Source organism: Mucilaginibacter agri (assembly GCF_009928685.1).
Taxonomy (GTDB): domain Bacteria; phylum Bacteroidota; class Bacteroidia; order Sphingobacteriales; family Sphingobacteriaceae; genus Mucilaginibacter; species Mucilaginibacter agri.
Map to the genome: position 1 here is coordinate 1 of NZ_WWEO01000045.1, position 57,671 is coordinate 57,671.

General features: G+C 43.1%; 45 protein-coding genes. 35 read left to right on the forward strand and 10 right to left on the reverse strand.

From position 1 onward, the window contains the following. The first annotated feature begins 17 nt into the window (after window positions 1-17). Together GSY63_RS20125 and GSY63_RS20130 are read left to right on the forward strand one after the other, a co-directional pair. A complete protein-coding gene (locus GSY63_RS20125) occupies window positions 18-4,178 on the forward strand; it encodes a beta strand repeat-containing protein (protein ID WP_166587656.1) in 4,161 nt (1,386 codons plus the stop codon). Window positions 4,179-4,250: 72 nt separating this feature from the next. Then, the gene (locus tag GSY63_RS20130; RefSeq protein ID WP_166587657.1) at window positions 4,251-5,174 is read left to right on the forward strand and encodes a PorP/SprF family type IX secretion system membrane protein; all 924 of its coding nucleotides are present in this window, start codon (window positions 4,251-4,253) and stop codon (window positions 5,172-5,174) included. Window positions 5,175-5,248: 74 nt separating this feature from the next. Here the strand turns inward: GSY63_RS20130 and GSY63_RS20135 are convergent, their stop codons facing one another. The 3 genes from GSY63_RS20135 to msrA form a co-directional block, all read right to left on the reverse strand. Next, window positions 5,249-5,725, reverse strand: coding sequence for a cytochrome P460 family protein (locus GSY63_RS20135; protein WP_166587658.1), 477 nt, complete (start codon window positions 5,723-5,725; stop codon window positions 5,249-5,251). 5 nt (window positions 5,726-5,730) lie between these two features. Then, a complete protein-coding gene (locus tag GSY63_RS20140; RefSeq protein ID WP_166587659.1) occupies window positions 5,731-6,666 on the reverse strand; it encodes a heme-binding domain-containing protein in 936 nt (311 codons plus the stop codon). A gap of 214 nt (window positions 6,667-6,880) precedes the next feature. Beyond that, on the reverse strand, window positions 6,881-7,372 hold the full coding sequence (gene msrA, locus GSY63_RS20145) for a peptide-methionine (S)-S-oxide reductase MsrA (protein ID WP_166587660.1): 492 nt from the start codon (window positions 7,370-7,372) through the stop codon (window positions 6,881-6,883). Between the two features lie 204 nt (window positions 7,373-7,576). Here msrA and GSY63_RS20150 point away from each other — a divergent pair, with 204 nt between their 5' ends. Further along, the gene (locus GSY63_RS20150; RefSeq protein ID WP_243749291.1) at window positions 7,577-8,242 is read left to right on the forward strand and encodes a peptidylprolyl isomerase; all 666 of its coding nucleotides are present in this window, start codon (window positions 7,577-7,579) and stop codon (window positions 8,240-8,242) included. Window positions 8,243-8,260: 18 nt separating this feature from the next. On the opposite strand, the gene GSY63_RS20155 is transcribed toward GSY63_RS20150, so the two are convergent. After that, a complete protein-coding gene (locus tag GSY63_RS20155; RefSeq protein WP_166587661.1) occupies window positions 8,261-10,009 on the reverse strand; it encodes a tetratricopeptide repeat protein in 1,749 nt (582 codons plus the stop codon). Between the two features lie 372 nt (window positions 10,010-10,381). Between GSY63_RS20155 and nusG the strand changes: the two genes are divergently transcribed. From nusG to GSY63_RS20270, 23 genes are all read left to right on the forward strand, one after another. Continuing rightward, on the forward strand, window positions 10,382-10,921 hold the full coding sequence (nusG, locus tag GSY63_RS20160; protein WP_166587662.1) for a transcription termination/antitermination protein NusG: 540 nt from the start codon (window positions 10,382-10,384) through the stop codon (window positions 10,919-10,921). 82 nt (window positions 10,922-11,003) lie between these two features. Beyond that, window positions 11,004-12,599, forward strand: a complete 1,596-nt coding sequence (locus GSY63_RS20165) for a phage tail sheath family protein (RefSeq protein WP_166587663.1) — start codon at window positions 11,004-11,006, stop codon at window positions 12,597-12,599. 11 nt (window positions 12,600-12,610) lie between these two features. Beyond that, the gene (locus GSY63_RS20170) at window positions 12,611-13,135 is read left to right on the forward strand and encodes a phage tail protein (RefSeq protein ID WP_166587664.1); all 525 of its coding nucleotides are present in this window, start codon (window positions 12,611-12,613) and stop codon (window positions 13,133-13,135) included. A 4-nt stretch (window positions 13,136-13,139) separates the two neighbouring features. Beyond that, window positions 13,140-13,874, forward strand: coding sequence for a T4 family baseplate hub assembly chaperone (locus GSY63_RS20175; RefSeq protein WP_166587665.1), 735 nt, complete (start codon window positions 13,140-13,142; stop codon window positions 13,872-13,874). Beyond that, window positions 13,874-14,713 (forward strand): hypothetical protein, encoded by an 840-nt coding sequence (locus GSY63_RS20180; protein ID WP_166587666.1) that lies wholly within the window; start codon window positions 13,874-13,876, stop codon window positions 14,711-14,713. The genes GSY63_RS20175 and GSY63_RS20180 overlap by 1 nt, the downstream gene beginning before the upstream one ends. Then, window positions 14,713-16,026, forward strand: a complete 1,314-nt coding sequence (locus GSY63_RS20185) for a DUF4255 domain-containing protein (RefSeq protein WP_166587667.1) — start codon at window positions 14,713-14,715, stop codon at window positions 16,024-16,026. Before GSY63_RS20180 ends, GSY63_RS20185 begins: the two co-directional genes overlap by 1 nt. A 14-nt stretch (window positions 16,027-16,040) precedes the next feature. After that, window positions 16,041-18,038 carry an ATP-binding protein gene (locus GSY63_RS20190; RefSeq protein ID WP_166587668.1) on the forward strand — a complete coding sequence of 666 codons (1,998 nt, stop codon included), beginning with the start codon at window positions 16,041-16,043 and terminating at the stop codon, window positions 18,036-18,038. Beyond that, a complete protein-coding gene (locus GSY63_RS20195; RefSeq protein WP_166587669.1) occupies window positions 18,029-18,292 on the forward strand; it encodes a hypothetical protein in 264 nt (87 codons plus the stop codon). The genes GSY63_RS20190 and GSY63_RS20195 overlap by 10 nt, the downstream gene beginning before the upstream one ends. Then, window positions 18,289-19,881, forward strand: coding sequence for an eCIS core domain-containing protein (locus GSY63_RS20200; RefSeq protein ID WP_208094617.1), 1,593 nt, complete (start codon window positions 18,289-18,291; stop codon window positions 19,879-19,881). The genes GSY63_RS20195 and GSY63_RS20200 overlap by 4 nt, the downstream gene beginning before the upstream one ends. Window positions 19,882-19,890: 9 nt before the next feature. Beyond that, the gene (locus GSY63_RS20205; protein WP_166587670.1) at window positions 19,891-20,430 is read left to right on the forward strand and encodes a hypothetical protein; all 540 of its coding nucleotides are present in this window, start codon (window positions 19,891-19,893) and stop codon (window positions 20,428-20,430) included. A gap of 2 nt (window positions 20,431-20,432) precedes the next feature. Continuing rightward, window positions 20,433-21,479 carry a polyprenyl synthetase family protein gene (locus GSY63_RS20210; protein ID WP_166587671.1) on the forward strand — a complete coding sequence of 349 codons (1,047 nt, stop codon included), beginning with the start codon at window positions 20,433-20,435 and terminating at the stop codon, window positions 21,477-21,479. A gap of 30 nt (window positions 21,480-21,509) precedes the next feature. Next, window positions 21,510-22,160, forward strand: a complete 651-nt coding sequence (locus tag GSY63_RS20215) for a hypothetical protein (protein WP_208094618.1) — start codon at window positions 21,510-21,512, stop codon at window positions 22,158-22,160. A 23-nt stretch (window positions 22,161-22,183) separates the two neighbouring features. After that, window positions 22,184-22,834, forward strand: coding sequence for a hypothetical protein (locus tag GSY63_RS20220; RefSeq protein ID WP_166587673.1), 651 nt, complete (start codon window positions 22,184-22,186; stop codon window positions 22,832-22,834). Beyond that, a complete protein-coding gene (locus tag GSY63_RS20225) occupies window positions 22,834-23,193 on the forward strand; it encodes a LysM peptidoglycan-binding domain-containing protein (RefSeq protein ID WP_166587674.1) in 360 nt (119 codons plus the stop codon). Before GSY63_RS20220 ends, GSY63_RS20225 begins: the two co-directional genes overlap by 1 nt. Then, the gene (locus GSY63_RS20230; protein ID WP_166587675.1) at window positions 23,186-24,322 is read left to right on the forward strand and encodes a hypothetical protein; all 1,137 of its coding nucleotides are present in this window, start codon (window positions 23,186-23,188) and stop codon (window positions 24,320-24,322) included. Before GSY63_RS20225 ends, GSY63_RS20230 begins: the two co-directional genes overlap by 8 nt. A 1-nt stretch (window position 24,323) precedes the next feature. Beyond that, the gene (locus GSY63_RS20235; protein ID WP_166587676.1) at window positions 24,324-24,845 is read left to right on the forward strand and encodes a phage baseplate assembly protein V; all 522 of its coding nucleotides are present in this window, start codon (window positions 24,324-24,326) and stop codon (window positions 24,843-24,845) included. A 6-nt stretch (window positions 24,846-24,851) separates the two neighbouring features. Next, window positions 24,852-25,172, forward strand: a complete 321-nt coding sequence (locus tag GSY63_RS20240) for a hypothetical protein (RefSeq protein ID WP_166587677.1) — start codon at window positions 24,852-24,854, stop codon at window positions 25,170-25,172. A 1-nt stretch (window position 25,173) separates the two neighbouring features. Continuing rightward, window positions 25,174-25,530, forward strand: coding sequence for a GPW/gp25 family protein (locus GSY63_RS20245; protein WP_166587678.1), 357 nt, complete (start codon window positions 25,174-25,176; stop codon window positions 25,528-25,530). Further along, on the forward strand, window positions 25,531-27,942 hold the full coding sequence (locus tag GSY63_RS20250; protein ID WP_166587679.1) for a putative baseplate assembly protein: 2,412 nt from the start codon (window positions 25,531-25,533) through the stop codon (window positions 27,940-27,942). Window positions 27,943-27,983: 41 nt separating this feature from the next. Further along, window positions 27,984-31,052 (forward strand): putative baseplate assembly protein, encoded by a 3,069-nt coding sequence (locus tag GSY63_RS20255; protein ID WP_208094619.1) that lies wholly within the window; start codon window positions 27,984-27,986, stop codon window positions 31,050-31,052. Next, window positions 31,052-33,400 carry a hypothetical protein gene (locus tag GSY63_RS20260; RefSeq protein ID WP_166587681.1) on the forward strand — a complete coding sequence of 783 codons (2,349 nt, stop codon included), beginning with the start codon at window positions 31,052-31,054 and terminating at the stop codon, window positions 33,398-33,400. The genes GSY63_RS20255 and GSY63_RS20260 overlap by 1 nt, the downstream gene beginning before the upstream one ends. 44 nt (window positions 33,401-33,444) lie before the next feature. Next, on the forward strand, window positions 33,445-36,183 hold the full coding sequence (locus GSY63_RS20265; RefSeq protein WP_166587682.1) for a DUF6519 domain-containing protein: 2,739 nt from the start codon (window positions 33,445-33,447) through the stop codon (window positions 36,181-36,183). 62 nt (window positions 36,184-36,245) lie between these two features. After that, the gene (locus GSY63_RS20270; RefSeq protein ID WP_166587683.1) at window positions 36,246-38,372 is read left to right on the forward strand and encodes a glycosyltransferase; all 2,127 of its coding nucleotides are present in this window, start codon (window positions 36,246-36,248) and stop codon (window positions 38,370-38,372) included. A 129-nt stretch (window positions 38,373-38,501) separates the two neighbouring features. Here GSY63_RS20270 and GSY63_RS20275 read toward each other — a convergent pair whose 3' ends face one another. Continuing rightward, window positions 38,502-39,764: an Hsp70 family protein gene (locus GSY63_RS20275; RefSeq protein ID WP_166587684.1), complete on the reverse strand. Its 1,263-nt coding sequence runs from the start codon at window positions 39,762-39,764 to the stop codon at window positions 38,502-38,504. 221 nt (window positions 39,765-39,985) lie between these two features. Here GSY63_RS20275 and GSY63_RS20280 point away from each other — a divergent pair, with 221 nt between their 5' ends. Beyond that, complete coding sequence (locus GSY63_RS20280; RefSeq protein ID WP_166587685.1) at window positions 39,986-40,237, forward strand: hypothetical protein; 252 nt, start codon at window positions 39,986-39,988, stop codon at window positions 40,235-40,237. A 45-nt stretch (window positions 40,238-40,282) separates the two neighbouring features. Here GSY63_RS20280 and GSY63_RS20285 read toward each other — a convergent pair whose 3' ends face one another. Further along, on the reverse strand, window positions 40,283-41,143 hold the full coding sequence (locus GSY63_RS20285; protein ID WP_166587686.1) for an AraC family transcriptional regulator: 861 nt from the start codon (window positions 41,141-41,143) through the stop codon (window positions 40,283-40,285). Window positions 41,144-41,267: 124 nt separating this feature from the next. Between GSY63_RS20285 and GSY63_RS20290 the strand changes: the two genes are divergently transcribed. Further along, the gene (locus GSY63_RS20290; RefSeq protein WP_166587687.1) at window positions 41,268-43,022 is read left to right on the forward strand and encodes an IlvD/Edd family dehydratase; all 1,755 of its coding nucleotides are present in this window, start codon (window positions 41,268-41,270) and stop codon (window positions 43,020-43,022) included. 14 nt (window positions 43,023-43,036) lie between these two features. Beyond that, window positions 43,037-43,822, forward strand: a complete 786-nt coding sequence (locus GSY63_RS20295) for an SDR family NAD(P)-dependent oxidoreductase (RefSeq protein WP_166587688.1) — start codon at window positions 43,037-43,039, stop codon at window positions 43,820-43,822. 27 nt (window positions 43,823-43,849) lie between these two features. On the opposite strand, the gene GSY63_RS20300 is transcribed toward GSY63_RS20295, so the two are convergent. The 4 genes from GSY63_RS20300 to GSY63_RS20315 are packed head-to-tail and all read right to left on the reverse strand — an operon-like array spanning window position 43,850 to window position 48,010. After that, window positions 43,850-44,650 carry an SDR family oxidoreductase gene (locus GSY63_RS20300; protein ID WP_166587689.1) on the reverse strand — a complete coding sequence of 267 codons (801 nt, stop codon included), beginning with the start codon at window positions 44,648-44,650 and terminating at the stop codon, window positions 43,850-43,852. A 49-nt stretch (window positions 44,651-44,699) separates the two neighbouring features. After that, window positions 44,700-45,557, reverse strand: coding sequence for a fumarylacetoacetate hydrolase family protein (locus tag GSY63_RS20305; RefSeq protein ID WP_166587690.1), 858 nt, complete (start codon window positions 45,555-45,557; stop codon window positions 44,700-44,702). A 14-nt stretch (window positions 45,558-45,571) separates the two neighbouring features. After that, window positions 45,572-46,336: an SDR family NAD(P)-dependent oxidoreductase gene (locus GSY63_RS20310; RefSeq protein WP_166587691.1), complete on the reverse strand. Its 765-nt coding sequence runs from the start codon at window positions 46,334-46,336 to the stop codon at window positions 45,572-45,574. 9 nt (window positions 46,337-46,345) lie between these two features. Then, window positions 46,346-48,010, reverse strand: a complete 1,665-nt coding sequence (locus GSY63_RS20315; RefSeq protein ID WP_166587692.1) for a UxaA family hydrolase — start codon at window positions 48,008-48,010, stop codon at window positions 46,346-46,348. A gap of 485 nt (window positions 48,011-48,495) precedes the next feature. Between GSY63_RS20315 and fucP the strand changes: the two genes are divergently transcribed. The 6 genes from fucP (at window position 48,496) to GSY63_RS20345 (ending at window position 57,669) form a co-directional block, all read left to right on the forward strand. Next, complete coding sequence (gene fucP / locus GSY63_RS20320) at window positions 48,496-49,761, forward strand: L-fucose:H+ symporter permease (RefSeq protein ID WP_166587693.1); 1,266 nt, start codon at window positions 48,496-48,498, stop codon at window positions 49,759-49,761. A 7-nt stretch (window positions 49,762-49,768) separates the two neighbouring features. Then, complete coding sequence (locus tag GSY63_RS20325) at window positions 49,769-50,104, forward strand: L-rhamnose mutarotase (protein WP_166587694.1); 336 nt, start codon at window positions 49,769-49,771, stop codon at window positions 50,102-50,104. 10 nt (window positions 50,105-50,114) lie between these two features. Beyond that, the gene (locus GSY63_RS20330) at window positions 50,115-50,933 is read left to right on the forward strand and encodes an amidohydrolase family protein (protein ID WP_166587695.1); all 819 of its coding nucleotides are present in this window, start codon (window positions 50,115-50,117) and stop codon (window positions 50,931-50,933) included. Window positions 50,934-51,073: 140 nt separating this feature from the next. Beyond that, window positions 51,074-53,296 carry a carbohydrate binding family 9 domain-containing protein gene (locus GSY63_RS20335; protein ID WP_166587696.1) on the forward strand — a complete coding sequence of 741 codons (2,223 nt, stop codon included), beginning with the start codon at window positions 51,074-51,076 and terminating at the stop codon, window positions 53,294-53,296. A 133-nt stretch (window positions 53,297-53,429) separates the two neighbouring features. Then, entirely contained in the window at window positions 53,430-54,440 is a 1,011-nt protein-coding gene (locus GSY63_RS20340; protein WP_166587697.1) for a LacI family DNA-binding transcriptional regulator, read from the forward strand. Between the two features lie 151 nt (window positions 54,441-54,591). Next, complete coding sequence (locus GSY63_RS20345) at window positions 54,592-57,669, forward strand: SusC/RagA family TonB-linked outer membrane protein (protein ID WP_166587698.1); 3,078 nt, start codon at window positions 54,592-54,594, stop codon at window positions 57,667-57,669. Window positions 57,670-57,671: the final 2 nt, after the last annotated feature.

Genomic DNA, 57,671 nt, shown 5'->3' on the forward strand with positions numbered 1-57,671 from the left:
GAGATACTCCAATAAGTTTGAATACATTACCAACATTATCAACAACAGCAACCTCAGCCTCATCGGTAGCAGGCAGCCCGTACGCGATTACGGCAAGCGGTGCAGTGAATGCGAATTACACGATCAGCTATGTGGCGGGTAGTTTAACAGTAACCCCGCTAGCAATTACGGTAACCGTTGATGCCCAAAGCAAAATGTACGGCAATGTAGATCCAACATTAACTTATCAAATTACCAGCGGTTCGCTCGTGCCAGGTGATGCCTTCACGGGCACATTGTCAAGAACAGCAGGTGAAAATGTTGGTACTTATAGCATCAACCGAAACACCTTAGCCTTAAATAGTAATTATGCCTTGACTTATACAGCTGCCAACCTAACCATCGTTACAAGAGCAATCGCGGTAACCGCCAACGCCCAAAATAAAAGCTATGGCGATACAGACCCCGCATTAACTTATACCTACACGGGAACTTTAGCGTTTAGCGACACCTTCACAGGTGGACTATCAAGAGTATCGGGCGAAAACGTCGGCACTTACGCAATTAATCAAAACAACCTGGCCTTAAGCAGCAACTATGCTTTGACATATACCGGCGCTAACCTAACCATCGGCACAAGGGCTATTGCGGTAACCGCTGATGCAAAAACTAAAACTTATGGCGATGCCGATCCGACGCTGACTTATCAGGTTACAAGCGGTTCGCTCGTAACCGGCGATAGATTTACAGGAGCAATAACGAGAGCACCGGGAGAAAACGTTGGCACCTATACCATTAACCGAGGCAGCTTGGCATTGAGCAGCAACTATGCGTTAACTTATACCGGCGCAAACCTAACCATTGGCACAAGAGCAATCGCGGTAACTGCTGATGCTAAAACTAAAACCTATGGTGATGCCGATCCGACCTTAACTTACACCTACACGGGCACTCTCGCAACGGGTGATGCCTTTACAGGCGCATTGTCGAGAGCAGCAGGCCAAAATATCGGTACTTATGCTATTAACCAAAACACCTTAGCTTTAAGCAGTAACTACGCATTAACTTATACCGGCGCAAACCTAACCATCAGTACACGAGCCATAACGGTAACTGCCGATGCTAAGTCGAAAACTTATGGTGATGTGGATCCGACGCTGACTTATCAGATCACAAGTGGTTCACTCGTAACGGGCGACGCATTTACAGGAGCACTTTCAAGAGCGCCAGGTGAAAACATCGGTACTTACGCCATCAATCAAAATACTTTGGTATTGAACGGTAACTATGCGTTGACCTATACCGGCGCAAACCTGACCATCGGCACAAGAGCCATAGCGGTAACGGCGGATGCCAAGTCAAAAACCTATGGCGATGCGGATCCGGTATTAACTTATACCTACACCGGAACCTTGGTTACGGGTGATGCCTTCACTGGACTGCTGTCAAGAGCGCCGGGTGAAAACATCGGTACTTATGCGATCAACCAAAATACCTTAGCCCTAAGCAGCAATTATGCGTTAACTTATACAGGAGCAAACCTAACCATCAGTACACGAGCAATTGCGGTAACGGCTGATGCAAAGTCGAAAACTTATGGTGATGCCGATCCGACCTTAACTTACACTTACACGGGCACTCTCGCAACGGGTGATGCCTTTACAGGCGCATTGTCAAGAGCGCCGGGTGAAAACATCGGTACTTATGCGATCAATCAGAACACTTTGGTATTGAACGGTAACTACGCATTGACTTATACCGGCGCTAACCTGACTATCGGCACAAGAGCCATAGCGGTAACTGCCGATGCTAAGTCGAAAACTTATGGTGATGCAGATCCTGCGTTGACTTACACTTATACCGGCACGTTGGCAACGGGCGATGCCTTCACAGGAGGATTATCAAGAGCAGCAGGTGAAAACATCGGCACTTATGCCATCAATCAAAACTCCTTGGCCTTGAACAGCAACTATGCATTAACTTACACCGGTGCCAACCTAACCATCGGTACCAGGGCCATAGCCGTAACCGCGGACGCCAAATCTAAAACCTACGGCGATCCGGATCCTGCGCTGACCTATACTTACACCGGAACCTTGGTGACTGGCGATAGTTTCACAGGGGCGCTTTCGAGAGCAGCAGGTGAGAACATTGGTACTTATGCCATTAATCAAAACACCTTAGCCCTAAGCAGCAACTATGCCCTAACTTATACCGGGTCAAACCTAACCATCGGTACAAGGGCGATAGCTGTAACCGTTGATGCAAAGTCCAAAACTTACGGTGATGCAGATCCGGCGTTGACTTATCAGATCACAAGTGGTTCGCTCGTAACCGGTGACGCATTTACAGGAGCACTTTCAAGAGCAGTAGGTGAAAACATTGGCACTTACGCCATTAATCAAAACACTTTGGCATTGAACAGTAACTATGCGTTAACTTATACCGGCGCAAACCTGACTATCGGTACACGGGCTATAGCGTTAACTGCAGATGCCAAGTCGAAAACTTACGGCGATGTGGATCCAACGCTGACTTATACTTACTCCGGCACGTTGGTAACAGGCGACTCTTTCACAGGTTCACTATCAAGATCGCCAGGCGAAAACATCGGGACATATGCCATCAACCAAAACACGTTGGCACTGAACAGTAACTATGCGTTAACTTATACAGGAGCTAACCTAACCATCGGTACAAGGGCAATTACGGTAACGGCGGATGCCAAGTCGAAAACTTACGGTGACGCGGATCCGGCGTTCACTTATACCTACACCGGAACATTAGTTGCTGGCGATGCATTTACAGGTGTATTGGCAAGGGCGGCAGGGGAAAATATTGGTACTTATGCGATCAACCAAAACACCCTGGCACTAAGCAGTAACTACGCATTGACTTATAAAGGCGCTAACCTTACTATCGGTACAAGAGCCATCGCGGTAACCGCAGCTCCGAAGAATAAAACCTATGGGGATTCAGACCCGGCACTAACTTACACCTATACGGGCACTTTGGCAACGGGCGATTCTTTCACAGGTACGTTATCAAGAACAACAGGGGAGGGCGCTGGTAGTTATGCCATCAACAAAAATACGTTAGCCCTGGGCAGCAATTACACCTTAACTTACACTGGTGCGACCCTCGTTATTAATAAAGCGCCATTGAGTGTAACGGCAGATAACAAGAGCAGATTATTCCTGTTAGCAAATCCGCCGTTAACCTTAACTTACAGTGGCTTTAAATTTAGCGATGCACCAACCAGCCTTACTGCTCAACCAAGTGTAACCACCACGGCGGTGAGGTTATCGCTCCCGGGTGTATATCCGATTACGGTACAGGGCGCGGCAAGCTCAAATTATGATATTACCTATCACAATGGCCAGTTAACGGTTTTACTTGCTACGCGCACTATTGCATTTACAGCGCTACCTCAAAAAACCTATGGTGATCCGGATTTCTCAGCAGGTGCGTCCTTAAACACCGACGAGACCCTGGTATTAACCAGTAGCAACACTAATGTAGCGACAATCGTAAACGGTCAAATACACATCGTGGGGGCCGGTACCACAGTTATAACGGCTGCTGCGCCAGAGAATGGTGGCTACAGTACCACAGATCCGATAAGTCAAATATTGATTGTGGATAAAGCACAGCAGACTATCAGCTTTGCTGCTATACCAAATCTGTACAGCGGTGATTCATACGATCTATCATCGGTGAAATCGAGTGCTGGCTTGCCGGTTACCTTAACAGTTGCCGATCAAACCATTGCATCAATAACCGGTACTAAACTAAATGCACTGGCAATTGGCACAACTGCTGTTACTGCTTCGGCGGCGGGTAATGCCAATTACTATCCGGCCGCGAATGTAACCCAGCCGGTAAAAATACTTGATAAGTTTGGTGCTGAGCTCATTGTGCGGAAAGCATTGTCGCCCAATGGCGACGGTATCAACGACTTCCTGTATATAGAAGGTATCAAAGACCATCCGGTAAATAGTTTCACGGTTATTAACCGCAATGGCGTCAAAATCTTCGAGATTAAAAACTATAATAATGCCGACAAGGTGTTTGTAGGGCGGTCGAGCGTAACCGGCGACCTGCAAACAGCAGGTACTTATTTCTACCTGATAGAGTTGAATGACGGCGGAACGATACATCGTCAAACCGGATACTTCTTACTTAAATATCAGAACTAATAACAAGATTATCAGCTACCCGGAAGCAGTTAACGCTTCCGGGGTAATTAAACCACTAGCACTTAGAAAATCATGAGAAGCTATATTAAACCCGGGATTAAGGTTTTACTGCTTTCGGCCATATGTTTTGTGTTTTCTATATACACCGCATATGCCCAGCAAGATTATACGTACAGCCAGTACATGAATAACCAAACACCATTAAATCCAGCTTATTCTTTACTGGACAAAAATGGTTCGCTAAATGCCCTGCTGCGTAAGCAATGGGTTGGCATTGACGGTGCACCATCTTCGTTTATCTTTAATGGTAATATGCCCATAGAATCAATCAACGGAGCAGCTGGGGCTACTGTAAAAAACGACCAATTCGGTATTGAGCACCTTACTGAAGTAAACGCTTTTTTTGCCAAAAGCATCCAGTTAAGCGAAAAGGCCTTTTTAGGAGTATCATTAAATGCAGGCTTTCGTAACTATGTGGCTAATTATTCGACACTCGATTCAAACGATCCTGCTTTTAGGGATGATGTAAGGCAGAATAAACCGAACCTGGGTTTTGGGGTGATGTTTTATTCGGATAGGTATTTTATAGGTGTTGCTGTTCCCGAATTAACGTTTACATCACTGGGTTCGGCCTCGATACAGGATAATAGTTATTTCCGTAACCACTATAATTTTTCTGGTGCATACTTGATCGATGGGGGAAAAGATGTAAAGGTAAAACCAGCCTTTTTGGCTACATATACTAAAGGGGTACCTTTTATTGCCAATTTCTCTACAACGTTGTATATAAAAAATGTAGTTGGTTTTGGGGCAGATTATCGCACTAATAACGAGATGGCCGGCATAATCAGCTTTATGATGAGTAACTTCCGTTTAGGGTACAGCTATCAGTTCGGTACTGCATCAAACAACATTGGCAGGTTCAATAATTCAACGCATGAGGTAACATTGACCTACCGTTTCGGTCAGCATTTGGAAGATATTAACTTATTATAAGCCTTGAAAATCTAAACAAGAAAAGCAGCCCTTGGCTGCTTTCTTGTTTAGGGAAAGTTCCAAAATAAAGATGCTTATGGCATCACCGATGGACGTAGAATTGAGATGTAATGCAGCCTCGAACTGTTGCCAGTTGTATCGTTATGAGGCTGAAGACTGGCTCCGTCAAAGCGTTGATAAACAAATGAATGATTTTGATCGTTCTGGGTTTTTGCCCATTCTACAGATACCAATTTGCCGGGAATCAGGCCGCCAAACCAATGCGGGTCTTCCTGTTGTTTCCAGGTTACCAATGCTAAAACCTCGCCATTATTTGGCTGTGCTTTCCCGAGCAAAGCATTGCGGGCAGCATCATTACCATATAAGGTAGACATGGTGCCTTGCTTTCTATTAATCATTGAGGTAATAACGAATGGACAAGCCTGCTTGAAATTTAACGATGCAGGTAGGGCCGCTTTGGTATTGATCTGTTGGCCATCTACCACAGGCTGACTGCATGAGGTTATTATATAAAGTAAAGCCAGGCTTAAAATAGGAGCTAATTTTTTCATGGCGCTTAGTGTTTAATAGGTTGGGTAAAAACGTAGTCGGTGTTGGCTTGTGGTCGGTGGCAGTTAACGCACTCCGTTGCAAACATAGCTGTTTTGCCATACGGCACCATTGCAGGTGTTTTAAACCTTGCAAACCCCCAACCCTTTGTGTCGCGGTATTTGTCGGCATCTTTTATCATAAACTCTACCTGTTTAAACTCGCCGGGGGTGATGTTTCCGTCTTTATCCTCCAGCGATGCCCATGCTACTTTGGCAAAGGCGGCGCCGTTTGGCCACGGTTTAATATTGCCTTCTTTAAGGGCCTTAACGGCTATGGCATTACCCAATATTACCCGCATGGTGCCATTGTCGTACCTATCGGTTGTGCTAAGTGCCTGCCAGTTTTTATAGTCGGGCATAAAAGCAATACCATTAAGCGCTACGGGGATATTCTTTAACTGGAGTTTTCCGCTGCTCCATTGGGCAAACTGTTTATCAGCTGCATTTATCTTTGCGGTGTCGGTAAAGGGTTGTTTAACAGTGCTCTTTAAATATGCTTTCAATATCGCAACATCTTCAGCAGAGAGCTTGGCCGAAGGATGGACAGCTGTATAATTGCTAAGCGGCATAGCGCCAGCGTTGATCTGGTTAACGGCTTCCCAAAGTTTGGCTTTTTGGTCAGGTGCGGCCAGTTTATCCCATTCCGAAAAGTTAAGCCCGGCTCTTCCTTCATTAACATCAGCTGCAACCTGCCAGTATGCCGGAGCTATCTGATCGTACCATCGTATGTTGGTTTCGTTCGAATGGCAATCATAGCAAGCCCTTTTCAATATGGCTTTTACATTAGCAGGAGCATTAATGTCGCTTGTAACTGGCTGCTCTTTAATTGCAGGACGGTAAAGCTGCAAACAAAGAAGCACGACAATAAGTATGCAAATCGTTACGGTGATCTTCCTTTTCATTATAGGGGTAAATTGAATTATGGAATTAAAGATAGATTACCTGATAATGTTCAAATAATTAATTTGTTTCCATGCTTCAGAAATTTACACCAACCGTGGTTTTCTCCTCAATTTTATGTGCAATACACTCAAAGGTTAAAAAATGAAAAGGTCTTTAAACAGTGAAAGCCCTTTTTAAGGGCTTTCGAAAAACTTTTTATTCGGCACTGCTTAATTAAGCCAATGTCCAATCAGGTCTTTCAAAATGGCATGTATAACCGTATGGGTTCTTTTGCAAATAATCCTGGTGTTCTTCTTCGGCATTCCAAAAGGGGCCTGCGGGTACTACTTCTGTAACTATTTTGCCAGGCCATACGCCAGATAAATCCATCTCTGTTATTAAGGCATTGGCGGTGTCACGTTGGGTTTCATCTAAATAAAATATCGCCGAACGGTATGACGTGCCTATATCATTTCCTTGCCTGTTCTTTGTGGTAGGATCATGGATCTGGAAGAAATATTCCAATAGTTTACGATATGATAAAATTGAAGGATCAAATACAATCTCTATACCCTCAGCATGTGTTCCATGATTTCGGTACGTTGCGTTTGGCACATCGCCACCTGTATATCCAACCACGGTTGAAATAACTCCCGGTTGTTGTCTGAATAATTCTTCTACACCCCAAAAACAGCCGCCGGCTAAAATCGCCTTTTCTGTACTCATATATTTTTATTTTTATATAGAATAAAGATAGTGTACAAACCGGTATTCAACAATAAAATAGGGTAGCTATGGCGCTAATCTTACATGCAGATGAATGTACCTGTCGCTTATTGATGGTTTTGTTTATCCGGGTGCCGAATGTGCGCTGATTTATATAAATTAGGAAACTAGAAAGGCTTTAACATAACATTTAAATATACTTCGTTGAAAAGAACATTATTACTGCTTACTATAATGCTATGCGTGTGTGCAATTGCATTTGCACAACAAAAAAATCAATATGTAAAATTAGAAACGCCCCAGGGATGGTGCGTGATAAAATTGTATAACGAAACCCCGGTGCACCGCGATAACTTTATCAAACTGGTTAAAAGCCACTATTTTGATGCAACTACCTTTAACCGCATCCTCAAAAACTTTGTTATCCAGGGAGGCGACCCAGATTCGCTATATGAAAAAGGCCGTACTTTAAAGCCCGAACAAAAGTGGATAGCGCCCGAATTTGTGGATAGTTTATATCACCGAAGGGGAGTGGTAGCCATGGGGCGCGATAATAACCCAATAGAATCTTCCTTTACCACCCAGATTTATATTGTGGATGGCAAAACCTATACTGATGAAGAATTGGATGCGATAGAGAAAAAATACAATGTGCATTTAACAGATGCTCAGCGCCAGGCTTACCGCACCGTTGGCGGTATACCCCGCCTCGATCATCATTATACCGTCTTCGGCGATATTGTAAAAGGCATGGATCTCATCGACAAAATTACTGCGGTAAAGGTTGATAAAGCCGGAAATCCCGACACGCCGGTATGGATGAAAATTACCTTGCTTACACCTAAACAAGCAGAGAAAATTTTAAAATAAGCAAACCAATCTGAGCTCTTAAAATACGGGGTTCGCAATGGGCACATCCTTTATTTTCCAGGCACCTTTTAATTGTTGATTAACTTTGGTAAGCTCTTTACTATTGCCGGTATGCTGATATGCCGTTCGTAAACCGGTGAGGGCCCAGCCATTGGCAGGATTAATAGTTAAATCTTTATTTAGCACAGTAATTGCGTCGGTATATTTCCCGGTTTTTAATAGCATTTCACCTAAATAATGTCTTGCAGGTATTGGCCAGTCGCGCGGCTCATTGTAGATCAGGTTATCTTCTGCGACAACAGCTTGCTTTAAAATGCTAATAGCATCGGCATAATGTTTTTGGGTTTCAGCTATCTTCCCTTTAAGAATGAGCTGCGCTACGGTGATGGATTCATAGGCGCTGCTGAAATTATCAATTTTAGCCTTTAGGGATGATGAATCGCGCAGTTTACCACCCAGCATATCCAATTCACTTTGCGCTTTTACCACATCGGCCTTGGCACACCAGGCCAACCCCTTTGCAAAGTTTAATATAGCGCCAGTATAAGCCCCCCCGGTAATAGGTTGACTTTTTAGGATATCATCCCACTTACCAAAACGCGCAGCTGTGAATACCGGTTGCATATAAATATACTGAAAGAAGTTTCCATCTCCGCCTTGCAGCGATAAATAGGGCAAAGGAATAACCGCCCTGAGCGAGTTGGATCCATGATTTGCAATGGCATAATTGCCACCCATCTGCGCGCAGTTAATGCGCAAATGCATATTGTGCATCTGATACAATACAGCGCCCTCGGCAACAGGCTTATAAGCTTTTGTATACGTTTCATATCCTGCTACTGCAACTTCGTTATCTCTGATACCGCGTTGATAATCACCCGTGCGAATGTATATGTGTGAGGGCATGTGCGTTATGTGAGATACCAGGGGCATTAGGGTATCTAAAAAATGCGCGCTGTTTAAAGCAAGCTGAGGTGTTGCCGAAGCTTCAACAGCGTGAATAAAATAGTGATTTGCGCCGGGGTGTTTAGGGTTAAGCACAAGAGCTTCTTTTAATAAGGCGCATATTTGCGGGGTCCATGGTTTTGGGCTAAAATCGTGACCGTAAAGGTCCCAGGGGTGCAATAATAATAGGGCATCGGCGTAAAGGCTAATTACGTCTGCATTCTTTGGGAATTTACTATAAACCAACCGCATGGCATCGGCATAACTGACCCTTAACTGATGTACGCTGATAGTTGTGTCGATGCTGTACCGTTTTTGCATTGCTGTAATTAAGGCATTTTCGAGCGGGGTACATTTGGCTGTAAAGAGGCCACTTCTTAAAGAGGCTGCTTCTGCATCGGCCGGTGGTGCGTATCCATTTGGATAATTAATTGTTGGCCCCATAGCCAGTGACTTGCCATACCATGCCATGGCACATTCAGGGTCAAAATGGGTTGCTTTCTCGAAGGAAGCGATAGCTTCGATAGTATGAAAGGCATAGTACAAACTCAAGCCCTGATTAAAGTAGTATTGCGTACTATCTGAATTGGTAGTGATCTTAAAACTGTAGTTTCCCCAACCTTTTAACGCCGGGATATCCGGAATGGCCTCGTCGGGGTTAAAAGCTACGCCGCATAAGGCTACCGATCGGCTGCCGCTTTTAAATGGTGACTGAGCTGCCAGTGGCGACGATTTTCTTTTATAGTGATAGTAAAAGGATTGCGCCACGAAAAATACAATCAGCAATAAAAAGCTGACCATTACTGTACTTTTTAATTTCATTGCCGGTAAACCTTAGTTATGACTTATTGCAAATTAATGTTTTTGAAGGATTATTAGGAGGTAATGCTTTGATAATAAAAATTTTACCATTAGTGTTAGATCAATCCGAGGCTATTTTTTTGACGACCTTAAAAAAAAATGTCGAAATATTTGTTTTGTAATATGATTTTGATAATTTAGCAATAGTTAATTCCGGCGCGGAATTAAACCTTTTATTTGCCTACTACTTAAATTTTCAGTTCCCCCGTATTATTTATTTAGTCCACTGCAGGTACGTTGCAGTAGCGATAGCTCTAATTACGCCTCCCAATTTCACACTTAATACCTTTTTACAATCAGTCCTTTTTTGTGTAATCCTAAACTGTTTCACTTATGTGTGCCGTTAAAGTTGGTTGGTATTTAATTTACACCAGGCCCCGCCACGAAAAAAAGGTAGCGGAGTACTTGAAAATTCTGAACTTAGAATATTTTTTACCCACCGTAAGAACGTTGAAAGTGTGGGCTAGCAAAAAAAAATATGTAAATCTTCCTCTTTTTCCCTCTTATATTTTTATAAAACTCCAAGGCGTTGAGGATTATATAGAAACTACTCATCTGCCCGGTGTATTATATTATATAAGAACCGATAACCAGATTGCCGAGATCAGCGAAAGCATTGTTTCTAAACTAAAAGCCCTTTCCTCCAAAAAGCTTAATGAGGATTTCGAAGTGTCGTCAGAAAATTTTGATCAGGGCATGATCGCAGATATAGATTCGGGGCCCCTCAAAGGCTTTCCATGCGAAGTGATTCAATACAAGGGAAAATATCAGATGCTTGTGCGGGTTGAACTGCTGCAGAGAAATATCATCGTCGACCTTCCGTCATACTGCTTAACGCCGGTTAAAGCTAGCAGGCTGGTGGCTAACTATTAAAACTTATAACTAAATCAGTTACCAACTTAGGTAATCTTAATTATAAAAGTTTTCCAATTATTAACCCATAAAATTTCAAAATATGCCAGTACAACCATCTTATCCAGGGGTTTATATTGAAGAAATTCCTAGTGATGTACACACAATTACGGGCGCTGCAACTTCTATTACCGCTTTTATTGGACGAGCGCTTCGTGGCGATTTGAACAGCGCGATAACCATAACGAGTTTTTCCGATTTTCAGACACTGTTTGGAGGCGTTTGGGCAGACAGCATGATGAGCTATGCGGTGAAAGACTTTTACTTAAACGGCGGCTCGAAAGCTGTTATAGTCAGGATAGCAAAAAACGCTACAAAATCTAATATAAAAGTGCTGGTTGACGGAGGCGCGCCCGGAGCATTTTTTACACTGGAAGCCGCCAGTGAAGGCAGTTGGGGCGATAACCTAAAAATCTCGATCAATTATAAAACTAAAGATCCGACAGATAGTTCGCTTTTTAATTTATTAGTTGCGGAAGCTGTAGATGGTGGTTCGACAGAAAAGTTTTTAAACGTATCTGTAAATTCCAACGATCCCAGGTACCTTCCCCGTGTATTAAATCAAAGTTCTATGTTGGTGAGGGTTAAGGGCACAATGTCAACCTTCCGGCCAAAGTCAACACTCGTAGCGGTATTAACAAGTCCACCCTCAAGTCCACCGGATATGGTTGATAATCCGATATCGGTTTCGGTAAAAGGATCAGACGGTGTAGACGTTGGTGCATCAGAATACCAGGGAGAAGAAAAATCAAAAACAGGTATTTACGCTTTGGAAAACGAAGACTTTAATATTTTATGTATACCACCACCATCGAGAGATGCAGATACGGATCCGGACGTATATAGTGATGCCCTGGCATTGTGTGTGGCAAGCAGAGCGATGCTTTTAGTTGATGCACCAACAACCTGGGGCGATGTTCAGGCGCCTGTACTGGCAGTAAACAACGCTATTAACGGCTTGGGCGATTTAGATCTAACAGGCCCCGCAACACGAAATGCGGCGTTATTTTTCCCAAGGGTATTGCAGTCAGATCCTATGCGCGATGGACAAATAGAAACTTTTGCGCCATGTGGTATGATTGCCGGTATTATGGCCCGAACAGATACCGCCAGGGGGGTATGGAAATCTCCGGCTGGTATTGATGCTACGCTGAATGGCATAAGAGGCTTGCAAATTAATCTTTCCGATGATCAGAATGGCCAGCTAAACCCATTGGGTATCAATTGCCTGCGGTCTTTTCCGGTTGTTGGGCAGGTAGTTTGGGGAACACGCACACTACGGGGTGCCGATGAATTAGCCGACGAGTACAAATACATAGCGGTACGCCGCACGGCATTGTTTATTGAAGAAAGCCTGTATAGAGGCACCAAATGGGTAGTTTTTGAACCTAATGACGAACCATTGTGGGCGCAGATACGGCTTAATATCGGTGCTTTTATGCAAAATCTTTTCAGGCAGGGGGCGTTTCAGGGTAAAACACCTAAAGAGGCTTACCTGGTAAAATGCGACAGTGAAACTACTTCGCAAAATGATATCAATTCGGGGATAGTAAATATACTGGTAGGCTTTGCACCTTTAAAACCTGCCGAATTTGTGATCTTAAAAATTCAGCAATTAGCTGGTCAAATCGATTCATAAAAAAATAAATTATGGCACAGTTTACAGTTAACCCAACAAGGTTTGATCCGTACAAAAACTTCAAATTCAGAGTAAAATGGGATGGCAGGTACGTTGCGGGCATAAGCAAAGCCGGGGCATTAAAAAAAACCACCGAAGTTGTTGAATTTAGAGAAGGTGGCGACCCAAGTACAGGCCGTAAATCGCCTGGCCGTACCAAATACGAGGCTATTACACTCGAACGTGGTATAACGCACGACACAGAGTTTGAGAAATGGGCCAACAAAGTATGGAATTTTGGCTCTGGGCTTGGTGCTGAAGTTTCCCTCAAAGACTTCCGGAAAGATATCATCCTCGAACTTTATAACGAGGCAGGACAGCTTGCAATAGCCTATAAAATATATCGCTGCTGGATTTCCGAGTTTCAGGCCATGGCAGATTTGGATGCCAACGCAAATGCAGTTGCCATACAGCATATAAAATTAGAAAACGAAGGCTGGGAACGTGATTACGAAGTAATGGAACCTGCAGAGCCATCGTTTACTGAACCGCAATAATTGCATGAAGCCTTTAGATGCAACCGAACTATTTCAGCTTTGGGACGAGGTTTTGCACGATGGCCTGTTGGATAAGAGCATGAGGTTATTAGGTAAAGCCTGTTCATTTGAAAACAGTGTGGAGCTTGGCAGGCTGAGCATTGGCGAAAGAGACGCCCGGTTGTTGCAGCTGAGGGAATGGATGTTTGGTTACAGCCTAAAAAACATGGTAACCTGCCCTAAATGCAATGAAGTTGTGGAATGGGAAATGGATACGCATGATATGCATTTGCAGAAAATACCCGCCGATCTATCCGTTAAAACTTTCTACCTCGTAAAAGATCAGTTTAAAATACAATTCAGGCTTCCCGATTCTTTCGATGTATCTAAAATTATTTCAGAAAATTCGGCTGATCCAGATAGCCTGATCACCAACTGTATTGTTGGTGTTGCAAATGAGAATGGGGAAGAAATCCCTAAAGACCAATTATCCGGCGAGATAATCCAAGCCCTTGATAAACGAATGAGTGAAGAAGATCCTCAAGCCGATATACGTATAGAGATCCATTGCCCGGCGTGCAGCCATAACTGGGAATCAGTGTTTGATATCATGAGTTTTCTTTGGGCCGAAATTGATAGCTGGGCCAAACGGATGATGCAGGAAATTTGCCTCCTGGCAAAATCATTTGGATGGTCCGAAAAGGATATTCTTAACATGAGCCCTCACAGGCGCAGGTTGTACATCGAAATGCTTACTTAATGAAAGGCTTTGCCAGCAATTTAATTGCGCGTCATATTTCTCCCGCTAATAAAGTTACACCCCGGTTGGCTTCGCGGTTTGAGAATTATATCAGTGTTCCTCAAGATTTGCAAGAACATAATGATGGATACAAAGAAAAGACTTTAGCCAATGATGCTGCTTCTCCTGATATAAAGCCTAAAATCCAGCCATTCCCTTTAATAGAAAAAACTGATGATCCCATCAAAGTTGATTTTTCAATAAACAACGTTGGTAGAGAAACTACAGAGAAACCTGAAGATACTTCTGGACGAACAAAGAAAGCACCCATTCAGGATAGCCAGAATATCGGTACCAATTTTACAGCAGCCAATAAACTTAAGCCTAAATCAATTCCCTTGCAAACAGAAAAACAAACTGTTGTTCAACAAAAGGCCTTAAGTACATTAATCACAGACAGTAACGCTAACACGCGGATAATGCCACAGTTACTCAAACCAGATAACTTTATTGCACCATCAGAAAGCGGCGGGTTTCAAAAATCGCTTTTGACGTCCGAATCACCGCGTGTTACAAGTCCGCGGACGACGTTTGAAAGAAAGAATATAGAAGAGGAAAGTTTAATAAAACCCTCAAACGCAGAAAATAAATCGCCCCTTCCGTTTAAAAATCAAAAATCGCCTTACTCATCGGGGTTAGCTGAACCGGTTAACCACACCATTATTAAAGTAAACATTGGTAGAATAGAGATACAAGCCATAAACGAACCTTCATCAAATGTGGTTGCTATGAAAAATAATGCCACAAGCAGTCCGAAGACATCATTGGATGATTATTTAAAAAAGAGAAACGGCAAGTAATGAGTACCGCTTTACGCATTGCATCGGTTACCTACGTACTTAAAGATTTGTTAAATAACGGATTGATAAATCATGACGTTACTGGCGCTGTTGGTGAAACCATTACCGTTACGGCCTGGCCCCCGGATAAGATTAAAGCCGAGGATGAAATTACCCAATTGAACTTATTCATGTATCAGGCAACCTTCAATAGCGGATGGCAAAACGTGGCGCAACCCTCGCTTAACAGCAAAGGCGACCGTATTACCAACCCCAAATTAGCATTGGACTTGCATTACCTGCTAACCGCCTATGGTACCACCGAATTACATACCGAAATTTTGTTAGGGTACGGCATGCAATTGATGCACGAAAACCCCGTACTAGGGCGCGATGCTATCCGTACTTCCCTGGCGCCACCCACAGCAGTACCGGGAACAGGATTAACAAGTGCACTTAAATTATTATCCACCTCGGGGTTGGCCGATCAAGCCGAAATGATAAAGATCAGTCCCGAGATTTTAAGCATAGAAGATATATCAAAACTTTGGGCTGCTTTTGGTACAAGATATCGGCCTACGGCAGCATACAAAGCCACGGTGGTGCTCATAGAAAGTAGTAAATCAACCAAATCTGCGCTGCCGGTAAAAGGGCGCAACATATATGTATCACCTTTTAAAATACCCGTTATTGAACAGGTGCTATCACAGGCAGCGATAAATCAGCCCATTGTTGAAAATCAGAAGATATTACCGGGTTATATACTGGTGTTAAATGGCAGTAATTTTAGCAGTGAGATAGTTGACGTGAAAATTGATGGCGAATCCTTACCCGTCTCATCCAATTTGGTGGTTGCTGAAACCCAGATTACCTTCAAACTACCTAATGGCCTTAATGCTGGTGTACACGAAATGCAAATTGTTCATCCGGCGCTTATAGGTAGCCCCCCTGCGGCACATGCAGGTGTATCTTCTGCTGCCGAAGTTTTTTCATTATCGCCTGTAATTACCAATACTCAGGTTATTGGCGTAACTGGTGCGGGTGATGCGCCAAGATCGGCCACCGTTAAATTTAAAATTAACCCACCAGTTAGTAACGGGCAAAGTCTGATCTTACTAATGAATCAAAGTGACGGGACAGGTCATTCATACAGTTTTCCGCTCATAAAGCCAGATTTACTAAGTCCACCGGAATTTATAGAAAATATAGCGATTGATATAAGCGGAGTAAAAAGCGGAAATTATCTATTACGTGTAATGGTTGACGGGGCGGAAAGCCAGTTAAATAATAATTCGGCCGGGCAGTACGTGTCGCCGGCTGTACACATACCATGATGGCATCAAATAATATGGATTGGAGTTCAGAAAACCAGGCTTACCTCATGAAACTTATTAGTATGATAAGGCAGCAACTGGAATGGTTCTATCAATTTCATGTTAAAAAAAATAAAAAGGCGACACCGCCTGATAGCGCAATAGTTGAAAAAAAATTAAAGGAGATAGCCGGAAAAATGGATAGCCCGCCAGCGATAGAGAAATTGGTGCAAAGGTTAGGTTTATCGGCGTTTGAAAGGGATATACTGGTGTTATGCGCCGCCCTCGAGCTCGACCCGGGATTTACAGATGTTCTTGCCTCTGTCCATAATGACGGTTCCTTAACACAACCTTCTTTCAGTACTGCGCTCGCGGTTTTAAAAGATGCACATTGGAGTGCAATTTCGCCAGCAAATCCTTTACGTTACTGGCAGCTTATAGAGATAAATAACGCACCGCTAATTACCAAAAGTTCTTTAAAAATTAATGATCATATCTTGTACTACTTAACCGGAGTTCAATACCTGCACCCCAAATTAAGAGAAATTGCGGAGCCTATTTATACCGACGGTTTATTGGCACCTTCCCAAATGCAGCTGGCCGAGGAGATTATTAAACTTTGTACTGACAAAAATGAAAGCGCACAGCTACCATATATCCAGTTTTCCGGAATTGATAACGCTGATAAAGCCTCGGTGGCATCTTATGTGAGCACAAAACTTAAACTCGGGCTTTTTGGTATTTCTGCTTATGATGTTCCGATGAATGTTACTGAGGCTGCTGAACTGGCATGCTTATGGAATAGAGAAGCCGCTTTGAATGATTACGCACTGTTTATTGATTGCAGCGATATAGACAGCAACGATAAAAACAGAACTTACGCTTTAAAGAGCTTTATCAGGGCATTGCGCGGCCTGGTTATCATAAATACGCATGAGCTGACATTAAACTTAAAACAGCCAACGGTCGTCTTCGATATAAAAAAACCATCTTCAACAGAGCAGTTATCGCTTTGGAAAGAAATGTCAGGAGCCAATGGTAATAGCGAAGCTTTACAACTCAATAAATTGGTATCCCAATTTAACCTCAGCGCCGATGCGATCCACAAGGCAGCAACCGAAATATTTTCAAACGATTTAAAAAATCAGGTGCACAATGAAGCTTACCAGGATGTTATTCAGAAAAAGCTTTGGAAAACCTGCTGCAACTATACCCGCCCACACCTGGACGAGTTGGTAGAACGCATAACACCGGTTGCAAGCTGGGATGATATTGTATTGCCCGACCCTCAAAAAAATATACTTCGTGATATTGCGGTGCAAGTAAAACAGCGTAGTAAGGTGTATGGAGATTGGGGTTTCGAAAACAAAGGTTTGCGGGGTTTAGGCATCAGCGCCTTATTTGCCGGTGAAAGTGGAACAGGCAAAACGATGGCATCAGAAGTATTAGCTAATGAATTACAGCTCGACCTTTATAAGATAGACTTAAGCAAGGTTGTGAATAAATACATCGGCGAAACAGAAAAGAATCTTAAACGCATTTTCGATGCGGCTGATGATGGGGGCGCCATACTGTTATTTGATGAAGCAGATGCCTTGTTCGGAAAACGCAGTGAGGTAAAAGATAGCCATGATCGCTATAGCAATATCGAAGTAAGCTATTTATTGCAAAGGATGGAAAGCTACCGTGGGCTGGCCATTTTAACCACAAATATGAAAAATGCTTTAGACAAGGCATTTATGCGCCGCATTAGATTTGTAGTTCAGTTTCCTTTTCCGGATGCTGTGCAGCGGGCCGAGATATGGAAGAAAATATTTCCGCAAAATACACCTCAAAAAGATCTGAGTACAGAAAAGCTCGCTTTGTTGAATTTACCGGGCGGCAGTATCAGAAATGTAGCATTGAATGCAGCTTTTTACGCGGCTCATGAAAACAGTGGGATCAGTATGCAGCATATTACCAAAGCAGCAAAAGCCGAGTATGATAAACTAGAGAAACCGTTAACAAGCATGGAAATTAAGGGATGGCAATAAATCAAACCATAGAACTGCATATCGAAAAGTTGGTTTTAAAAGGTTTTCCGCCCAGCCAGCGCCAGCATATTCAGGCAGCGGTGCAAGCCGAGCTCACAAGGTTGTTCACGGAAAAAGGAGTTCCGTCTTCGTTTTCAACAGGCAAGAATATTCGATACATAAATGGCGGGGCATTTAACTCAAAGCAAGGAGAAAAGGGTGAAACCACAGGCAATAGCATAGCCCGGTCTCTTTATAAGAATTTAGCAAAATGAAAACCGTAAGTTCTAAAACCGGAGAGAAAAAATCACAGCAAACCTCGCAACCTTCCCGCAAAACGAAAGGGGAGGATGCGCTGTCTCAAAAACCTCAAGCCGAGAGTGAGCGGGAGTCGCAGCAAAATATTATGCACAGTTTTGGTAAAATTAATGTGCATGCAAACGCTGCGCGTAATCCGATCCAGCCTAAATTAATGGTCAATCATGGCGATGATGAGTATGAACATGAGGCCAATTCTGTAGCCAGCGATGTGGTTGGTATGTCAATGCCGGCGCCCGATGGCATTTCAGCGCACAATAATAATGTATCCGGCAAAGCAGGGCAGGGTGGTGCTGCACTTCAACGTAAAGAAAGCGCAAGTAGCCCTGTAACTACTGCCCCTCCATTAGTTGGAGATGTGTTAAGATCATCATCGGGCAAACCACTGACTAAGCAGGCTAGCTCGTTTATGGAACCCCGTTTTGGGTACGATTTTAGTAAAGTAAGAATCCACGATAATGGTAAGGCTGCAGAAAGCGCCGCCTCCGTTAATGCGTTTGCCTATACATCTGGTAATAATATAGTTTTTAATAAGGGCTACTACAGGCCCGAAACAAGCCAGGGGAAGTGGCTGCTTGCGCACGAGCTAACACACGTAGTACAGCAAGGGAAAGCTAATAAGTTAAATGATAAATCGTCAGCTAACAAAACCTCAACTGACGATCGGACTTCCAGTCAGCCACAGGAGCGGTTATCGATGATCCAAAATAACTATAAGGATAACAGCTCGATGTTTCGACGGGATATCAGCAATTTCTCACAAAAAAATCCTGCAGATAAGATCGAAGAAAAGCAACAAATGATGTTGAAAAAGCCAGGTAGCCAAAAGATAACGAGGCAAGATAATTCCAGAAATTTAAGGAGATGCGCCGGCGGTGGCGGTTTTTCTCCGGACACAACTACTAAAACTAAAACCTTAAAAAACACTTTCGGCGATTTTAAAGTTGAACATGGTCTTACCAAATTACCTGCCGCCGAACTTGGAGAATACTACATCAGAATTGACATGACCCCAAACGCAAAAACAGGCAAAAGTAAGATCGGGTTCTTACAAAGTGTTCGCAGGGGAACCAGTACCGGAAATTGGTCTACCAAAGCCGGAGACAGCGGCATGGATGCCGATAGGGCAGCGAGAGCTACAAAAGACGGGTACAGAGTAGACCGTGCAGACCCGTCGGTTGATAAAACACCTTTGTACGGGATGAAAAAAAATGCCGCCGGTAATGTAGTGAGCCGAGGCAATGCCGATACGGGCAGTTTTGGCGGAAGTAATCCGTGGATGTACGATAAGGTCGGTGTAATTGATCCAAGCGTTTTACAGTTTTCATCATCAGCAATTGATGTTGCTACGGGCGCATCGTATGGAGCCATTGGGTGGGGGTTCGAATATGATTCTTCACGGAAATTTTATAAAGAAGAAGATCCTACGTTACTATCTAAAGGCGATGCAAGGCTTAAAGGACGCGATGATGCTATTACTAAGTGGAATTCTGCAGTTGCCACATCAGGCAGCGGTATTGATGCAGCGCCGGCAGTAACCGATTAACTTTACGAAATGGAAAATATATCAGATCTGCGCCGGGCACTGCAAAAATGTATAAACGATAGCAGGGCACATTATTCGATAGAGGGACTTAGTGAAAGCGGAAAAATACGGGAAATGGTTAAGCAAATAGATTCTCCTTTCTGGAAAGAACTTGAACCTTTGGAAAACTTTTTTGTGTTCGAGATCAGTCCGGCAGTTAGGGAGAAAGCTCCCGCTCCAGTAGTTGTATCGGCGTATTGTACAGCGCTTCGCGAACTCACTACAGATTGGTGGGGTTTACCTGCCGGTACACCTACACAATCCTCGCTTAACCTGATGGCCCAACCCGAAATACAAAAGGGGCTGGCCAAACTGCTAACTGATAAAACAAGCCTGCATTATGTTGATGGGGAAGCTCGCTCGTATAGCGAAATATACCACTTTGAAGTGAGCGATTTAGCAGCAGGGTTTTTAATAAAAATGTCGGGCGGTACTTATGACGCATATGGAGATGTGCAGGAAAGGGAAAAAGTTAAAAATCAACTTAAAGAAAAGTTTGTAAATAACTGATTATGGAATGGTTTGATAACTCGTTAATCCTGGTAAAAAATAAGCTTTATGAGGCCGTACCAAATAACTGGGGTGAGATGCATATTATTGCTCAAAACTATTTTAAAAGAGATGTTATTCCCGAACTCCTTGTTCCGATTACCTGTTGTAAAGCAGTAGGCGGAAACCCTGAAGAGGTCCCTCATGTTTTTTCGGCCATAGCAGCAGCGTCAATAAGTGCCCGTATTTTGGATGACATACAAGATCAGGACAAGTCAGACGCTGTGCATCTAAAAGTAGGGGTAGCCAGAGCGGTAAACTACGTAGATACTTTCAGAACATTAGCCTTTAAACTAATAGGCCAGATGTTTCAAATCACAAACAAATCTCAACAGATATACAACCTTTTTATTGAGTCGTACTTCGATGTCTTAAAGGCGCAGGAAAATGAATTAAAAGGTAATTACAGCAATTGGCTGGAAGCAATGAAAACCAGCGAAATGAAATCGGGGTACGTTTACGGAGCGATTAGCTATTTGGGGGCTTCTATCGGTACTGATAATGAGGATTATATTAAAGCTTGTAAAAAATATGGGTATCATTTCGGCATAGCTGTACAGTTATTTAACGATATGGATGGTATATGGAATACAGACGAAAGCTCAGACTTAGATCAGAATAAGGTAACGCTACCATTGTTGTACGGGTTAAACTGCGATCATGAATGGAAGGAGGAGCTAAGTAATATCGTAAAACAGAATACAATTGCTGCCAATAAAGAGCGGATTAAAGAGATACTCGATCATATAGATACAAAGAGATATTTAGTTTGGGCTGCCCTGCAAGAAAGGGATAAAGCGTTAAACGCAATCTCCATTTTAGAGAACAATAGCGGAGTTGAAGTATTGGAAGCCCACTTTACAGGCATGTTTGGAGATATTGATGATTTAATGAATGGATACGAGCTTGATAACCACAACCCTCTGACGGAAACTTCGAATGCTGATACAGATAACTCATATCGATCTGAGGCACTGAATATCAGATCTAAATTGTCCGAAAAATTTTAGCCACTTATGCTTGAGAATGAAGTAAGCAACATGGAAAATCTCACAAGCTCGTTTGAACAACAGGTAGAGCAGGGGAATTTGTTTTTGCATACATCGCTCAGCCAGCAGTCTGCCCGTATTAATGAGATAGAATCTTTCTTATATGCGGTTATAGATATTTTGATAAAAAAAGGAGTGGCAGTGCCTGAGTTACTTTCGGAAAGCGTGTTAAAAATAAGGCAGGAAATAAGAGAGAAAGAGGAAGAGAACTTCCTGGATATTTCTCTGCGGGCAGATTTTGGGGAAGAGGATAGAGAGTTTGTGCCTGTTAATTGCTCCGAAAGATTGCCCATTTGTAAGGCGGTTTGCTGTAAACTCGATTTTGCTTTAAATGCCGAAGAAATTGAATCGGGAAAAATAAAATGGGAATTAGGAAGGCCGTACTTCATAAGGCACGAACCTAAAAGCTGCTATTGCTGCCACATTAACCAGGAAAGTAAAGCATGCAACGTGTATGATCACAGGCCTTCGGTATGTAAAAAGTATAGTTGCGCAAATGACCACCGTATATGGAAAGACTTCGACAAGATGGAGCTAAATGACGAATGGCTTAATGAGAACATCAAAGAGCGGAAAATTAAATTCACTGGTGCGGCTATATTTAACTACCATAGTGTTGCCGGAGATAAAATTGATAAGTGATTAAACCTTTGTAAGTCAATTATATGCAGTCATTCCCAAACTCTCCTCATATTGTTAAAGGTGGTATCGTTCTGATAGACCCCGACTCGTCGGCTATTAAGAGGATTATTACTCTACAATATAATCCCGATACGCTTACCAGAAGTTTACAGGTGAAAGGTGTTGGCGGAGATGGTGGTAATAGATCAGAGGCATTACGACTTACCGGTCCGCCGGTGGAAACAATAAAGCTCGAAGCAGAAATTGATGCAACAGATCAAATGGAGATGGGAGATACGCTTACAGCTAATGTAGGGATTCAGCCACAGTTATCGGTGCTGGAGACAATCGTTTACCCAACAAGCGATCACTTGATTTTTAACAACAGCATGTCGCAATCGGGCTCACTTGAAATAGTGCCTATGGAAACTGATCTTACCTTATTTATCTGGAATAAAAACCGCATTATCCCTGTACGCATTGCTGAGTTTAGCATTATAGAAGAAGCTTTTGACACCAATTTAAATCCCATACGTGCAAAGGTAACTCTCAACATGCGGGTGTTAAGTGTTGATGATCTGGATTTCGCGCACAAAGGCGGTGCTTTATTTATGAGCTATCAACAAAATAAAGAAAAGTTAGCAGGCATGTTCAGAGGGGGGAACCTTGGCGATTTAGGCATAAATTCAATCTGATGACAGACATTTCAAAACTTTTGCAACAGGCAGGTGTAAACCCGGGTTCGTTTCCGTTTACCAGCCGGTATAAAGACATAGAAGTAACTTCTATACCCGGCGCCGACGAAGTACCTATCGTTTATTTGCGCCGTCGGTTTGTGCCGCAGGCAGATAGTTTTTCCCTTTTGCAGATACATACGGTAAAAGACGGAGACCGCCTGGATAATATTGCCAGTCAATATCTCGGTGACCCTGAAAAATTTTGGCAAATATGTGATGCCAATAATGTACTGCACCCGGGCGAACTCACCGAAACACTTGGCACACAAATTAAAATAACATTACCGGCGGGTATTCCGGGTTATAATAATGCTTAAAGGCGTATACATTTCTTTAATGATTGGGCCTGCTATACCTGTAGTTGCGCCAAAGGTTGTTATAGATTCATTAAGCGCTATTCAGGTTACCAATAGCAAAGATCGTAATGGATTTCAGCTTACCTTTAATTTGGCCAAAAATTCACCGCTGTTGGTAAGCATGCTTCCGGGTGGTTTTTTTGATCCAATCGTTACAAGGGTAATTATAGTTGTAACCATTAACGGAACGCCAAATGTACTGATGGATGGTTTTATAACCAGCCAGGATTTAGCACCGGCAAATGAACCGGGACGATCAAACCTCACAGTCACCGGCGAAGATGTGAGCCTGGCGATGGACCTGGTTCAGATAATAGCACCATTCCCGGCAATGCCCGATGTAGCTAAGATATATTTACTGCTTGCTCCATTTGCATTTTTGGGCGTTGTTCCGCTGGTTATTCCGCCGGAGATTTCGCCTATAAGAACACCTACAGAAGGGTGGGACAGCATAGTAAGGCAAACCAACAGGCAATGCCTCAAAGATCTGGCTGCCAATTGCGGTTATATCTTTTACATTCAACCGGGGCCGGTACCGGGTCAAAGTATTGCATATTTTGGGCCTGATGTAAATTTACCAATAGTTCAACCAGCATTATCCATAAATATGGATGCGCATTCAAATGTCGAATCACTGAGCTTCTCGTTAAATGGACTAGCCAAAAAAATAAGGATCTACACCATATTTGATCCTATTACAGAAAAAATAACCGTACCTATACCTGTACCCAACTTTAATGTTTTAAAACCACCGCTGGGCGCCCGACCTCAGCCAATTTTACAAACAGAGTTTGCCGATAGTTTCAGCAAGTTTTCTCCGGCACTGGCGGCACAAAAGGTTATAGGAGATGCAATTAACAGCGACCTGAATCCACCCGGTATAACCGGAAATGGCTCATTTGATATTTTACGTTACAACCGCATTTTACAAGCCAGAATGATGATAGGGGTACGTGGTGCGGGCCTGGCTTACGATGGATTATATTATGTTGATAGCGTAACACACAATATAAAACCAGGCGAGTATAAGCAGAATTTTACGCTGTCGCGCGATGGTTTAATTTCAAATACACCAGCATTACCAGTATAGTATGAACGAAGGCAAATATTATGGAAAGTACAGGGGCACGGTAATTAACAATATCGATCCCGAGATGCGCGGACGGCTAATGGTAATGGTGCCGGATGTAATGGACTTGATCCCGTCTACCTGGGCAGAGGCTTGTGTCCCCCTTGCCGGACCAACCGGGCCGCCTATGGGGGCGTATTTGGTGCCGCCAATTGGAGCTGGTGTTTGGGTAGAGTTTGAGAGCGGCGATCCGAATTATCCTGTTTGGGTTGGTTGCAGGTGGGGGAGCCCTTCGGACGTTCCGCCATTGGCAAAGGCGGGGTTACCGGTATCTCCAAGTATTGTGTTTCAATCATTGGGGCAAAACTCGCTTGTTATTAGCGACTTGCCAGGGCCAACCGGCGGCATTATGTTAAAAAGCCTTACTGGCGCTTCTATCATAGTAAATGATACTGGTATTTATATTCAAAATGGCAAAGGCGCGAGTATTACTATGCTCGGGCCATCAGTAGATATTAATAATGGAGCGCTAACCATAATATAGTTAACGATGCCTGGATTTTTGTTGCATTTAGGGGCTACAGTTTTATGCGCACATGGTGGTCAGGCACAACCAACATCGCCAAACTCGCGCGTGCTGGTAAGCGGGCAACCAATTGTACAGCAGCCTATGCCGTATACTATTGCGGGTTGCCCTTTTGTAAGCGGCACAAATCCCTTGCCTTGCGTTACAGCCCAATGGGTTACGGGTGCTACGCGGATACTGGCTACAGGTATGCCGGTTTTGTTATTGGATAGTCAGGCTATATGTGTACCCAACGGTACACCATTAACAATAGTTGTTACACAAACAAGAGTAACGGGCACTTAAAATGAACATAAGGTTTCCTTTTCAATTTGATAATAAGGGGCGCACCGCGGTTGCCAACCAAGACCGCCATATCCGCGATATGATCGAGCAAATCTTGTTTACATCGCCGGGCGAACGGGTAAACCGCCCCAACTTTGGCAGCGGGTTAATGCAGTTGGTATTTGAACCCAACAGAGATGAGCTCGCTGCCACGGTGCAGTTTCTTGTACAGGGAGCATTACAACAATGGCTTGGCGATTTGATAATTGTCAACAACGTTGACGTTCAAAATCCGGATAGTTCATTGCAGGTTACGGTGATATATACCATCCGTGCATCGCAAGAAAAAAATGTAGCTGTGTTTGAAAAAGCAATTTAAATGACCACTCAAATTTTTTGTAAAAACAGCGACCGGGCTAAGAAAGTAAGGGAAAGCGGCACCATTAACGGCATAGATTACCTGGAAGTTGCCACCGTTAATCAGCAAACTTTAAAAATATACTTTCTGAGTAAACTACCGGGGCAACTTGGTGGCGTACCGGCCAACCCTGCGCTAACACAAAGCAATGTATTTATTGAGGGTGGTGTACGCATTAAAAATATCAATGTATTATCGGTAAGCACAAATAATAACGTGCTTACGGTAATGGTTGATAAAGCCGGCGACTTTTCGACCTATACCTTAAAAATTGGCAGTTCATCTACCAATAGCGACACGCCTCCCGATGGTTTTGATGTACAGTTATCCTCAATTGATTTTTCATTCAAAATTAATTGCCCCAACGAATTTGATTGTACCACGGAAACAGTGTGCGCACCTCCTGTTGCCGAAGCGCCCGAGATAAATTATCTGTCAAAAGACTATGGGAGCTTCATCAGGCTCATGCAGGATAGGCTTAGCACGCTATTGCCTGATTGGAAAGAAAGAAATGCAGCAGATTTACAGGTAGCTTTAATTGAACTGCTGGCTTACGTTGGCGACTATTTAAGCTATTATCAGGATGCCGTTGCCACAGAGGCTTACATGGAAACGGCAAGGCGCAGGGTTTCTTTGAAACGCCATGCCCGCCTGCTCGATTATTCGGTACATGATGGATGTAATGCAAGGGTATGGGTTCATGTTGAAATTGAAGAAAGCGGTAATGCCGAAAATATTAAGCTGGATGAAGGAACAGTGTTGCTAACCAACGATGTTTTAGGTAAGACCGCCATTACTGCCGACGAGCGGGATAAACTTATTAATGAGCAGGATGCAGTAGTATTTGAAACTATGCACAGTATTGTTTTACACAGCGCACATAACACCGTACCTTTTTACACCTGGGAAGATAATGATTGCTGTTTACCTAAAGGCAGCACCACTGCTACGTTGCTCAACGAGCCTGCGCTGTTTTTTGTAAAAGGCGACGTTTTGATCTTTGAAGAATTATACAGCCCGAAAACAGGCCTAAAGGCGGATGCTGATACAACTCATCGTCACGTGGTAAGGCTTAAAACGGTAACACCGGCAAACGATAAACTTACCGGCAAAGACGTATTGCAAATAGAATGGGATGAGCAGGATGCGCTTCCATTTTCACTATGTATTAGCAGTGATATCGAAAATGAGGATCAAGTCATTGACGTGCATGCTAAAAGTGTCGCGCATGGCAATGTTGTTTTGGCCGATCATGGTATGACGGTAAAGAAAAAGAGCCTGGTGCCGCCCAGCTATACCGACGATGCCAAATATTACCCACAGTTACCTGCAAAGAACATTACCGATGCGGTAACTTATAATTATGATCTTGAAAAATCAAACGCGGCATCTGTTTCAATCGCACAAGATCCGCATTTGGCACTTGCTTCTGTAAGCCTATCAAGCGAGCAGGAAACATGGTACGCGCAACATGACCTGCTAGGTAGCGACAGGTTTGCAACAGAATTTGTAGTAGAGACAGAGCAGGACGGCACTGCATATTTACGCTTTGGCGACGATATTTTGGGCAAAAAACCGGTGAGCGGCTTTAGCCCAGATGTAACCTATCGTACCGGCAACGGTTCCGCTGGGAATGTGGGTCAGGACACCATTAATAGTATCGAATGGAGTATTGGCGGCATCACAAGCGTTCGTAACCCTTTACCTGCCTCGGGAGGTGTTGACGGTGAAAGCATGGAGAAGATAAGGCTATACGCGCCGCAGGCTTTTCGTACGCAGGAAAGAGCCGTAACTGCTGACGATTATGTTGAGAAAACACAACTTCATCCTGAAGTACAGAAAGCTGCTGCTAAGTTTTACTGGACCGGCAGTTGGTATACGGTTTATATCATTATCGACAGAAAAGGCGGTGAGGATATAGATGATGCATTTAAAGAAGAAATTATTCAGCATCTGGAGCAATATCGAATGGCTGGTTATGACCTTGAAATAAAACAGCCTTTATTCATTTCGTTAGACATCATATTGAATGTTTGTGTGAAACCAGGGTATTTCCAGGCCAACGTCAAGCAAAAGCTAATAAGTGTTTTTAGCAGTCAGGACCTGGCAGATGGGAGCCGGGGCTTCTTTCATCCCGATAATTTTACGTTTGGTCAGCCGGTATACCTCAGTGCTATCTATCAAAAAGCTATGTCTGTAGAAGGTGTTGCTTCTGTAGAAATCAAAAAATTTAACCGTTGGGGTAAGAAAGCGAATAGCGAAATACAAGACGGCTTGTTGAATGTATCTGAACTAGAAATAATACGGGCAGACAGTTCTCCCGATTTTCCGGAGAATGGTAAAATTGACTTTATAATGTTGGGTGGTTTATGAGTCAGAGCAATAGTTTATGTAATTGTGGGTGCTGCGAGGGAGTGGGGGTTCTAACTCCCGAAGACACCACAAATTTTCCGGGTTTATCGGCACTTAAATACCGTGTAGGCAGGCATTACAGCTTTAAAGAGTCAATGCTGGCCTCCATTTCAACGTTCCCGGCACTGAGTAGCCTAACCGCAAGAAGCGACGATGATATGGCCATTGCCACCCTCGATTCGTGGGCTATGGTGCTTGATGTCCTAAGCTTTTACCAGGAACGGATTATAAATGAAGGTTATCTACGCACAGCGACAGAACGATTATCTGTTCTGGAATTAGCCAAACATATCAGTTACAGGCTTAAACCAGGTGCTGCTGCAAGTACTTTTTTTGCTTTTAGCATGAATGAGGCGCCGGGGGCGCCATTAACGGCTGTGATACCTGTTGGCACAAAAATTCAAAGTGTTCCGGAGCAAGGCCAACTACCGCAAACATTTGAAACTGTTGAACAAATAGAAGCGCATGTAGATTGGAATAGTATTAAACTGCAAACAAGAAAACGGTTTATCCCGGCGTTTGGCGACGATGAGATATATCTGGATGGAATAGTAACTGGTTTACAGCTGGGAGATGGTTTATTGATGATTGGTGATGAACGAGCAAACAACGTTGGGAATGAAAATTGGGATTTTAGAAAAGTAAAAGAATTATCCCCCGACAAAGATTTAAATATAACCAAGGTAACATTTGACAGGGGATTGGGCGTAACCATAAATGATAAAAAAGTAAATCCCGCTGCCAAGAACTTTAAAATATATGCGCTTAAACAAAAGGCGTCCTTGTTTGGGTACAATGCGCCCGATTTTAAAACACTTTCTGGCACTATCAAGAACCAATTTTTACCACCAGGTTTAACGGGTGACTATTTTAATGGTATAGCATTTGATCATTACGTATTTAGCCGGACTGATGGTAATATCAATTTTAATTGGGGGGCGGGTTCTCCGAATCCTGTTATTAATGCGGATAATTTTTCGGTAAGATGGACTGGCTTAATATTAGCGCCTGTTTCTGCTCCGATCACATTTTACACAACATCCGACGATGGTGTCAGGCTATGGGTTAATGATCAATCCGTGTTTCAAAGCTGGGTTGATCAAACAAATGGCGAAAACTCAGGCACAATTACGCTACAGGGAGGGCAGTTCTACAATTTCCGGCTCGAATATTACGAGCATGGGGGCAGCGCCGTAATTACGTTAGGATGGTCGTGGCCTGGGGTGGGCAGAACCATTATACCTGCGCAATATTTTAACGCAACCAATTATAACGACTGGCCAGGCTATAGTATAAGCGCTATTTCGCAAGAAGACTATGCGATATATCTGGATGCACTTTATCCCAAAATAGTTAAAGATAGCTGGCTAGTGATATCAACGGGCGCTTACCAGGAAGTGTATAACGTAGCCGATGTAAATGAATCTTCTCGTAAAGGCTTCACGCTTGCCCTAAAGACAACAAAAGTAAACCTGTTGGGAGAAAATCTGGTAGAGCAATTTGATACACATGTACGGGATGCCGTCGTTTACGCCCAAAGCGAAGAATTGCAAATAACCGAAATGCCGGTTGATGATGCCATTGTAGATTACCAAACTATTACGTTGACTAACTTAATGCCCGGCTTGTATGCTGGTCAAAATATAATTTTCACTGGTAAACGCATGCGTTTTCAGATCACTACAGCCACCGGTAAACCTTTATTTGAGGTGGAAAATAACCTCACCGCAACCCGCAACCTTTCGATAGACGATCAGCTGATCATATTGCAAAAGGCAGAAAGCATTTCACCAGCACTCGAAAGATGGACCCTGCAGGATAGTGGCGGGTTTGTTGGAACTATAGAGGTTAGCCCAAATACCTATACGCTGTTGCCGTCGTCTGCTACTGACGATGCAGTAAGCGAACTCCATATAATTAAATCTATCGTTCCGGGTGCAGACCCTACGACCATCATTCTTAATGAAAAGCTGGTAAATTTTTTTGATCCGGCTACCGTTGGCATCAATGCAAATATTGCAGCATCTACCCATGGCGAAACAAAAACTGAAACATTGGGCAGTGGCGACAGTTCAAAAGTGTTTCAAAAGTTTGCTCTAAAACAAAGCCCACTTACCTACGTGTCTGATGTAAGTGCATCGGGAGTAAAATCAACCTTACAGGTAAGGGTAAATGATATTTTGTGGAAAGAGGTGCCCTCTTTTTATGGTATACAACCCAAAGAAAAGGTTTTTATCACTTCCGTTGCAGATGATGGAACGGTTACCATAGAATTTGGCGATGGTATTACCGGGGCGCGTTTGCCTACAGGCACCGGCAACGTAGCTGCCACTTATCGGGTAGGCATTGGCTCAGGTGGCCTGTTAAAAGCCGGTCAGTTATCTATGCTGTTAACGCCTCAGCTTGGGGTTAATAAAGTTGCCAACCCTTTAGCTACATCCGGGGCAGCCGATCCGGAAACGCTGGATGATGCACGCGAAAATTCGCCAATTACAGTACTTACCCTCGATAGGATAGTTTCGGTAAAGGACTTTGAGAACTTTACCCGGGCGTTTGCCGGCATAGGTAAAGCACTTGCAGAAATGATTTGGAATGGCAATGAGCAGGAAGTGTATATTACAATTGCAGGCGCAGATACACAACCTGTTGACGAACTTTCAGATCTCTATAAAAATCTGGTGCTTGCTGTTCAGGCTTCCGGGCATAATTACACTACGGTAAGTATACATAGCTACAATCCAATTACTTTTTCTGTTGTAGCAGGCATAAAAACCGATGCCGACTACCTGTTTGATAAAGTAAAAGAGCAAGTTATACTAGCTCTTCAGCAAGCGTTTTCATTTGAATCGAGGGCTTTTGGGCAGGATGTAACGCTGGCCGAAGTGATGACGGTTATACAAAGTGTTAAAGGAGTTATATATGTAGATATAAATAGCCTCGATGGAGCAGATCCATTTTCGGCGTCGGGCAGCCAACGCATTGTATCTAATACGGCAACCTTGCAAAATGGATCTATTGTGTCGGCGCAATTGCTTACAATAAATGAAATAACCATAAACCAAATATTGTAGTGAAGTTTAACAAAGAGAATATTTACGAGTTACTCCCGTCTATTTATCGTATCCGGGATGCCGAACTAAATTATCCTTTAAAGGCGCTGATTGAAATAATTGCAGAACAGGCATCCGTAATGCAAGACAATATTGCTGGTTTGTACGACAACTGGTTTATTGAAACTTGCGAAGAATGGGTTGTGCCTTACATTGGCGATCTTTTAGGCGTTCAGAATTTTCATACCATAGCCGGTTCGCCTGTGAGTCCGCGAGCCTACATCGCCAATACGCTCAGGTATCGCCGACGAAAGGGTATTGCGCCTGTGCTCGAGCAGTTAGCTCAGGATACAACCGGGTTGCGGGCGCATGTAGTAGAGTTTTTTGAGCTATTGCAAACAAGTCAGTATCTAAATCACATCAGGCTTCAGCATCCTTTAACACCCGATTTAAGGAATATGCAACAGCTTGCTAACATCAACACTGCTTTTGATACCATCGCCCACACGGCCGATGTAAGGCATATTGCTTCGGGTAGGGGCGAATTTAACATCCCCAACATCGGGCTTTTTATATGGAGGATACAGGATTATCCACTAGCGCGTGTTGATGCATACAGAACAGTTTGCATACCCGATTCGCCACCTTCATCGCCGGTATCATCAGTAACTAATCTGTTTATTTTTAATCCCCTGGGTAACGATCTGAATCTGTTTAATAACCCGGTTACCAAAACAGAAATTACTTATATATCCACCGAGTTAAACGTTCCCGGTCTATTGCAACGTCGGGCGTTATATGATGAGTTGGAGGCCCGCCGGCAGGCGCTGGTTGATGGCACCGCGCTGGTATATGGTTACTTTAACAATCAGTTAGAGATAGAAGATGACCCTACCACCGCGAGGCATCCGGTATTTGAAATATTTGCCAACGGTGCCGATACCGCTGTACCACCAGAAGAAATTTTGATATGTAATCTGGCTAAATGTTGTACGCCACCGTCAAAACAATCCTACCCAAGGCTTAACAGTGACGGCACTTATACCTTGATAAACAAGAAGATCACAGTGGCTGTTGATCCGGTACTGGGACGCTTTATGTTTACAGACTCGTCTATCACGTCAGCCCTTGTAAATTATAGTTACGGTTTTAGTGGCGATGTTGGTGGAGGGCCATATAGCCGTCAGGACACTATACCGCTGATATTTCAAAAGAAGCAAGCTGCTGATAGTAAGGCAACAGTAACCTGGCAGGCCGGCGTAAGCAAGACAGAAACTGGCACAGGGATATTTGATACCATACAAAAGGCACTGGATGAATGGAATGGATTAAACGCAGGCGCAACAGGAATCATCGCCATAATGGACAGTCGCAGTTATTTCGAAGATCTCAACATTGTAATCAAAGAAAAAAGCAATCTGTTAATAATTGCAGCCGATTGGCCCCAGCGAATAGTAGATGATAGTTTACCGGGCGAAACGGAAAGGATTGACGGAGATATTATAGCAGACGACCTTAGGCCTCATATTGCCGGCGATATTAAAATTACGGGTGTAGTAAGTGGTGCTGACATAGAGCGCGACGATTGCGGCGAACTGACCTTAAACGGGCTATTGATAGATGGTAAAGTGTCGGTATTAAAAGGATGTTTGGGCGAGCTAGATCTGGTACATTGCACAGTAGTGCCTTATAAAAAAGGAGTCGAGATCATCGCTGGCGTTGTTGAAGAAGAATCGAACGAGTGGTTAAGTGTTAACATCACTAAATCTATATGCGGGTATGTGAACCTTAATAACACAAACGCGGTTTTATTATCCGCCCAGGATAGTATAATTGACAGCGATATCGGCACCGGGTTTTCGATAAGTGCAACTAATACAGCTATACAGCTAGTAAGAGTAACCGCCTTCGGAAAAACACTAGCCAAAACTATTGAAGCAGATGGTTGCATTTTTAACGATACCGTAACGGCGCAAAGAAGGCAAGCAGGTTGTATGCGGTTCTGTTATATCCCGATCAAAAATTCACAGACACCCCGTAAATATCATTGCCAGCCGGATCTCGAAATAAATACAGAAACCGATGAGCAGTCAACAACCACCACCTTATCAGATGCCGAAAAAAATGATATTATAACACAGGTGTCTGGTTGGTTGGTTCCTGCATTTACATCTGTTAATTACAAAGATTACGGCTATGGGCAATTGAGTAATAATTGTCCGGTTCAAATAACAGCCGGTGCCGATAATGGCTCTGAGATGGGTGTTTTTAATTTTCTACAACAGCCACAACGCCGGTCCAATCTTCAGATCGCGCTAAGCGAATATCTTCCGGTTAGTATGGAAGCAGGCGTGATATACGTTACCTGATTATCATTAATATTATTCTTTAAGTTCTTTTAAATAATGGATCTATGAAAGGTGATTTTTCAAAAGATACGTTTGATGCAAAAAAGCATTTTCACGATGTGCTTATGCAGCAGGGACGAGTGTTGCTCGATCAGGAATGGAATGAGCAGGCTGGCATTGAAACGCACCGCACCGAAACTGGTGTAAAAGATATAGTTGGCGATAGTGGCGCGCCTGTAGACAATGCAGGCTTTGAAATTATACCTGTTATGATGGGCGGGAGCCCGCCAGCACCAGGCAAAGATCTGCAAATTTCAAAGGGCAGATTTTATGTTGATGGTATTTTATGTGAGAATGAAAATGATATACTATTTTCTGCACAACCCGATTATGCTTCCACGCCATTGCCAACAGTGGTGGGCACGTATATTTTTTACCTCGATGTTTGGCTCAGGCATATTACAGCGTTAGAAGATGCCAGTATACGCGAGGTAGCCCTTGGCGGCCCCGATACTACTACACGTACAAAAACAGTTTGGCAGGTAAAATATGTTGTTGCCAGTAGCGCTACTACATGTGCCGCAGGTTTACCTTCAGCGGTAACCGATCCATCAACAGGTACGATGAACGCCAGGTCTGAAATAAGTACATCAACCGACGATCCCTGCGTCCTGGTAACCAGTGGAGGATATACCAGGCTCGAAAATCAACTCTATAGAGTCGAAATCCATACCGCAGGGGCAAATAGAGCACACAGTACATTTAAATGGTCGAGAGATAATGGCTCGGTAATAGTTAAATGGGAAAAGCAGGATGCCGCTAATAAAAACAATCTCACAGCAAGCAGCGCTGGCAGAGATGACCTTTTGGGATTTAAAACCGGAAACTGGATAGAGCTTATTAACGATGATAATGATTTGTTGGGTACTCCCGGTATATTGGTGCAGCTTTTAACGGTAAACGGTAACGTACTAACAATTGATCCGGCTACGATAAAAGACCCCCAAAACCCGGGGGCTGTTGCTGTAACTATTAATCCGGCAAAAAATCCGCGTATACGCCGTTGGGATTCTCTGGGAGATATTAAACTCAACACGGCCAACAGTACCTGGCTTGAGTTGGAAGATGGTGTTGAAGTAAACTTTGTAGAAGGCAGCTACAAAACAGGCGATTATTGGTTGATACCCGCCCGCACAGCAACTGCAGATGTTGAATGGCCTTTTACCACCGCCCAGCCGCCAAATGGTGTAAAGCATCACTATGCACAATTAGCCATTGCAAATTTAACCGCCCCGGGAGGTATACTTAGCTGGGCTCAGCCAAGCGATTGTCGTCATCTGTTCCCTCCGTTAACAGAACTAACCTCGTTATACTATGCAGGTGGAGACGGGCAGGAAGCCATGCCAGGCAATGCGTTGCCTAATACTTTAAAGGTTGGCGTTGCAAATGGCCGACTGGCAGTAAGCGGGGCAAATGTTAAGTTTGAAATACTTACCGGTGGTGGCACTTTAAGCCCGGCAAACGGCTTAGTTTCAACAGGGCCTAACGGTATTGCCGAGTGTGGCTGGACACTGGGTGCCAACACGCCCGATCTTAAATTACAGGTTAAAGCAAGCCTGCTTGACACAGCCGGAAATATTATTGCCGATGACTTACCCGTAATATTTAATGCCACATTTAGCATCGCCGAAAACATTGCTTATCAAAGCCAGTGCAGTAACTGGGTCTTACCGGCACCAACAACCGTAGCACAAGCAATTGATCAGCTTTGCGAAAGAAAAAATCAAGGTGGTGATAAATGCTGCAGCATTGCAATAGGGCCCGACGGCGAATACAAAACATTGGCCGAGGCGTTAGCCGCGTTGCTAAAGCTTGAACAGCTCGACGTGAGTTTATGTTTTTTGCCTGGTAACCATGTTATCGACAAGGACATCGACCTGTCTAAAATTGAAACCAGGTTCCGCACACTTCATATCACGGGGGTTGCCGCTTATATAACCATGACGGCGCAAAAACTCGAGTTGTTGGCGGACAAAATAGTACTGGAAGGGTTTTCTGTGTTTACCAATGAAGCAGCAAATTTAAATACAGACCCTCAAGTGGTTTTGGTGGCAGGCATTGTAATAATTGATTATTGTGCTTTTATACGAGCGGGAGCCTCATCTATACCCTTTGTTTACATTACCGCAAATAAGCCTGGCTCGGTAGCTTATTTAACCAATAGCAGCTTTGTCGGATTTTATAGCCTCGTATTTGCTAACGGCGTACAAGGAGTAATTGAAAAAAACGTAATTACAATCCTGGTACTTCAAAATGCAAACCTCAATGATTTTAAACCAATTCCGCTGGGATGGAATGACGATACGAAGAGGCAAATGCTTACCAACCTTTCCCAGCAGCAAGGCCAGTTTGTTAATTTAACTAATTGGGTACTCGCTATCCGCGGCAATAGGGTAGGTGCCATAATCACCGACGTAAACAGGCCGTTTCCGCAAGATATGTATCAGAGCATTTTTATATCAGAAAATGTTCTTCAGTTAGATAAGGGAGTGTTTATCAGTAATAGCTTCGTTGCGCAGCATCTTAGTATACTCAATAATCAATTTCTTACAATACCAACCGGTATTGGTGCCGTTGGTGCTGTGGCGGGTAATATCGCCACCGGAACCCTTGCCTTTGTCGTAGCTTATCAGGCTGTAATAATGGGGAATATGACGATATCTCAAGGCGCTATTATCGATGCACTTGTTATAAACGGTTTCTTGGGTGCGCAGTCCTTAAATTTAGTAGGTATAAAAGTTTAACCGTAACTGTCTGAATTTGTGCTTTTTTAATAATCTGATACTATAAACTATTTCAAGTGTCGATGGAAAATGTTGTTCTGCCATTAGTTTCATGTATTATGCCTACCAGCAATAGGCGATCGTTTGTACCGGATGCTATACGCTATTTTCTGCAGCAGGATTATAATAATAAAGAGCTGCTGATAGTGGACGACGGTGACGACAGTGTGGAAGATCTTATCCCGCCGCATGAACAGATAAGATATAAGCGAATCCAGAAAAAAATGACGCTTGGCGAAAAGCGGAATTATTGTATTCGCGAATCTAACGGCGATCTTATTATGCACTGGGACGATGACGATTGGATGGCTCCTTACCGTATAAGGTACCAGGTTAACGAATTATTGAAAAAAAACGCCGAAGTATGCGGCCTGCAGCAAATGCTGTTCAGGGAACTTACCACCGGCAAGTGTTGGTTGTATAAATACCCGCCGCACGCGCAGCCATGGTTGGCTGGAGGCTCACTGCTTTATACACGCAGTTTTTGGGCCAAATCGCCGTTCCCGGATATGCAGGTAGCTTCCGATACCCGCTTTATCTTTGCGCGTAAATTAACTTCATTTGTTGCGCTGGCCGATCACAATTTTTATGTGGCATCAGTTCATCACCATAACACAAGTTCTAAAAATACAGCCAGCAATTTATGGCACCCCGTTGATGAGTCGACAGTGAAAAAAATTATGGGCGAAGAGTGGGGTGTGCATATTGCCAATAATAAAAGGGCGCAAAAAGCAACCTCAAAACTGAACGGCAATAAAGGCAAAAATGGAACTCAAAATAATACTTCGGTTAAAAAAATAACCCGCGATAAAGTCTCTGTTTGCCTGCTATCCTATAAAAGACCGGGTAATATTCAGAAGATAATCGATAGCATTTATGCTTATCCATTTTTTGACGAAATTATTGTTTGGAACAACAACCCATCATACCAGCTTACGCTAAAAGGTTCTAAAGTGCGGGTGATCAATTCAACCGAGAATACGATGTGTTACGGACGATTTCTTTGCGCGGCAGAGGCAAAAAACAACGTGGTGTACTTTCAGGACGATGATGCCATTATCAATAATATACAGGAACTCTATGAAGCCTTTTTGCAGGATAGTTCGCGGATAGCGTATGGTTTATCTTCCCGTCACTTTGCGGTAAAAGAAATCTATGATTACCCCTCTACGCAAATCTCCTTTCTCGGCTGGGGGGCATTTATCCAAAAAGCGTGGATTAATGTGTTGGACGATTATCTGAAAGAGAATCCAACTGATTTTATATTTCTACGGGAAGCAGATAAGTTTTTTACACTTCTTTTAGGCAAACACAACAATGCCATCTTAGGCGATATAGAACTACTTGCAGACGATAGCACACATGGCATTGCGTTATACCTCGAAAAAGAGCATTGCTTGTATGTTGCGCTGGCAGTGAGGAGAGCCCTTGAGTATAATAGAATGCAGCTCCAATTTATTCCCGTTACCTGGAATATAGTAATATCATGTAGAAACTACGGTCGGTTTTTAGAGGAAGCGGTGAACTCGGTTCTCTATAACCATGCAGATTATATTATAACCATTGTAGATGATGCGTCAACAGATAATACTGCGGAAGTGTGTCGTAGACTGACAAACAGCTATCCCTTTATAAAGTATATAAGAAACGAACAACAAATGGGAGCGGGGCATTCGCGCAACAAGGGTATCGGGTTAACAGACAGTGTTTTTGTAATAATGCTGGATGCTGATGACAAATTAGGCCCGGAGTATCTATTTGAGGCAGAAAAAATGTTAAGAAAGGATGCCGACGTTGTTAATCCGGATGCGATACTATTTGGTAACATCGCCTCGCGGTGGCCCGTGCCCGAAACAGTATCGTTAGATATGCAGCTCGATAAAAATCACGTTCACTGTTGCTCGGCATTCAGGCGTAGTTACTGGGCCCAGGTTGGCGGGCTTGATGAAAAAATGCTTTGTTGGGAAGACTATGAGTTTTGGATACGTGTATCCGAGAATGGCGCCAGAATTAAAAAAATAGCAGGTAATCATTTTTATTACCGAAAGCATGGCGAAAGTAGATCGAGCGATCTACATGAGCAACGGGTTTCTCAAACCTACATTTATAAAAAACATGGTCATCTATTTCAAAATCAGCCTGTTGAATAGTTTATCTTTACAATAAGTTTAATAATATAAATAGCAAACCCCGACAATTCCGTTGGGGTTTGTTGCAATATATTCAATCAGGATTCCGATTTTCTTGGTGTTCTGTTAAATGCTTTGTCAAATCGAATTTTAAAATAGATAACCGCTGTAAGCTAAACCAATAGCAACGCTTTTGAAATTATCTCCCGAATTAAGATTAACGTGTGGAAACTTACTTTTAAAAAGCTTTTGAATGCTGCTCACCATTGAAGTACCACCGGTCAAAAATAAACTGTCTATGTTTTCAGCATCGATATTATTCTCAAGCATAAATTTATCAAGGTAATTAGCAATCCTGGCTACATCTTTAGCAATAATATCTTCATAAACTGACAAAGAGATATCTTCATCAATGTCGATGTCCATCTTATGATAGGTAAACGAAGTCGTATCAGCTTTTGAAAGTGAGATCTTCGTTTTTTCTATCGATTGAAAAACTGAATAACCTAAATTATTCTCGAGCAGCGTGATCAGGTTTTTAAATTGACGGTTGTTGCCCGAATAATAGTAGTAGTCGTCAATATCTTTTTTGATGCGTGGCACATTAAAGAAGTTCATTTGTTCCCACGAACAAATATTAGCGAAAAGGGATTTTGGTACTGTTAGTATTTTGCCCGGAGTGGCCTCATATTGGGTGTTTTTACCAAAATATGGCGTGCCCTTTTCCCACATAAAGGCAGAGTCGAAGCTATCCCCACCTACATAAATCCCACCACTCGCAATCATGTCGTTTTTTCTGTCTTTGCTACCCACTTTCACAGGGTCGAGCACTAAATAGGTAAAATCCGTAGTCCCTCCGCCCAAATCGGCTACTAACACATTTTCCTTTTTTACGAGCTTTTTTTCATAGGCAAAAGCTGCTCCGATAGGCTCAAATTGAAAGCGTACTTCCTCAAATCCGGCAATTTCTGCTGCCTTACTCAGTCGGGTTTGTGCCAGCGTATCTTTTTTAACATCATCGTCGTCAAAAAAAACGGGGCGGCCAATTACGGCCTTGCGGCAATCAACCTCCATTAATTTATCTGCCCGCTCTTTAAGCTCCTTCAAAATAATAGCCACAAGATCGTGAGCAGTGTATCGTTTGTTATGGATACGGGTTTCCGTAAAGCTGCTTCTTGATAATATTTGCTTTATCGATTTAATAAAACGTCCTCTCATATTATCATTTAAGTATGCTGCAATTGCTTCTTCGCCAACCACATAGTTTTTTTCATTTACTGCGCTAAACTCATGATAGAAGTAAATGAGCGAAGGAATAATTATTGTACTTGTTATTTCTTTCGATTCTTCATCATAAACGGCCAAAGCCGAGTTGGTTGTGCCAAAATCAATTCCGTACAATAACTTCTTCATAAAGCGTAATTAAATAATGAAAATTTGAAGGGCGGCGAAAGTATTAAAAATAACTTACTATTCAAATAATTGATTTAAAGGAATATAAAAGCGTGCTTAATGCAAATGGGGTAGTGTGTATCGTATTAGATTAATCAAATTATAGTGCTGGATACAAGGTATATATTCGGCATAACGAAATTTGATTATAGCGATTGTAGTCCTTAGATTATCTTTGCCGCATGACTAATAATTTCAAAATCCAGCTGGATGATGCCGAATTTGAGTTTTATACGATGCAGATCAGAAAGCTTTTGAATTTTCAGGTTTATGTGATGGCGGAAGGGGTGAAGCATCGTTTCCACATGCAGCTTTCTGGCGATACATTTGTAATCACTGATCCGACCCGTTGCCCTCAACAATACAGGCACTTAGAAAGCACTATGAGCGATGCTATTTTAAAACTAGGTCAAAACGATAATTTACCGTTATAAGCAAAGGCTCATAAGTCTTGTACATGGTCATGGTATTCGGTTTGGTTAATACTCCTTACGATAGACAAAAGGTGTTTTGCCAATGAGTAGCTTAAATTGCCTGTTGAAATAAGATAGATTGCTAAATCCGCATTCATAGCAAACAGCCGAAATACTTGTTTTTTTTTCCGCGAGCAACATGCTGGCATGTGTTATGCGTACCTGGTTTGTAAATTGGGAGAGTGTCTTTTTGGTACGCCTTTTAAAATAACGACAAAATGCGGCTTCATTCATGCACACCAGGTTTGCAGCGTGTTGGGTGTCTACATCCCCCTTGAAGTTTTGTAATACATATTGATAAACCGTGTCGAGTTTGTCTGTTTTATTATCTATGGATTGTTCTCGTATATAGTTTTCAGAACCTATTAACGACAAATCTTTCGGCCCGAGAGACGATAGGTTTTCGAGTAACTGCAATAAACTAACAAGTGCTTTTAACCCATTTTGATTAACAAGATCGGTAAGAATCTTTTGTTGTTCGGGTGATGGTTGATTTATTTTAATACCCCGATCGGCGTTTTTTAGTAATGCTTTTACTGCTTTAAATTCCGGCTTTAAGTAAAAATCATGCCCCAGAAAATCCTCATTAAACTGGACGATAATAGAATGCCCCAATTCACCGGAATCAATAAACGATTTTTCGTTAACGAAATAATGTGGAAACCCTATGCCAAATAAATAGATGTCGCCCGTATTAAAATTCAGCAAACGATCAGCACCATAAAACTTACCCCGCCCGTTTACAATGAAGGCTAATTCGTACGCATGGTGAAAATGAAATGGCGCCGCAAATTGCGGGGCTATTTCCTCCTTCACCATAATGCTCGAGTTGTCCGGGGTATTTATCTCCCGTAATATCTTCTTCAAATTCAAATATATAACAGCATACCAAATGTAAATATTGTATCAGAAAAAGCAAATTGCGTGTTTTTTTACACCCTTTAATGGGCATATTTTTGGTTGCCAATTATCCGCAACACCAAAATAGATTATGGATTTAACCGAAATAATACCAGACGGGCATACTATATCCGAGCCTAAAAAACTACGAAGCCAGGAATGGTTTGGAAGGAAGGGTAAAGATGGGTTTATCTATCGTGCCTGGATGAAAAATCAGGGCATCCCAGCACATCAATTGCAAGGTAAGCCGGTTATCGGTATTTGCAATACCTGGAGCGAGTTAACCCCCTGTAACGCTCATTTCAGAGAACTTGCACAATCGATAAAGAATGGCATTTACGAAGCAGGCGGTTATCCGGTCGAATTTCCCGTTATGTCTTTGGGGGAGACCCTGATGAAGCCAACAGCTATGTTGTACCGCAACCTCGTAAGCATGGATGTTGAGGAATCGATCCGTGCAAACCCTTTGGATGGTGTCGTTTTACTATGTGGGTGCGATAAAACAACGCCCGCATTGGTTATGGGAGCTTGCAGCGTTGATATCCCTACAATCGTAGTGTCCGGTGGCCCGATGCTTACCGGTAAATATCAAGGCAGGGATATAGGCACTTCAGATATCTGGCGTTTCTTTGCCGATCAGCAAAGCGGCAAGATGACCGAGGAAGAGATGTTTGCTGCAGAGGCTTGCATGGCACGTAGCCAGGGGCATTGCGCCGTTATGGGCACTGCTTCATCTATGGCTTGCATGGTGGAGTCGCTTGGTTTATCGCTTCCGCAAAATGCAGCCATACCGGCGGCAGATTCGCGTCGTAAAGCATTGGCGCATCTATCTGGCAGCAGGATTGTAGAGATGGTAAGGGAAGATCTCAAAATGTCGGACATATTAACCCGCGAGGCTTTCGAAAACGCCATAATGGTAAACGCTGCAATTGGCGGCTCCACCAATTTTATTATTCATTTGCTAGCGATTGCCGGCCGGATGGAAGTTGATTTAACCATAAACGATTTCAATACGAAAGCTTTGAAAATACCGCTGCTCGCGAACTTGCAGCCCTCCGGGAAGTATTTTATGGAAGATTTTTTTTACGCAGGTGGCTTACCTGCTTTGATGAAAGCTCTGCAAGAGAAATTACACCAGGAAGCAATTACCGTAAGCGGAAAGCCCATATCACAAAACTATGAGGATGCGGAGTGCTTTAATACGGAAGTAATTGGTACGCTAGATAGTCCGTTCAATCCTGTTGCAGGAATATCTGTTTTAAAAGGTAATTTGTGCGAAAATGGAGCCGTCATAAAACCGTCGGCCGCCAGCCCGCATTTGATGCAGCACACGGGGCGCGCGGTAGTTTTCGAAAGTATTGAAGATTTTAATCACCGTATTAATGATCCCGGGCTCGATGTAGATAAAGATTGCGTGCTGGTATTAAAAAATGTTGGCCCAAAAGGCTATCCGGGTATGCCCGAAGTAGGGAATATGCTGGTACCTAAAAAGGTTATGGACACAGGTGTTACCGATATGGTACGTATATCCGACGGGCGCATGAGCGGCACTGGATTTGGAACCGTGATTTTACACGTTTCGCCGGAAGCGGCCGTTGGCGGCACGTTGGCAATTGTACAGGATGGCGATGTGATTACATTAGACGTACCCGTTGGTTCGCTAAACATTGCGATAAGTGACGAAGAAATAGCCTCAAGAAAAGAGCAATTATCGAGTACAACAAAGGTGGCAGAACGCGGTTATACCCGCATGTATCAAACACATGTTGAACAAGCCCATCTTGGTGCCGATCTTGACTTTTTAAAAGGAGGTTCTGGCAGTAAGGTATTAAGGGATTCTCACTAAAAATATAAATAGGAATGCAAGATATACAAGCACGAGATTTTAACGGACAAGTAGCTATTGTAACGGGGGCGGGGCAGGGCATTGGTTTTGAAATTGCAAAAGAGCTATGTATTCGGGGAGCAGACGTATTGATTAACGACGTAGACGACACATTGCTATTAAACGCCGTTACAGCTATCCGGGCATTGGGGGGCAATTGCATGGCGCTAAACGGCGATGCATCAGACCTTGATTTTATTCAGCAAATGGTTGATACTGCGGTAGCGCAATTTGGCAAACTCACTATCGCAATAGCGAATGCAGGTATAACACTTTTCGGAAGTTTTTTAGATTATCCTGTTGAGTCGTTACAAAAAGTAATGAATTTGAACTTGCAAGGAAGCTTCTATCTGGCGCAACGCACCGCCCGGCAAATTATTAAACAGCAAAGTGGCGGAAGCATTCTGTTCATGTCATCAGCCACCGGGCACCAAGCGCATCCGGATCTTGCAGCATACGGAATGACCAAAGCCGGCTTAGAGATGCTGGCCAAAAGCCTGGTGGTAGAATTATCCGAATTCAAAATCTCCGTTAATACAATTGCACCTGGCGCTACTTTAACCGAGCGTACTATGGAAGATAGCAGTTACAATGACACCTGGTCGGAACTAACACCCATGGGTAGGCCGTCCGTAGTAGCAGATATTGCAAATGCAGCCTTATTTATGGTCTCACCCCGGTCGCAACAAATCACCGGACAAAATATCGTTATCGATGGCGGTTGGACTTCGGTAAGTCCGTCGCCTAAACGAAAGGACTAAACTGACCCCTCCTGTTTCAGAGGCTATCTAAGATTCTTTCCTAGTGTTATCCAATGCCCTGTCCAAATGTACATAGCCACCGTCTACAAAAATAATTTGACCGGTGGTGTGACTGGATACAGGTGAAAGCAGGAACACTACTGTGTTGGCAATTTCCTCGGCCGTAGTCATCCGCTGGCCCAGCGGAATGTTTTTTTGTATGTCGGCAAGTTTTTCTTCCTTGTTTTCAAAAGTATCTATCCATCTTTCGTAAAGCGGGGTCCAGCACTCGGCCACAGACACTGCGTTCACGCGTATATTCCAGGGTAAAAGCTCAACAGCCCACTCGCGGGTTAAAGTATTACGCGCTCCGTTAGAGGCCGCATAACCAGAAGTGCCGCCTTGCCCGGTTTCTCCTACTTTTGATGTGATGTTAACGATAGCACCCTGCGTTTTTTTCAACTCGGGTAAAGCATAATGGGCCATCAAATAATAGTGTATCACATTTTTGTGTAGCGAGCGCATAAACTTCTCGTAATTGCCAGATTCTAAGCCCACACCATCATTTTCGCCGGCATTATTTATCAATCCGTCAATACGCCCAAATTGGGCTATAACTTTTTGTACAGCTGATTCACATTGAAGCGGGTCGGTTAAGTCAGCCGGTATTTGAAACGCTTGTCCGCCAAGGGCTTCTACCTCTGCCATTGTCTCTTTGTTGGTAGCCTCCGTTCTGCTTACAATTACCGGTATGGCTCCTTCGTTAGCAAGCAACATCACAATGCCTTTACCAATACCTTGCGCACCACCGGTTACAATAATTACCTTCCCCTCAATGTTTAAATTCATATAGCCTTGAACTTTATTTAGTTATACACTTTTGCTTCACAGTAGTGAACTATTTTTTAGAATAGGCCCGTAAGTTTTGTTTTGCCGTACCAAGTCCGTCAATTCCCAATTCAACCACGTCGCCGGGCTTTAGGTACATTGGTGGGTTCATGCCCAGCCCAACACCTGCTGGTGTACCCGTGGATATGATATCGCCTGGCAATAAAGTCATGAATTTGCTCACATAAGCCACCAGGAACGGTACGTTAAAAATAAAGTCTGATGTATTACCATCCTGAACCATTTTGCCATTAAGTGAGAGCCAAAGGCGCAGGTTGTGTACATCTCTTATTTCATCTTTAGTAACCATCCAGGGGCCTACCGGTGCAAAAGTATCGCAACCTTTACCTTTATCCCAGGTTCCGTTTCTTTCTAACTGAAATTCCCGTTCCGAAACGTCGTTGTGTAAGCAATAACCGGCTACATATTCCATAGCTTCTGCCTCATCTACATAAGATGCTTCCTTACCAATAACTATGGCCAATTCAACTTCCCAATCTGTTTTTACCGAGTCTTTCGGAATCACGATATCATCAAACGGACCGGTCAGCGCCGTAGTTGATTTAAAAAACACTACTGGTTCTGGTGGCAACGGTGCGCCGGTTTCCTCGGCATGAAGTTTATAATTAAGGCCGATACACACAATTTTTGACGGTCGCGCTATCGGGCAACCAATGCGTTCGTCAGCGTTTATTTCTTTTAAATTATCTTTATTCTCGTCAACAAAGTTCTGCAAACGCGATAATCCGTCAGTTTCAAAAAACTGCTCGTTATAATCTTCGCCAAAAGCAGATGTATCGTAATTTACACCATCTATGTTAATACCGGTTTTTTCGGCTTTCGGCTGGCCGTATCTTATAAGTTTCATTTTATAGGTATGTGTTAGTTGTTAAGTTTAATAAAGCCACCATCAATAGGGTAATCATTGCCTGTAATAAATGAAGCTTCATCAGAGCATAAGTACAACGCGAGATGCGCTACCTCTTCTGGGCTGCCCATTCTACCTATGGGTTGGCTTTTTGATAGTTTTTCAAAGATCTCGGTTTCTTGGCCGGGATAGTTTTTTGCTATGAATCCATCTACAAATGGTGTATGTATCCGTGCGGGCGAAATTGTATTGCTGCGGATGTTATCATCCATATAATCTTTGGCTACAGACATGCTCATGGCATATATGGCGCCCTTGCTTGTGGAGTAGGCAAACCTGTCTTTAATGCCAACGGTAGAGGCGATGGATGCCATGCTAAGAATAGCACCTCCTCCATTGGCTTTCATCAACGGTATTACAGCATAAAGCATATTGTAAGCACCTTTAACATTTACGTTGTAAATTCTGTCAAAATCAGCCTCCTCAGTATGCTCGAGGTTACCAACATGCGCAATGCCTGCGTTGTTGATTAGTATATTAACCACGCCGATGTTTCGGATTAACTCCAATACTTCTTGCTGATCAGTTACATCCACTTTATACGCAAACGCTGCGCCTCCTTTATCGGTGATTTCTGCCGCGGTTTGCTTAGCTGCATCAAGGTTGAGGTCCAAGATATGGACAAGCGCCGATTGGCTGGCAAACAGAATTGCGATGGCCTTGCCTATGCCGCTGCCTCCGCCCGTTATTACAACCGATTTGTTAGTTAGATTGAACATTTTAAATTGTTATAATGAAACACCTCTTTTCCATGGAATAAAGTCGTCTTGCCCAAGCTTAACCGCCTTGGGAATTTTAACCCCGCTAGCCACGTCTATCACATAATCCAGTATCCGGATAACGGTGGCAGGAATGGTTTCAATTCCTTCGATGATGCTACCGCAGTTGATATCAATAATATCGGGCATGCGATTATATAAAGCCGTATTGGTTGATAATTTAATTACCGGCGTAATGGGATTACCGGTAGGGGTGCCCAGGCCGGTAGTAAACAAAACAATATTGGCACCCGAGCCCACTTCGGCGGTGGTGCTTTCTACATCGCTGCCAGGTGTGCAAAGTAAATTTAACCCTGGCTTAGTTACTTTTTCGGGATAATCCAAAACTGCTGTTACGGCGGATGTACCGCCTTTTTTTGCAGCCCCGGCCGATTTAATAGCGTCGGTTATTAAACCGTCTTTAATGTTCCCCGGTGATGGGTTGGCGTAAAAGCCCGAACCATCGGCTTCGGCACGCGCGTTATAGGTGCGCATCAGGTTCATAAAACGCTGTGCAGTTGGCTCATCTACGCATCTATCGCTCAAGTCTTGTTCAACCCCACACAATTCCGGAAATTCTGCCAGGATAACACTCCCGCCCAATGCAACCAGGATATCAGATAGATAACCTAGAGCGGGGTTTGCGGAAATCCCCGAAAAGCCATCAGAACCGCCGCACTCTAAGCCTATACATAGTTTAGATAAGGGGGCGGGTTTGCGTTCTGCCTGGTTTGCTTCAATTAATCCTGCAAAGGTTTGTTTTAAGGCTTCATGCATTAATATTTGCTCGGTACCTAGCTTTTGTTGCTCAAGCAAAACCAGTGGTTTACTAAAATTGGGATCACGTTTTTTGATTTCATCCTGTAAAATAGCCGCCTGCGCATGCTGGCAGCCTAAACTCAGTACGGTAGCGCCGGCAACATTTGGGTGGGTAATGTAACCGGCCAACAAGCCACAAAGGGCGTCGGAGTCAATCCGTGTACCGCCGCAACCCATATCGTGGTTAATAAACTTAATGCCGTCGATGTTAGGAAATAATTTATTGGCGGTATTGTTCTCAGGAGTGGTTAGCAAATCGGCTTCAAGAATTTCTTTAACTGACTTGCCCGTTTGGTACATATCTACCAAACTGCTTACCTCATTTTGATATCCACGAGGGGTGGCGAAACCAAGTTTCTCGTTTAATGCTTCCTTTAAAGTATTAATGTTGCGGTTCTCGCAAAAAACCAGGGGAATAACCAGCCAATAGTTGGCCGTGCCCACTGAGCCATCTTGGCGATAGTATCCTAAAAATGTTCGGTTTTTAAAAGATTCTGCCTCGCCGGGAATTGTCCAGGCTGTTTTGCGATTGCCTAAATGATAATCTGCAGCCGCATGCCTGATATTATCAACGGTAATAGCAGCTCCTTGTGGAATGGGCGCGCATGTTTTTCCTACCAACGTGCCATACATAAATATCTCTGCATTATTGGCTAATGCTTCGACGGTGAATTTATGCTTTGCGGCGACATCTGTAGCTAATGAAAACGTTTTTTCATTAAAATGTATTGGTGTACCCTTTTGTAAATCAGTCAAAGCCACTAATACGTTATCTTCCGGATGGATTTGAAGAAAGCCATTTTGAGTTGTTGACATGGTATCCTGGCGTGTTGTAATTTGGTTATAATTCCTGGCGGGTTAAGGTATTAATTTTTGCTGTATAAAATACATTTAACCCGAATGAAATATAAACGATAAGAGTTTGCAATAGGTATGTATTGCAGCCATTAAATTAGGTTTTTTCAACATATCATCGATATAGAGCGCCAAAAAAGACTTCTAAAACATGCCGTGTTAATAAAGCCTGTTTACACAAATTAATATCTTTTTATTAAAAAAGAACCTATATTGAGGCGTTGGCTTTTTGTTGTCTTTTAAAGCTAATACCAATTATAAACAGAGCATAAAGGCAGTTTTTTATAACAAACAAGGCTTCCCAATTGTACAGCATTGCTGCTTTTCGGGGTGATATTAATTGGCTGGGCCTGTGTTTGTGCATGTTGATGACCTGCACAGCAGTTTTGTTGATATGTGTAATGATGAAATGCGATATAACTTAACTGATAAAATTGACGATCAAAATGGCGCGAAATAAAAATCTGTTCCCATTCCTGTTAATTACCACTTTGTTCTTTTTATGGGGCTTTGCCCATAACCTCGATCCAATATTAATTCCGCACTTAAAGAAATCGTTTACGCTTACTACAGTGCAAGCAACATTGGTGGATTCGGCAGTGTTTATAGCCTACTTTTTTATGGCTTTGCCAGCGGGCTTCATTATGCGGAAGTTTGGTTATAAAATAGGCATCATTACCGGTCTTCTGTTGTTTGCCACAGGGTGTTATCTTTTTATTCCGGCAGCTAATACACAGCAATACAATTTCTTCCTGGTAGCCTTATTTATTATCGCATGCGGACTTACCACATTAGAAACCGCGGCCAATCCGTATGCAACAGCGCTCGGCGACCCGACGACCGGTACTCAAAGACTGAATTTTACACAGTCATTTAACGGACTGGCCGCGTTTCTTGCCCCAATTATCGGCGCGCGCGTAATACTTACCAAAGGCCATACCGATGCAGAACTTAATGCCATGACCGCTGCAAACAGGCAGTTGGCATTAGCTGCCGAAGCATCATCGGTAAAAACTCCTTATTTTATTTTAGGCAGCGTGCTGGTAATTATCGCCATCATATTTGCCTTAACCAAATTGCCCCGCATTCAACATACAGAAGGTCGCCCAGCTAGCAAAAGTTTATTTCACGCATTAGCGCATCGGCATTTGGCCTGGGGCGTTGCCGCCCAGTTTTTTTACGTAGGTGCACAGGTGTGCGTTTTTAGCTTGTTTATTTTATACGCCGGTAAATCTGCTGCCCTTAGCCAGGTGCAAGCCGCAGATTACCTGGGGCTATGTGGCCTGGCGTTTTTAATTGGGCGCTTTTTGGGTACCGGCATTATGCAATATATAGCGCCCCAAAGGTTATTGGCTAGTTATGCCGCAATAAATATTTTATTGTGTGTTGTAGCTATAACCGCCACCGGCATGATCACCATTTACGCAGTAATAGCCATTTGTTTCTTTATGTCGGTAATGTTTCCAACCATTTTTGCTTTAGGGATCAAAGATTTGCAGGGAGATACAGAATTTGGCAGCAGCTTAATAATTATGTCTATTGTGGGCGGCGCAATTGTGCCCCGTATTTTTGCTTACATCAGTGATGCTACAGGCAATATCCAATTAGGGTACGTTGTGCCCCTAGGCTGCTTTGTTATTATTACTTTGTTTGGTTTAACCGGCTGCAAAGTGGTTGCCAAGGATGTTGTAGAACCTGCCACAGTATTATAAATTTTATATGAAACGATATTGCCTAGCGCTGGATCTGATTGATGACGCAGCGCTCATAAATCAATACGAACATTGGCATGCCCCCGGCAACATTCCGCCAGAAATAAAGGCCAGCATTAAAAACTCGGGCATCATCGGTATGCAGATCTATCGTACCGCTAATCGTCTGTTTATGATTATGGATACCGATGAAACTTTCAGTTTTGAACGAAAAGCTGACATGGACGCAGGTAATCCGTATGTTCAGGAATGGGAAAAATTGATGTGGCAATTTCAACAACCTTTGCCCTGGGCTGCTGCCGGTGATAAATGGGTATTGATGGATCAAATATTTCAACTGTAAGCGCCAGGCCATGCATATAGATGCACACCAGCATTTTTGGACGTATAACCCAATTGACTTTGATTGGATAACTGACGATATGGCAAACATTAGGCGGGATTTTTTGCCGGCCGACCTTGAGCCTGTTTTAAAAGAAAATGGTATAGATGGCTGTGTAAGCGTTCAGGCAGAGCAAACTGAAAGTGAAAACGAATGGCTGCTAGCCCATGCTTCAGAAAATCCATTTATTAAAGGGGTAGTAGGGTGGGTGGACCTTAGGGCAAAAGGTGTGGAAGAGCGTTTGGCTTATTACAGCCAAGTGCCGGCAATAAAGGGGTTTAGGCACATATTGCAAGCCGAACCAGATCGCGCGTTTATGCTGCAACCAGATTTTAAAAGGGGCATCAGCTTGTTAAAGAAATATAATTTCACTTATGATATACTCATCAATTCAGATCAACTGGGTTATAGTGCCGAGTTGGTAAAAGCCTTTCCAAATCAAAAATTCGTTGTGGATCATATCGCTAAACCTAATATACGTGCGGGGGAGTTAGAGAATTGGGCTAAACAGATACGTAAGATTGCCCTGTTTGATAATGTAAGTTGTAAAGTTTCGGGAATGGTTACCGAGGCAAGTTTAACCGATTGGAAAAAAAACGATTTTACGCCTTATCTCGATGTTGTTAGCGAAGCATTTGGACCAAAACGGCTGTTGTACGGAAGCGATTGGCCGGTATGCCTTGCAGCTGCCAGCTATGAGCAGGTTATGACTATTGTGACCGATTATTTCTCGGTCGCGGAGCAGGAACTAATATTTGGAATGAATGCCGTAAAGTTTTACAATTTATAGAATCGCAGCTATAACATTCGTGCTTCAATGACGTGGAGAATATTTTAAGTTGCAATGCGAAATATGCGGTTTTAAGTTTAATTTGAAACGCTTTAGAATAAACCGATATATTCTTAATTTAAAATTCCCAAACCACCTAAATGCTAAGAAGGTTACTTTTTGCTGTCTTCTTGTTATTTTCCTACCAGCCGGTATTTGCTCAGGATGCAGTTCTTTTCAATCCTTCAACGGTTCGTCGGGAGATTAAGGCTATAAAAATCAACTCAAACCTTAATATTGATGGTGTACTTAACGAGGCAGAATGGAAAACCGCCATTGGGGCAACTAACTTCACCCAGATCGAACCCTATCAAGGCAAGCCGTCTAATTACCCTACTACTATAAAAGTATTATATAACAGAACTTTCTTGTACATAGGCGTGCTGTGTGCCGATCCACAAGGCAAGAAAGCGATTATGGCCACGGATTTCGCCCGGGATTTTGATCTTTTAAAACACGATCTTGTCAACCTGGCATTTGATACCTTTAATGATCAGCGAAACGCAATGGTATTCGCAACTAATGCTTACGGTGTGCAACGGGATCAGCTTTCATTCGATGATACTTATTACGATATCGACTGGAATGCACTTTGGAAAGTTCGGACTTTACGTACGGATAGCGGCTGGGTTGCAGAGATGGCAATACCGTGGAAATCTTTGCGTTACCCCAAAACAAAGGATAGCACACAATCCTGGGGATTTAATATTTACCGGAATCGCAGGTTAAGTAATGAAACCAGCGCATTTTCGCCGTATCCGCGTATTTTCACTTCTGCTCATATGAATTACGCGGGTGTTTTGACCGGCCTCGAGCCTCCACCGCCTACCTCCAATATTATTGTTGCCCCATACATTCTCGCTTCAACCGATCGTTATAATTATAACGACCCGACATTACCGAAACAGTCCAATTTTAAAGTCGGTGGAGATGTTAAATGGGCGTTGACGCCGAATGCCGTCTTAGATTTGACTGCCAACACAGATTTTGCGCAGGCAGATGTTGATCAGCAAATTAATAATACATCGAGGTTTAATGTTTTCTTTCCCGAGAAAAGACAATTCTTTCTAGAAAATGCTTCTTTGTTCGGTGTGCAGATCAGCATGAACGGCGATAACGCAGGCGGTTCTATGCGTTATCAGCCTTTTAATAGCCGCAATATAGGATTAAGCGCTAACGGTGATCCGGTTCCCATCGCCGGAGGCGGCCGTTTTGTTTACCGTTCGGCAGAAATGAACTATGGCGCAATGGCGATTAGGCAAGAAGGGTATGAGGGTATTCCGGGGACAAACTTTTTCGTTGGACGTTTTTCCCATAATCTGGGGAGCCTTAATAGAATTGGAGGGCTTGTTACCCTGAAGCAGCTACCGGGCGCAGCGAATATTGAAACAACCGTCGACGGTTTTTTCAGAATAGGGCAGGCTAATTCCATAAATGCCATATTTTCTCAATCAACTACCACAAATACGGGTGCAAAAGGATTTGGCGGCATTGTACAGTATTTTAATATTACGAACGCCCATGAGATCTGGTGGACACAATCGCTGATCACTAAAGATTTCGATCCTCAAATGGGCTTTGTTTCCAGAAGCGACGTAATTGCCACAACACCTGGTGCTAATTATTTTTATCGTGGTAACTTATTACCATTTAAAAACTTCCTTTTATCCTATGCGCCAGGCATTACTCCGGAATTATATCATGTTGCTTCGACGGGCAAATTCTCTGAATTCGATCTGCCGATTTTTCCAATTTGGCTAAATTTCAAGAACGGCGGATACTTCGGGTACGGCGTTCAGGGAACCTGGCAGCATTTGACAGCTGTTTTTTCGCCCCTCGATGTCGAGATAGCGCCTGGCGATTACCACTATTTCAATCACCAGTTCTTTTTTCAATCCAATCCTTCCAAGATGATCAATGGTGCCTTTACGTTAACAACGGGTCAATATTTTAATGGGAAACTAACTACTACAGATTATAAACTACAATTTGCCCCAAACCCTCATATCTCACTCATGGGTGAGTTTAATCAAAACTCATTTTCCCATGTTGGCACGCTGGAGAGTTCTAAAACAGTTAACCTCTACATTCTGCAAGGGCGTTTTGCGCTCAATCCTAGGGTACAGCTTACCGGTATTTATCAAAAAAATTCAATTAATGAGTCGGATGCTTATAACGTTAGATTGGCATGGGAGTTTTCCCCGCTAAGTTATGTTTACCTGATTTATAACCGCGGCAACCGTTATCAGATAGTTGATCGTCCTGTACAGACAGAAACCGAAGAACACCTGATATTTAAACTCAGTTATGTGAAGCAATTTTAATATTGTTGTCGCTTTATACTATTTGGGAGGAGCGTTATCACCTCAAAAAGCAAAAAAATTTGCTTTAAACGTTTAAAGTATTATATTTGATTTATAAACCAATTGTAAACCCTGTTTTTACTATCTTTTCCAAATGAAGAAAGTCGGTCTGAAAGACATCGCTTTGCACGTCGGCGTATCAACGGCGCTGGTTTCGTATGTGCTTAACGGGCAAGCAGAAGAGAAGCAGGTAGGAAAAGAAGTAGCGGAAAGAATCAGGCGCGCTGCAGAGGAGCTAGAGTATCGTCCCAACCAGCTGGCTAAAAGCCTGAAGACACGGAAGTCTAATACTATTGGTTTAATTGTTGCCGATATTAATTATCGGTTCAGCTCCGGCATTACCCGGGCAATAGAGGCGGAGGCTAAGCGAAAAAATTATACGGTGATTTTCGGCAGTAGTAACGAAAGCAGCGACAAGTTCTCGGAATTGGTGAACGTACTGGTAAATCATCAGGTCGACGGGCTTATCCTGGTGCCGGTGGAACATGCAGAGCAGTCGATACTTACGCTACAGAAGTCGGATGTTCCCTTTGTTTTGATTGATAGAAATTTTCCTAATATACTGACTAATAGTGTTTTGCTTGATAATTATAAGGCTGCGTATGACTCGACGGTACATTTAATTAATCAAGGGCATAGCAAAATTGCCTTTATTAATTACAATGCGCAGTTGCATAATCTACAGGAAAGAACAAGAGGATATTTGGCCGCGTTGGAAGAACACGGCATAGAACATCATCCTGGATGGTCACTTTTTGTGCGGTCAAGTCATTATGAAAGTGACATGCGAAAAGCTATTCAACAATTAGTATCCGGAAACAAATGTGACGCGATTTTTTTTGCCACCGACAGGTTATCGATCAGCGGGTTGAAGGAAATTGTAAGCCTGAAAGTGAGAGTGCCTGATGATATTTCGGTGTTCAGCTTTGATGAATCTGAAGCCTTTGAACTCTTTAGTTGTCCAATTAGCCATGCGCGCCAACCCTTGGAGAAAATGGGGAAAATTGCGGTAACCATGTTGCTGGATTCTATTAACAAGCCTCGGGCGGTTAACCAAATTTACCTGGAGACACAGTTAGTTATAGAAAAAAGTTGCCGGGAATAATTTTTTGCATATGTCTTTAAACGTTTAAAGCGATAAACATGATTTTTTGTAAACACTTTATTGATTTCGGAAACAGTTCGCCCTAGTCCTTTAAACGTTTAAAGAGCTAAAAGAAGACCAATTACCAATTTATAAATCCTATTGCCTGATTATGAAAATTAAATTATTACTTTTTCTAATGCTGCTTTATGGTGCGGCATTTGCCCAGCAGCAAAGCCTGTCTGGGGTAGTAACCAGTAAAGACCTCGGTACGCCGCTTGCAGGTGTTACCGTTAAGTCGCCGCTACAGACGGTGACGAGCGACAACGCCGGTAAGTTTACCGTAAAAGTATCGGCAAATCAGAGTGTGACATTTAGCTATGTGGGTATGCTATCGGTTACGCACGTATTTAAAGGGGAAACTAAGCCGCTTGCCGTTCAACTGGAGTATTCCTCCGGCAGCTTGAATGAAGTTGTTGTAACGGGTTACCAAACTCAAAAAAAGGCTGATGTTACGGGAGCAGTCGCGGTGGTAAAAATGGCCGATGTTAAGGATGTGCCCCTTGGCAGCCCAACCAAAGCGCTGCAAGGCCGTATACCCGGCGTTTATATTACAACAAACGGCGCGCCCGAGGGCGGTACTACAGTGCGAATACGCGGTATAGGTACGTTAAATAATAATGATCCTTTATACGTAATAGATGGTATCCCGACTACGCGTGGCCTGGAAGAGATCAATCAAAATGATATCGAATCTTTTCAAGTATTGAAAGATGCTGCCTCAGCTTCTATTTATGGTTCTCGCGCAGCCAACGGCGTTATTATCATCACCACTAAAAAAGGTAAAAAGGGATTTAGCCGTATTGATGTAAGCGGAAACGCCTCGCTGCAATACTACAACACCAAGTTGTCTGTACTCAATACGCAACAGCGCGGAGAGGCTTACTGGCGTGCTTCCGTAAATGATGGTACCAATCCGAATAATAACCAGATCTACCAATTTGACTGGAATAATAATTTCAATAACCCTGTCCTTAATAAAGTAATCCTGCCTGCTTATATAGATGCAGCCAAAACAATGCAACCTGCAGATACTAAGTGGTTTGATGAAATTGCACAGACCTCGGTTATTCAAAATTACAACGTAGCGTTTTCAAACGGCAGCGAAAAGGGAAACAGTTTCCTTTCGATGAATTATTATGACAATAATGGTATCGTTAAGGAAACCAACGTCAAGAAAATAATATTCAGGGTTAACACTGATCACAATTTTTTTGATGGCCGGCTGAAGGTAGGTGAAAATTTGAATGCTACCTATGTGAAAGACAAACTGATTCCGGTAAGCGACGCACTTTTCTCAGCGCTTGTTCAACAACCTATAGTTCCGGTATATACGGTAACCGGCGGGTGGGGCGGCCCTGCACCAGGTATGACAGACAGGCAAAATCCCGTGCGCCAGATTATGGATAATCAACAAAATTCGAGTTATTTTGGGCGCATAGTCGGTAATGTGTTTGCTGATCTCACCATTTTGCCTCGCTTGCATTTCAAAACAAGCTACGGGATAGATTATGATGGGACTTATCAGCGAACTTTACGCAAATCGTATGTTTCGGGCTTTCTTGCCGATCCATCTAATCTTGTTAATAATACCCAAAACTATGATGGCAACCTGATCTGGCAGAATACGTTAACTTATGACTTTAGCTACAATAAGCACAAGTTTGATTTTCTTGCTGGCCAGGAGTCTGTGAAATTTATTAACCAAAACTTTTTTGGCAGCAGACAAGGTTACGCGCTCGAAACTATTGATTATGCTTACTTGGACGCCGGTTCTACTAATATTTTAAATGGCGGTAATGGCAGCGCTTATTCTCTGCTCTCGTACTTCGGAAAAATCAACTATGCCTTTGATAATAAATATCTGGCAGCAGTAACGCTCAGACGGGATGGTTCTTCACGATTTGGCGAGAATAACAGGTATGGATTTTTCCCTTCCGCGCAGGTAGGCTGGCGTATAAGCCAGGAAAATTTCATGAAGAAACAGAAATTTATTTCTGACCTGAAATTGCGTTATGATTATGGTGTAACCGGTAATCAGAATATCGGCAACTATGCTACCTATTCGCTTTATAGTGCTATTTACGGTACAGATCCAACATTCAATGCCGACCGTGGTACAGCCTATGACATTACCGGTGCTGGAACTGGCACTTTGCCCTCAGGCTTTGTTAAAATTCAACAAGGTAACCCAAACTTAAAATGGGAAGAAACCAAAGAGCATAACATTGGCCTCGACTTCGGCTTAATGGAGCAAAAAATCACCGGTTCGGTAGATTACTTTATCAAGAAAACTTCCGGGATTTTGATAACCCCGGGTTATCTGGCCGTGATTGGCGAGGGCGGTACCCAAACTTTCAATGGTGGTAACATGCAGAATAAAGGCGTGGAGGTTGCGCTTAATTATCAGAACGATTTCGGAACTGATTGGAAATTACAACTAAACGGCAATTTTGCCACTTTCCGCAACAAGGTAACGTACCTGCCATCGGAGGTTTTAACCGCTTATCCGGGTAACGGTTCAACCCAAACCATTTTGGGGCATTCGATTAACTCCATATATGGTTACGTTGCCCAGGGGTTGTTCACCTCGCAAGACGAGGTAACTAATTCGCCAGATCAACCAGGTAAGGGCTTGGGGCGTATTCGGTTTGCTGATTTAAACGGCGATGGTAAAATAGATGCGAGCGACCGGACATTTATTTCAAACGGCAACCCCGACTTTACTTATGGCTTGAATATCAACCTCAGTTATAAGAATTTTGATCTGGCCGCATTTTTCCAGGGAGTACAGGGTATCAACGTTTATAACACTTACAAAACATATACCGATTTTTCATCCCTATGGCCCGGAACAAACTGGGGCACCCGGGTGATGGATGCGTGGTCGCCAACCAATACAGGGTCAACTATTCCGGCTTTGACATTGGTGGATAGGAATAACGAAGGGCGGACATCTACTTACTTCCTCGAAAACGGTTCGTACCTCAAAATGCGGAATTTGCAGATTGGCTATAATTTGAAGAGCGCGCTTCGGTCTATCAAGGTCACCAACGCAAGGGTCTATTTACAGGGAACTAACTTGTTTACTATTAAGAGCAAGAGTTTTACCGCAACAGATCCGGAGAATCCGGGAGGAGCATATCCAATTCCGGTTATTACGTCCATTGGTTTAGATCTTTCATTTTAATT

Bases quoted from the DNA above. Each gene is read 5' to 3' on its own strand.
- GSY63_RS20130 (WP_166587657.1), top strand. From the start codon at position 4,251: ATGAGAAGCTATATTAAACCCGGGATTAAGGTTTTACTGCTTTCGGCC.
- GSY63_RS20135 (WP_166587658.1), bottom strand. From the start codon at position 5,725: ATGAAAAAATTAGCTCCTATTTTAAGCCTGGCTTTACTTTATATAATA.
- GSY63_RS20140 (WP_166587659.1), bottom strand. From the start codon at position 6,666: ATGAAAAGGAAGATCACCGTAACGATTTGCATACTTATTGTCGTGCTT.
- msrA (WP_166587660.1), bottom strand. From the start codon at position 7,372: ATGAGTACAGAAAAGGCGATTTTAGCCGGCGGCTGTTTTTGGGGTGTA.
- GSY63_RS20155 (WP_166587661.1), bottom strand. From the start codon at position 10,009: ATGAAATTAAAAAGTACAGTAATGGTCAGCTTTTTATTGCTGATTGTA.
- nusG (WP_166587662.1), top strand. From the start codon at position 10,382: ATGTGTGCCGTTAAAGTTGGTTGGTATTTAATTTACACCAGGCCCCGC.
- GSY63_RS20165 (WP_166587663.1), top strand. From the start codon at position 11,004: ATGCCAGTACAACCATCTTATCCAGGGGTTTATATTGAAGAAATTCCT.
- GSY63_RS20170 (WP_166587664.1), top strand. From the start codon at position 12,611: ATGGCACAGTTTACAGTTAACCCAACAAGGTTTGATCCGTACAAAAAC.
- GSY63_RS20175 (WP_166587665.1), top strand. From the start codon at position 13,140: ATGAAGCCTTTAGATGCAACCGAACTATTTCAGCTTTGGGACGAGGTT.
- GSY63_RS20180 (WP_166587666.1), top strand. From the start codon at position 13,874: ATGAAAGGCTTTGCCAGCAATTTAATTGCGCGTCATATTTCTCCCGCT.
- GSY63_RS20185 (WP_166587667.1), top strand. From the start codon at position 14,713: ATGAGTACCGCTTTACGCATTGCATCGGTTACCTACGTACTTAAAGAT.
- GSY63_RS20190 (WP_166587668.1), top strand. From the start codon at position 16,041: ATGGATTGGAGTTCAGAAAACCAGGCTTACCTCATGAAACTTATTAGT.
- GSY63_RS20195 (WP_166587669.1), top strand. From the start codon at position 18,029: ATGGCAATAAATCAAACCATAGAACTGCATATCGAAAAGTTGGTTTTA.
- GSY63_RS20200 (WP_208094617.1), top strand. From the start codon at position 18,289: ATGAAAACCGTAAGTTCTAAAACCGGAGAGAAAAAATCACAGCAAACC.
- GSY63_RS20205 (WP_166587670.1), top strand. From the start codon at position 19,891: ATGGAAAATATATCAGATCTGCGCCGGGCACTGCAAAAATGTATAAAC.
- GSY63_RS20210 (WP_166587671.1), top strand. From the start codon at position 20,433: ATGGAATGGTTTGATAACTCGTTAATCCTGGTAAAAAATAAGCTTTAT.
- GSY63_RS20215 (WP_208094618.1), top strand. From the start codon at position 21,510: ATGGAAAATCTCACAAGCTCGTTTGAACAACAGGTAGAGCAGGGGAAT.
- GSY63_RS20220 (WP_166587673.1), top strand. From the start codon at position 22,184: ATGCAGTCATTCCCAAACTCTCCTCATATTGTTAAAGGTGGTATCGTT.
- GSY63_RS20225 (WP_166587674.1), top strand. From the start codon at position 22,834: ATGACAGACATTTCAAAACTTTTGCAACAGGCAGGTGTAAACCCGGGT.
- GSY63_RS20230 (WP_166587675.1), top strand. From the start codon at position 23,186: ATGCTTAAAGGCGTATACATTTCTTTAATGATTGGGCCTGCTATACCT.
- GSY63_RS20235 (WP_166587676.1), top strand. From the start codon at position 24,324: ATGAACGAAGGCAAATATTATGGAAAGTACAGGGGCACGGTAATTAAC.
- GSY63_RS20240 (WP_166587677.1), top strand. From the start codon at position 24,852: ATGCCTGGATTTTTGTTGCATTTAGGGGCTACAGTTTTATGCGCACAT.
- GSY63_RS20245 (WP_166587678.1), top strand. From the start codon at position 25,174: ATGAACATAAGGTTTCCTTTTCAATTTGATAATAAGGGGCGCACCGCG.
- GSY63_RS20250 (WP_166587679.1), top strand. From the start codon at position 25,531: ATGACCACTCAAATTTTTTGTAAAAACAGCGACCGGGCTAAGAAAGTA.
- GSY63_RS20265 (WP_166587682.1), top strand. From the start codon at position 33,445: ATGAAAGGTGATTTTTCAAAAGATACGTTTGATGCAAAAAAGCATTTT.
- GSY63_RS20270 (WP_166587683.1), top strand. From the start codon at position 36,246: ATGGAAAATGTTGTTCTGCCATTAGTTTCATGTATTATGCCTACCAGC.
- GSY63_RS20275 (WP_166587684.1), bottom strand. From the start codon at position 39,764: ATGAAGAAGTTATTGTACGGAATTGATTTTGGCACAACCAACTCGGCT.
- GSY63_RS20280 (WP_166587685.1), top strand. From the start codon at position 39,986: ATGACTAATAATTTCAAAATCCAGCTGGATGATGCCGAATTTGAGTTT.
- GSY63_RS20290 (WP_166587687.1), top strand. From the start codon at position 41,268: ATGGATTTAACCGAAATAATACCAGACGGGCATACTATATCCGAGCCT.
- GSY63_RS20295 (WP_166587688.1), top strand. From the start codon at position 43,037: ATGCAAGATATACAAGCACGAGATTTTAACGGACAAGTAGCTATTGTA.
- GSY63_RS20300 (WP_166587689.1), bottom strand. From the start codon at position 44,650: ATGAATTTAAACATTGAGGGGAAGGTAATTATTGTAACCGGTGGTGCG.
- GSY63_RS20305 (WP_166587690.1), bottom strand. From the start codon at position 45,557: ATGAAACTTATAAGATACGGCCAGCCGAAAGCCGAAAAAACCGGTATT.
- GSY63_RS20310 (WP_166587691.1), bottom strand. From the start codon at position 46,336: ATGTTCAATCTAACTAACAAATCGGTTGTAATAACGGGCGGAGGCAGC.
- GSY63_RS20315 (WP_166587692.1), bottom strand. From the start codon at position 48,010: ATGTCAACAACTCAAAATGGCTTTCTTCAAATCCATCCGGAAGATAAC.
- fucP (WP_166587693.1), top strand. From the start codon at position 48,496: ATGGCGCGAAATAAAAATCTGTTCCCATTCCTGTTAATTACCACTTTG.
- GSY63_RS20325 (WP_166587694.1), top strand. From the start codon at position 49,769: ATGAAACGATATTGCCTAGCGCTGGATCTGATTGATGACGCAGCGCTC.
- GSY63_RS20330 (WP_166587695.1), top strand. From the start codon at position 50,115: ATGCATATAGATGCACACCAGCATTTTTGGACGTATAACCCAATTGAC.
- GSY63_RS20335 (WP_166587696.1), top strand. From the start codon at position 51,074: ATGCTAAGAAGGTTACTTTTTGCTGTCTTCTTGTTATTTTCCTACCAG.
- GSY63_RS20340 (WP_166587697.1), top strand. From the start codon at position 53,430: ATGAAGAAAGTCGGTCTGAAAGACATCGCTTTGCACGTCGGCGTATCA.
- GSY63_RS20345 (WP_166587698.1), top strand. From the start codon at position 54,592: ATGAAAATTAAATTATTACTTTTTCTAATGCTGCTTTATGGTGCGGCA.